This window comes from Streptomyces alfalfae (genome assembly GCF_004127445.1).
In the GTDB taxonomy this organism is placed as follows: domain Bacteria; phylum Actinomycetota; class Actinomycetes; order Streptomycetales; family Streptomycetaceae; genus Streptomyces; species Streptomyces alfalfae.
The window spans coordinates 229,254-284,720 of record NZ_QEXM01000043.1; the positions used below are offsets into that span (position 1 = coordinate 229,254).

Here is a 55,467-nt window from a genome sequence, read left to right on the forward strand (position 1 = left end):
CCTGCGGTCCTCCTCCGCGTGCTCCTCGGCCTCGCGGACCATGCGGTTGATGTCGTCCTTGGGCAACGCGGAGCCGCCGGTCACCGTCATGCGCTGCTCGCGCCCGGTGGCCTCGTCCTTGGCCGAGACGTGCATGATGCCGTTGGCGTCGATGTCGAAGGTGACCTCGATCTTGGGGACGCCGCGCGGGGCGGGCGGCAGCCCCGTCAGGTCGAAGACGCCGAGCTTCTTGTTGTACGCGGCGATCTCCCGCTCGCCCTGGAAGACCTGGATGCCGACCGAGGGCTGGTTGTCCTCGGCGGTGGAGAAGGTCTCCGAACGCCGGGTGGGGATGGTGGTGTTGCGCTCGATGAGCTTGGTCATGATGCCGCCCTTGGTCTCGATGCCGAGGGAGAGCGGCGTCACGTCGAGGAGCAGCACGTCCTTCACGTCGCCCCGGATCACCCCGGCCTGGAGGGCCGCGCCGAGCGCCACGACCTCGTCGGGGTTGACGCCCTTGTGGGGGTCCTTGCCGGTGAGTTCCCTGACCAGTTCCGTGACGGCGGGCATCCGCGTCGAGCCGCCCACCAGGATGACGTGGTCGACGCGGGAGAGCTCGACCCCGGCGTCGGCGACCGCCTGGTGGAAGGGGACCTTGCAGCGTTCGAGGAGGTCCGCCGTCAGCTCCTGGAAGCGGGCGCGGGTCAGTTTCTCCGCGAGGTGCAGCGGGCCGTCCGCCGATGCGGTGATGTAGGGGAGGTTGATGTCCGTCTCGCTGGACGAGGAGAGCTCGATCTTGGCCTTCTCGGCGCCCTCGCGCAGGCGCTGGAGCGCCATCTTGTCCTTGCCGAGGTCGACGCCGTGCGCGTTCTTGAACTGCCGCACCAGGTGCTCGACGATCCGCTGGTCCCAGTCGTCGCCGCCGAGCTGCGTGTCGCCGTTGGTGGCCTTCACCTCGATGACGCCCTCGCCCATCTCCAGGAGCGACACGTCGAAGGTGCCGCCGCCGAGGTCGAAGACGAGGACGGTCTGGTCGTCGCCCTTGTCCAGGCCGTAGGCGAGGGCCGCCGCCGTGGGTTCGTTGATGATGCGCAGGACGTTCAGGCCCGCGATCTCGCCGGCCTCCTTGGTGGCCTGGCGCTGGGTGTCGTCGAAGTAGGCGGGGACGGTGACCACCGCGTCGGTGACGTCCTCGCCGAGGTAGGACTCGGCGTCGCGCTTGAGCTTCTGCAGGACGCGCGCGGAGAGTTCCTGGGCGGTGTAGCGGGTGCCGTCCACGGAACCGCTCTCCGGGAAGCGCCAGCCGCCGTCGCCCATGTGGCGTTTGACGGATCGCGCGGTGCGCTCGACGTTCGTCACCGCCTGCCGTTTGGCGACCTCGCCCACCAGGACGTCGCCGCTCTTGGCGAAGGCGACGACCGAGGGTGTGGTGCGCGCGCCCTCGGCGTTGGCGACGACGGTGGGCTCACCTCCCTCCAGCACGGCCACCACTGAGTTCGTCGTCCCGAGGTCGATCCCGACCGCACGTGCCATGGTCCAGTCCCTTCCGCCGCGAGCCCATGTCCCCCGTGTCCAGGTCTACTCCGTACTCCATCACAAAACTTGAGCGGCATCTTGTCAATGCCCTGACGGGACAAGCCCGGACGCGACGATGCCGCGTCAGGCGAGCTTGGCGGAGAGCGTGATGGTCGTGCCCGACAGCGCCTGGCTCACCGGGCAGTTGGCCTTGGCGTCCTCGGCGGCGGCGGTGAAGGCCTGCTCGTCGAGACCCGGCACCTCAGCCTCGACCGTGAGGTGGATGCCGGTGATGCCGGTGCCCGGCTGGAAGGTGACGTCGGCGGAGGTGGTCAGCCGGGTGGGCGGGGTGCCCGCGCCCGTCAGGCCGTGCGAGAGCGCCATGGAGAAGCAGCTCGAATGGGCGGCGGCGATCAGCTCCTCGGGGCTGGTCTTGCCGTTCGCCTGCTCGGCGCGTGACGGCCAGGACACCGCCTGCTGACCGATGCCGGACGAGTCGAAAGTGACGGTGCCCGAGCCCTCCGTCAGAGAGCCTTCCCAGACCGTGTGCGCGGAGCGCGTGGTTGCCACGATGCAGTTCCCTTCGGTGCGGTTCCGTGATCGGAAGTTCCGTGCCCCCCATCCGATCACACTCGGGATGAAAACGGGCCGCGCGGGGGCACAGCGGCGCCTCCCGGGTGTTCGAGCGGAGCGCGCCTGCCCGCCCGGGCGGGACGAACATGTTGTGCGCACCGCCGCGCCAGAGGGGCGCCCGAGGTGCGGGAACGGCCCCGGACGGGGCTCCGACGGCTGGAACGGCGGCTGGGCGGGGCAGGTCCGCGGAGGCACGTGCGGGCCACCGCACGTGCCGGACAACTGGTGCGCGCGGCGCTGGCACTCCGGCCGCCGGGCTCCCCCCTCGGGCGTCTCGTCGGCTCCCCCCCCGGCCGCGCTGCGAGAGGTGCGGGCCGAGCGGCAGGGCATCAGTGGGTCACGTTCGCCGAGGCCGACCACCGCACGACCCGGCGGATCCCTGCCGGGTCCTGCGGTTCAGGCGGCGCGCTCGGCGAACTCCGGGACCAAGGGCGGCTTGGAGACCCGCCGCCGGGTGGTCGCCCTGGCCTGCGCGGTCACGGTCAGCCCTTGGCCTCGGTGGCGGCCCGCTGCCTGCGGGCCGCCATCACCGCGTAGACGAGCACGCCCACGAAGAGGAACAGCACGCCCTGGTAGACGGCCGCGTACCCGGAGCCGCCCACCAGCCACATCGAGAAGGCGAACGCGACACCGGCGAGGACCCCGTCCCGCACCAGGCGGGCGCGGTCGACGCGCTCGCGCTGCCCGGAGACGAGGAAGTGGATCTGCGCGGCGGTGGCCAGGAGGTAGGGCACGGTCGCCGTGAACGTGGTGATCAGGACCAGGGACTCGAAGACGCCGCCGGAACCGGCCGTGTAGTTGTAGACGGTCAGCAGCGAGGCGAGGACGACGGTCACGAGGACGCCGACGGTCGGCACGCCCCGCTTCTTCTTCCCGAAGGCTCCGGGGAAGAGGCCGTCCTTGGCCGCCGCGTACGGCGTCTGGGCGCTCAGCAGCGTCCAGCCGTTGAGCGCGCCGACCATGGAGACCAGCGCGGCGCAGGCCACGGCGGTGCCGCCCCAGGAGCCGCCGAACATGACGTCGACCGCGTCGGAGAAGGGCGCGGTGGAGCCCACCAGCTTGTCGTGGGCGACGGTCCCGAAGACGGCGAGGGTGCCCAGGAGGTAGACGAGGGCGGCGCCGAGGGTGCCGAGGATGGTGGCGCGCCCGACGTTGCGCCGCGGATCGCGCACCTCGCCGGCGCTGACGGCTGCCGACTCCACGCCGAGGTAGGAGAAGAGCAGGATGGCGGCTGCCGCCGAGACCGCGCCGACCGGGCCGTCGCCGCTCGCCCGGAACGGGCCGAGGTTGCCGCTGTCGAAGAAGAACAGCCCGCCGACCGCGACGAGCAGCAGCGGCAGGAACTTCAGGACGGTGGCGACGAGCTGGACCGCGCCGACGTACCGGGTGCCGGCGAAGTTGGCCGCGGCGGGCAGCAGTTGCAGCACCAGCGCGGCGAGGCAGGCGGACCACCGGTGGTCGTTGACCGGCATGAGGACGTCGAGGTAGCCGACCGCGGCCACGGCGAGGGCGGCGTTGGAGACCCAGGTGGTGATCCAGTACGACCATGCGGCGAGGAACCCGGCGAAGTCGCCGAAGGCCTCGCGCGCGTAGACGTAGGGGCCGCCGGTGCGCGGGTCGCGCTCGGCGAGCCGCCCGAAGACGAGGGCCAGGGCGATGGCCCCGATGGTCAGGACGCCGAAGGCGACGAGGCTGATGGTGCCGAAGGGGGCGACGGAGGCGGGGAGCAGGAAGATGCCGCCACCGATGATGTTGCCCATCACGAGGCAGGTGGCGATGGGGAGACCGAAGCGGCGGGCGTGCTTGCTCGGTGCCGCTTCCTGTGCTCCGCCTGCCGGACCCGGCTGCCGCGGCGGGGTTCCGGTGTCGTGCATGGGGTGGTGCGCCTCTCGTCGTGCCGGGTGCCCGGGATCGCCGGGCGCAAGACATGGTCGGGCACGGCGGGCGCCGCTCAAAATCAGCGCGTTTTGTCCTGCCGGGCATGGTCGACGGCCGCAAAAGCTGTGCTTTCGGTGGCCCCGGACGGCGATTCATCCGCCGGAATAAAAGGTTCCGCCGCATGGGCCGTGGGGGCCGCCACCGGTATCTCCGGCCCCGCGTCCTCGCCGAGCCAGTCCCGCAGGACGCGGTGGATCTGCTCGGCGCCCACGAGCGGCCGCCCGTCGGCCGCCGGGTCGGGCAGCGTGAGCGGGGACAGCAGGAACGGGTGGGACTGGGCCCCGCCGAGCCCGCCGTGCGAACCGATCTGCTCCTCGAAGGCGAGGACCTCGCCCTCACCCGGGTCGTACCAGGAGTTGACCATGATGTCGGCAGTGTGCGGGAAGCCGTCGGTGCGCCGGACCGCCTCCAGCGCTTCGGGCCCGAAGTCGGCGAGCGGCCCGAGGTCCGCCGGGTCCTCGTCCAGGTACACCTCGGCCCCCCGCGCCCCGAGCACGACCCCGCCGCGCTCCGCGTCGCGTACGAGGAGGAAGCCGACCCCCGGGTGGTTGGCGAGGGTGGCCAGCAGCGCCGGATGGCGGCGGTCGATCTCCTGGCGGGTCATGCGGTGCGGCACGTCGGGGAACGAGACGAGCCCCAGGTTGCCCGAGGCCAGCACGACCGGTTCCGCGCGGCGGGCGGGCCGCCGCTCGTCGGCGCCCTCCTCCACGGGCCGGCGCAGGGCCGCCCGGACCGCCGCGCGGGCCTCGGCGCCGCTGTGGGTGCGCTGCGCCCTGCGCGGCACGGGCAGCCCGCAGCCGGCCCTGACGAGGTCGCCGAGGGTGAGGCCGTAGCGGGCGCGGAAGGTCTCGCCCGGGCTCTGTCCATGGTCGGAGAGGACCACGATCCGGTAGGCGCGCGGCGCGTGCTCGGCCACCTGCTCCAGGAGCGCGAGCGAGCGGTCGAGGCGCCGCAGCACCTTGTCGGTGTCCTTGCCGCACGGCCCCGAGTGGTGCGCCACCTCGTCGTAGGCGACGAGGTCGGCGTAGACCGCGGTGCGCCCCGCGAGCATGTCCCCGATGACGGCGGCGACCACCACGTCGCGCTCCACGACGGTCGCGAAGGCGCGGATGAACGGGTAGAGCCCTCCCCGGCCGACGCGCGGGCGGCGGTGCTCGACGCGGGCGCGCACGGACTCGGCGATCTCGCGGCAGACCTCGGCGACGAACGACAGGGCGGTGCGGACGGCGTTGGCGGGGTCGGAGAAGTAGGCGAAGTACCCGGCCCGCGAGCGGTTCTCCCTGCCCCGCCGGGCGGCCACGGACAGGACGAGGGCGAGCTGTTCGGCGCCGCCGCTGAAGAGATTGCCGCGGCTGGCGCCGTCGAGGGTGAGGAGACCGCCGTCGCCGGTGCGCTCGACGGCGCGGCGCTGGAGCTCCACGGCCGATGAGGGCCGGTTGCTGACCATCACCTCGCCGGTGTCCTTCTCGTACCACCGGAACGCGGGCACGTCGTGGTTGGAGCCGTGCAGGATGCCGAGCTGGCTCGCCCCGGTCTGGCTGGACCAGTCGGTGCGCCAGGGGGTGAGGCGGTGGGTGGCCTCGGTGGCGCCCTCGCCGAGCCACCGTCCGAGGGTGGGCATCAGCCCCCTGACGACGGCGGCGAACAGCACGTCGTGCCCGACGCCGTCGAGCTGGATGAAGACCGTCCCGGGGTGGGCGGCCCCGGCCCCGGCCTGCCCGCCGCGCCGGCGCCTGCGGTCGGCGAGGCGGTAGAGGCGGCGGCGGTAGGCGTCGTCGTCCCGGACGGCGAGCGCGCCGCCGGTCGCCGAGGCGACGGCAGACATCACCGCGGCGACGACGACGGCGGTCTCCGCGCCGACCTCGCCGCGGCCCTCGGGGTTGAGGCGCAGGGCGAGCAGCAGCAGCGAGCCGTTGAGGAAGAAGGCGAGCAGGCCGAGCACGAGGGCGGGCACGAGCAGCAGGGCGCGCACCAGCAGCGGCCACACGAGCACGGAGAGCAGGCCGAAGGCGCCGGCGCCGAGGGCGGCGGTGACCGCGATGCGGGTGGCGCTGTCGCCGCCGGCGGACTGGAGCTTGAAGTCGGGCAGAATACCGGCGAGCACGAGCATCGTGAGCGTGCTCACGGCCCACACCGCGACCACGCGCCACGCGGCGCTGCCGAACTTCCGCCATCGCCGCATGCGGCCACTCCTCTTGCCCGAACAGGGCACCACCCTGCCATACCCGGGCAGAGCGCTCCGAACCGACGGCTCCTCCCGCTCAGCGGCCGTCGTACCCCGCGGTCGGCATGGAGAGCCGCCGGTGCACCCGCGCCTTCATCTGCGCGTCGTACGCCGGCTCGGCGAAACCCGCCGTCTCGATCCGCACGCCCCGCCGCGCGCACTCCGCGGTGAACTCCTCGGGGCAGCGCAGCGCCTGTTCGAGGACCCTGCGGCTCGGTACGACGAAGAGGTCCACCAGACCCGCGTCCACGTCGCCCCACAGGATGCGGTGGTCGGCGCGCAGCGCTCGTACGACGAGTTCGCGGGTGATCACGTACCCGTGGGCGGCGGCCCAGCGGGCGCACATCGCGTGCTGGCTGCGCGAGTCGACCAGGAAGGGGTCGGCCTCCAGCTCCGCGAGCGGCACGAGGCTGGCGATCGCCGCCGCCCGCACCACGACGGCGGAGGCGCCCCCGTGCTCCTCCATGGCGTACCCCTCACCCTCGGCGTAGCCGCTGACCCTACTCCTGGCCGTAGGCTCGGAGACAGTCGCCATAAGGAGGAACCGGGTGCCCGTCGAGGTCACATGGTGGGGCCACGCCACTTGCACGGTCGAGGACTCGGGCGTCCGCGTCCTCACCGACCCGCTCTTCGCCCGCCGCCTGGCGCATCTGCGGCGCCGCAGGGGCGCCCTGCCGCCTCCCGCGGCGGCCGTCGCCGACGTGGTGCTCCTGTCGCATCTGCACGCCGACCACCTGCACGTTCCGTCGCTGGCCCGGCTCGCGCCCGGCACCCGGGCGCTGGTCCCGCGCGGCGCGTCCCGCTCGGTGCCCGGCCTGGCGCGCAGGCTGCCGCACCTGCGGCTGACCGAGGTCGTGCCGGGCGACGAGGTGCCGGTCGGCGACGTCGTGATCCGCGTGGTGCCCGCGCGGCACGACGGACGCAGGCTGCCCGTGGGGCCGCAGCGCTCCCCCGCCCTCGGCTATGTGGTGAGCGGCGAGGCCCGCACATACTTCGCCGGGGACACCGGGCTCTTCGAGACGATGGCCGACGAGGTCGGCGACGTCGACGTGGCGCTGCTCCCGGTCGGCGGCTGGGGCCCCTACCTCGGCCACGGCCACCTGGACGCGGGCCGCGCCGCCGAGGCGCTCGCCAGGCTCGCGCCGCGCAGCGCGGTCCCCGTGCACTACGGCACGTACTGGCCGATCGGCATGGACGCGGTGCGCCCGCACGAGTTCCACGCGCCGGGCGCGGAGTTCGTGCGGCACGCGCACCGGCTCGCCCCGAAGGTGACGGTGCACCGGCTGGCGCACGGCGAGAGCGTGCTGCCGGAGGTGGCCAGGTGACGCTCGCGGCGGTGGCCGGGATACCGCCGGAGAGCACCCAGCAGGCGCTCGGCTATCCCTCGCTGTTCCTGCTCGTGGTGATCGGCGCGCTGGTGCCGGTGGTGCCGACGGGCGCGCTCGTCAGCTCGGCGGCGGTGGTGGCCCTGCACCAGACGGCGCCGTTCTCGCTGCTCGTCGTCTTCGCCGTCGCGGCGTTCGCGGCGTTCCTCGGCGATGTCGGCCTGTACTGGCTCGGGCGGCGCGGCATGCGGTCCAAGAACGGTTCCCGCTGGCTGGAGGCGATCAGGGACCGGGCGCCGGAGGAACGGCTCGCGCAGGCGCAGGCGAAGCTGAAGGACCACGGCGTGCTGGTCCTGGTGCTCTCCCGGCTGGTGCCCGCGGGCCGCATACCGGTGATGCTGGCGTGCCTGCTGGCGAAGATGCCGCTGCGGCGGTTCGCCCGCGGCAACCTGCCGGCCTGCCTCGCCTGGGCGGCGACGTACCAGGTGATCGGCATCCTCGGCGGCTCCCTCTTCAAGGAGCCGTGGGAGGGCGTCGCGGTGGCGGTCGTCCTGACCCTGCTGCTCAGCCTGGCGCCCGCGGCCTGGCGCAGGGTCCGGCGGGCGCACGCCTAGCGGCTCCCGTCGGGGCCCGGGGCGGGCCCGGGTTACGGGGCTGGCTGCCGGGTCACCGTGGCGGCGTACTTCGCCCCGATTCCGCGCGGAGGTCGTCGAAGACCGATCCGAACCTGGTCAGCGCCCGCCCCACGTGCGGCAGCCCGAGCGGCTCCGGCGCGTCGAGAGCCGCCAGGCGTTCCTCGGGCGTCGATCCGAGGAACGGCGCCGTCGACAGCCGTACGCGCAGCGCGTCGATGTCGTCGCCGAAGCGGTGGCCGCCCGGCGCGGGCATGCCGAGCCGTTCGCCGAGGTGGTCCTCCAGGTCCTGCGCGTCACGGACGCCCCGCGCGGCGAGGCCGGGCCCCAGGGGGCCGAGGTCGGCGTAGAGATGGCGGCCGGCCATCGGCGGTCTCGCCAGGGCGCCGACGGCCAGCACGGCGTGCCGCGCGGCGGCGGCCAGGGACGCGTGCAGGCGTACGGCGGCGGTCAGGCGCCCGGCGACGTCGTCCGGCTCCCCGAGCGCGTAGGCCGCCGCGGCGGCGGCCGGGGCGCCGAGGCAGGCGCCGAGCGCGGTCAGGACGTCGAGGGTGCGGGCCCGCAGGGCGGCGCCCGCGGCGTCGGCGGGGAAGCGGGCGACGGCCGCGGGCAGCGCCGGGGGCAGGAAGGCTCCGGTGAGGTCGCTGAGGACGGTCACCCGCCCGTGGTCCATCTCGGCGGGGCTGACCAGGACCGTTGCCCGGGGGCAGTGCAGGGTGTCGCGCCAGGTCTCGTCGCTGACGACGTGCAGCCGCTCGCCGGCCGCCGCCTCGACGGCCTCGTGCAGCACCTCCGGGGGCGGCACGGTGGCGGTCGGGTCGTCGGCCACGCCGAGCAGCAGCAGCCGGGGGTCACCGCCCTCGGCACGGACGCGGCGGACGGTCTCCAGGAGGGCGTACGGGTCGGGGACGCCGCCGCTCTCCGCGGGGATCGGCACGTGGTAGACGCCGCGGCCGAGCAGCCGGGCCTGCGGCGCCCACCAGGCGGGGCAGGGCCGGGGCAGCAGGACGTCACCGCCGACGGCCGCGGTGAGGGCGAGCAGCAGGGCGGGGGCGCTCGGGGCGGCGGCGACGTGGCCGGGCCCGGCGGGCAGCCCGCGGCGGTCCCAGTAGCCGCCCGCGGCGGCCAGGAGGGCGGGGCCGCCGCCGGGGGGCTCGCCGCGGGCGTGACCGGCGGCGCGGGCGGCGGCAGCGGCGATCCCCGGCAGGACCGGGAGTCCCGCCTCGGGCGGGGGCGGCCCGTACCGGAGGGGGCCACGGCCCTCGTGCTCCGTCCGCCGCATGCGTACCTCCGTGCGCTCACGTCCCAGTGTCGGACCCCGGGGCACGGGGCGCTCGCGCAACGCTCTCGGGGCATACGGAAGGGCAGGCGTGGAGGGGCCCGCAGGCTCAGCGGTGCCGCCGGGCTTCGCGGGGCCGCTCGCGGCGGTCTCAGCGCGCCAGGGACACCAGCTCGCGCTCGATCCCGCGGCCCCTGGTCTCCACGAGCGCCGCGGCGACGTCCGCCAGTTTCCGGTTCGTCGTCTGGGAGACGCGCCGCAGGACCGCGAAGGCGGCCTCCGCGTCGCAGCCGAGGACGTGCATGACGATCCCGCACGCCTGGTCCACGGCGGCGCGCGAGCGCATGGCGGTGCCGAGCTGGTCGAGTTCCGTGAGCGCGGCCTGGTGGCGCCGGTCGCGCACGAAGCTCTCCGTGGCGAGGGCGCCGAGCGCCTGGGCGGGCCCGTGCCGGGGGTCGTCGAGCGCGCCGGGGCGGAAGCCGAAGAGCGTCAGGGTGACCGTGAGCCCGGCGCGCCGGAAGGGCAGGGTCACGCTGGAGCGCAGACCGGAGTCGAGGGCGAGCGCCCGGTACTCCGGCCAGCGCTCCTCGCGCAGCAGGTCGTCGGAGCCGACCGGGGCGCCGCGCGCCTCGGCGGTGGGGATGGGCCCCTCGCCCGAGCGCAGTTGCGCCGCGACGAGCCCGGCGAGGTCGGGGTGAGTGGTGGAGACGGGGTGTTCGTCGCCGCCGTCGCCGGCGGTGGTGCTCGCGCCGCAGCATCCGGGGGTGCAGCGCACGGCCTGTTCGGCGAGTTCGGCGAGCCTGCGCCCGGGGAGTGCTGACGGCGGGCGGAGCAGGTCCGGGTCCGGCACGGGAGCCATGGGACGTTCCTCCTCTCCCGGCCGTGTTCCCGGCGGGTCCTGCCGAAAACGGGGTGAGGGGTTAGGTTCGGCACATGTCTCGGGCGGAGGACTTCGGTGCGGAGCTGGTGGACTTCGTGCGGCGCGTCGCCGAGTTGAGGTCGGCCCGTTCCGTTCCGGCGGCGGACCTCGCCACCGTGCTCGACGCGGCGCTGTTCGAACTCGGCCACGCGGCGGACCGGTTGTGGCCCGCGTACGAGGATCTCGTCAACGGCGGCCGGAGGAGCGGTCCTCCGGCCGACCGGGAGGAGCAGCGGCTGCTGCGGGCCATCTTCCGGCGGCTGCCGCTGCCGGTGGCGCTGGTGGACCGGGAGACCGCGCTACGGCGGATGAACCCCGCGGCGGCGGACCTCACGGGCATCCGCGCCGGTTTCGCCACGGGCCGCCCGCTGACCGGGATACTGCGCCACGCCGACCGGGTGGCCTTCCGCTCGCAGACCGCCGCGGTCGCCCGCGGCGACGGCGACCGCAGCGTCGTCGTGCACCTCCAGCACAGCCCCGGGCTGCCGGTCCGCGCGACGCTGACGGCCCTGCGCCCCGGCGCCGACAGCCGCACGGCGGTCCTGGTGGTGCTGCAGCCCTCGGTGACCGGGGAGCAGCGGCCGTTGCCCGCGCCCGACCTCGGCGAGGCGACGCGGCACGCGGCCGAAGTCGACCTGGCGGACGCCCTGACGACGGCGCTGCTCACGGCTCCCGCCGGGGACCGCCGGGCGGTCGTCGAGCAGGCCGCCGCGGTGCTGCACGGGCGGCTCGCGGACTGGGTGATCGTCGACGACGGGGCGGCGCGCCCGCACCGTACGACGGTCCTCGGGCCGCCCGGCGCGCCGGTCGCGGAGGTGGCCGCGCAGGACCCCGCCGCGTGCCCCCTCGTCGTGGAGGCGGCGCGCGGCGGGGTGCCGGCGCTCCAGGTGCGCCCGGAGGACCCGGACGCCTTCGGCCGCGACGCGACCGGGGCGCCCGTCCTGGTCCGCGCCGAGGTCACGTCCCTGCTGTGCGTTCCGCTGAGCGTCGGCACGGAGGGGCCGGTGGAGGGCGTCCTCACGCTGTTCCGCCGCGGCGCCCGGCCTCCTTTCTCGCTGGCCGAGGCGCGGGCGGTCGACGTCCTCTCCCGCCATCTGGCGCTCGCGCTGCGGCGCGGGCCCCGCACCGGCTGAGCCGGGTCAGGCCGCGTCCCGCATGACCTGGTCGCGCAGCCGGTCGCAGCAGCGGCTGATGAGCCGGGAGACGTGCATCTGCGAGATGCCCATCGCGTCGGCGATGCTGCTCTGCGTCATGTCGCCGAAGAACCGCATGTAGAGGATAGCCCGCTCCCGCTCGGGCAGCGCCTCGATGCGCGGCCGGACGGCCTCGCGGTCGACGACGACGTCCAGCGCGGGGTCGGGGCCGCCCAGGGCGTCGCTGAGCGAGTAGCCGTCGCCGCTGCCGGTGAGTTCGGCGTCGAGGGAGAGCGCGCTGAAGCTTTCGAGCGCCTCCAGGCCGGTCTTCGCGTCCTCCTCGCTCATGTGCGCGTGGTCGGCGATCTCGGTGGTGGTGGGGGCGCGCCCGGGGACCGTCTGGGACAGGTCCCGGTGGGCCGCCCGCACCCGGTTGCGCAGGTCCTGGACGCGGCGAGGCACGTGCAGGGTCCACATGTGGTCGCGGAAGTGCCGTTTGATCTCGCCGTTGATGGTCGGCACCGCGTAGCTCTCGAAGGCGGTGCCGCGCCGCGGGTCGTAGCGGTCGACGGCCTTGACCAGGCCGAGGGCGGCCACCTGGCGCAGGTCGTCGAGGGACTCGCCGCGGTTGCGGAACCGCCCGGCGAGCCGCTCGGCCATGGGCAGCCAGGCCTGCACGAGCGCGTCGCGCAGGGTCTCCCTCTCCTGCCCCTCGGCCAGCTCGGCGAGCCGGGCGAAGGCTTCGGCGGTGTCCGGTGCGTCGTCGTGCGGGTGACGCCTGCGCCTGGCCGGTGGTGCGGTGTTCGCGTGGGATCGCATGGTGCGCAACTCCCTGGGAAAAAGGTGCCTCTGTGGAACGGTCACCGCGGGAGCGCGCAGTCGTCGGGCCACGACGGAAACACACCCGAGGAGGGCCGAGCAGCCGCTCCCACGGACGTGCCTCCGGTCCGAAGCACTCCCTTCCGCCTGCCCCGGGTCCGAGGGGACAAACTCCTCGGGTGGCCGCCGCAGGTTTCTTCCCGGCGTCACCGGACACCCGGATTCCACCGCCGTCCCCGACCTCGCGAAGGGTCCCTCATGAGCGCCACAGTCGCCGACCACATCCTGGAGAGGCTGCGTGCCTGGGACGTGGAGCAGGTCTTCGGCTATCCCGGCGACGGCGTCAACGGGCTGCTCGCCGCCTGGGGAAGGGCCGAGGACCGGCCGCGGTTCGTGCAGGCGCGGCACGAGGAGATGGCCGCGTTCCAGGCCGTGGGGTACGCGAAGTTCGGCAGGCGCCTCGGTGTCTGCGTGGCGACGTCGGGCCCCGGCGCCGTCCACCTCCTCAACGGCCTGTACGACGCCAAGCTCGACCATGTGCCCGTGCTCGCCATCGTCGGGCAGACGGACCGCAGCGCGATGGGCGGCTCGTACCAGCAGGAGGTCGATCTCCACACCCTGTACAAGGACGTGGCGTCCGACTTCGTGGAGACCGTGACGGTGCCCGAGCAGCTGCCGAACGTCCTCGACCGGGCGATCAGGACCGCGTACGCGCGCCGCTGCCCGACCGCCGTGATCATCCCCGGTGACGTGCAGGACCTCGCGTACTCCCCGCCCCCGCACGCGTTCAAGTCGGTCCCTTCGAGCCTGGACCGCAGCGGCTGGACGGCGCTGCCCTCACCCTCCGCCCTGCGGCGCGCCGCCGAGGTGCTGAACGCCGGCGACAAGGCCGCGATCCTCGTCGGGCAGGGCGCGGCGGGGGCGCGCGCCGAGGTCGAGGAGATCGCGGAGCTGCTGGGCGCCGGGGTGGCGAAGGCGCTGCTCGGCAAGGACGCGCTGAGCGACGAACTCCCCTATGTCACCGGCTCGATCGGCCTGCTCGGCACCCGGCCCTCGTACGAGCTGATGCGCGACTGCGACACCCTCCTGACGATCGGTTCGAGCTTTCCCTACGCGCAGTTCCTGCCGGAGTTCGGCTCGGCGCGGGCCGTGCAGATCGACATCGACCCGCACATGATCGGGATGCGCTACCCCTACGAGGTCAACCTCGTCGGCGACGCGCGGGCGACGCTGCGCGAACTGATCCCGCTGATCGACAAGGACCGCAGGGACGTCTGCCGCGAGTGGCAGGACGAGATCAAGGCGGGCGTCACGCGGTGGAAGGGGGTGCTCGCCCGCAGGGCCGGGCTGTCCGCGGACCCGGTCAACCCGGAGTACGTGGCGCACGTCCTCGACGGGCTGCTCCCCGACAACGCCGTCATCACCTGCGACTCGGGCTCGGTCGCCAACTGGTACGCGCGCCATCTGACCCTGCGCGGTGACATGCGCGCCTCGCTGTCGGGGACGCTCGCGACGATGGGGTGCGGTGTGCCGTACGCGATCGGCGCGAAGTTCGCCCATCCCGACCGGCCCGCGATCGCCCTGGTGGGCGACGGCGCGATGCAGATGAACGGGATGGCGGAGCTGGTCACCGCTGCGAAGTACCGCCACCGGTGGGACGATCCGCGGCTGGTCGTCGCCGTCTGGAACAACCAGGACCTCAACCAGGTCACCTGGGAGATGCGCGCCATGGAGGGCGCCCCGTCCTTCCTGCCGTCGCAGGCGCTGCCCGACGTGCCGTACGCGGAGTTCGCCCGCTCCATCGGCCTCACCGGCATCCGCGTGGAGCGCCCCGAGGACGTCGAGGACGCCTGGCGCGCGGCGCTCTCCGCGAACGGCCCGGCGGTCCTGGACTTCCGCACCGACCCCGCGGTGCCGCCGGTGCCGCCGCACGCCACCTGGGAGCAGTTCGAGTCGACGGCCGCTTCGGTCCTGAAGGGCGACGCGGACGGGGCGTCGGTGGTGAAGCAGGGGCTGAAGTCGAAGATGCAGGAGTTCTGGCCGGGGGACGGAGGGGCGTAGCGCCGCCGGGTGCGGGGCGGGTCAGGTCGTGGTGGCCAGGCGCAGCGGTGGGAGGTCGCCCTGGGGCGCGTGGCGGCTGCCCACGTGTTCCTTCCGCTCCCACCAGGCCGCGTCGCCGTCCTCGATGTACCGCAGGAGGATGCCCTCGCGCAGCGCCCAGGGGCAGACCGTCAGGACTTCGAGGCCGGTCAGTTTCATGGCCGTGTGGGCCACCACCGCGCCGGCCAGGCACTGTCCGGCGCGCGCCGCCGAGATGCCGGGCAGTTGCGCCCGCTCGTCGGCGGGGAGCCGTGCCAGCTCCTGGAGCGCCGTACGCAGCCGCGAGCGCTCCAGCTCGCGCCGCACGAAGGGCCCGTAGCGGCCGGGCGGGGCGCCGCACAGGCGGGCGAGCTGCTGGAACGTGCGCGAGGTGGCGACCGCCGCGTGCGGCATCTCCCACCGGATGCGGGCGGCCACGTCCCGCAGCTGGTGGCGCACCTGGCGCCGTACCTCCCTGATGTCCCGCTCGCGCGGCGGGTCCTGTCCGTCGAGGAACTGCCGGGTCAGGTGGCGCGCGCCCAGCGGCAGGGAGACCGCGTAGTCCGGCAGGCGGCTGCGGCCGAAGGCCACTTCCAGGGAGCCGCCGCCGATGTCGAACAGCACCAGCGGTCCCGCGCTCCAGCCCATCCACCGCCGGGCGGCGAGGAACGTCAGCTCCGCCTCCGCCTCACCGGAGAGGGTGCGCAGCCGCAGCCCCGTCCCCTCCTGCACGGCGTCGAGCACCTCGGCCCGGTTGGGCGCGTCGCGCACGATCGAGGTGGCGAAGGCGAACAGCGGCTGCGCCACGCCCCACCGGTGCGCCTCTTCCTGCACGTCGCGCACCGCGTCGACGAGCTGCCCGACCGATTCGTCGCCGAGCCGCCCCTCCGTGTCCACGTGCTGGGCGAGCCGCAGCCGGCGCTTGACCGTGTGCACGGGCAGCGGCACCTGGCCGTCGGCGTCCGCGACGACGAGCCGTACGGTGTTCGACCCCACATCCACCACGCCAACTCTCATGGCAGTGCGGCTACCCCGCTCCGGCGGAAAAGATTCGGCCGCACGCCGTGAGCCGCGCGCGGCTCACGCCCGGCGGCCGAGCAGGTTCAGCAGCCTGGTCTGCTCCTCGGCGCCGGGCGAGGGCTCCACCGCCCGGTCGAAGAGTCCGGTCTGCGCCAACTCGCCCGCGTACGGCTCCACTTCGCGCCGGGCGAACTCCACGAGGTCCCCGGGGAGCTTCTCGTGCGCGCCGATCGCCCGGGAGAGGTCCCAGGCGTGCACGACCAGGTCCATGGTCATCTGCGCGCAGTAGTGGGTCGCGGAGGACTCGCCCGACGACAGCTGGACCGTGCGGTCCAGGGCGCCCGGTTCGCGGAAGGCCTCGCGGGCGGCGGCGGACGCGGTGTCCCAGGAGGTGACCGGGTCGGGGCCGAGCACGTCGCCGTCGAAGGAGTCGCCGACGCTCTCGATAGTGGCGCCGTCGCGGACCAGCGAGGGCACCCAGAGCTGTTCGGCGGTGAGGTGGTTCACCAGGTCGCGCACGGTCCAGTCGGCGCACGGCGTGGGCGCGTCCCATTGGTCGGGGCGGATGGCGTGCACCCGGTCGGCGAAGAGGTCGAGCGCTTCCCCGTGCCGTTCGAGCAGGCGTCCGTCCGCCGCTGTTCCCGCGTCCGTCACGAGTCCGCCCCTCCTCGCTCGCGCGCGCCCTCACGGGTCCGCCCGGCCGCGACCGACCTGCGCGGATGGCGCCGCAGGTACTCGCCCTCCAGCTCCGCCATGCGTTCGTTGTGGGCCCGCAGGGCGTCGTCCGAGCCGTGCAGGAGGGTGGTGTGGCGGGTCCGGTGGATCGCCTCCAGCTCCTTTATGAGCTGCTGATCGTCCAGCTGATCCGGTTCGACTCCGGTCATGGGTCGCTCCTCGTCGCGTCGGTTTCGTGCCCACCGTGTACCCACTCGGCACGGCCCATTCAGGATGCAACGCACCCGGCCCCCGCGCTCCTCACGGGGGCCGGACGGGCGGTCCGCCGAAGCCCGGCGCGGACTACCGCGCGCGCTCCACCCTGCGCTCGTCCCAGACCGGCTCCGGGGTCTCGCGGACCCGGCCGTCGCTGCCGAAGACCAGGTAGCGGTCGAAGGAGCGGGCGAACCAGCGGTCGTGGGTGACGGCGAGGACCGTGCCCTGGAAGGCTTCGAGGCCTTCCTGAAGTGCTTCGGCCGACTCCAGGTCGAGGTTGTCGGTGGGTTCGTCGAGGAGCAGGGCCGTGCAGCCCTGGAGTTCGAGGAGGAGGATCTGGAAGCGGGCCTGCTGGCCGCCGGAGAGGCGGTCGAAGTTCTGCTCGGCCTGACCCGTCAGTTCGTAGCGCCGCAGCCGTGACATCGCGGCGCCCCGGTCCTGGGCGTGCTCGCGCCAGAGGATGTCGAGGAGCGGGCGGCCCATCAGCTCGGGGCGGGAGTGGGTCTGCGCGAAGTGCCCCGGCACGACGCGCGCGCCGAGCTTCCAGGAGCCGGTGTGCGCCACCGGGTTCTCGGAGTCCCCCGCGAGCAGCCGCAGGAAGTGTGACTTGCCCGAGCCGTTGGAGCCGAGGACGGCCACCCGCTCGCCGTAGAAGACCTCCAGGTCGAAGGGTTGCATCAACCCCGTCAGTTCGAGGTTTTCGCAGGTCACGGCCCGTACGCCGGTACGTCCGCCGTGCAGGCGCATGGTGATGTCCTGCTCGCGCGGCGGCTCGGGCGGCGGTCCCGCCTCCTCGAACTTGCGGAGCCTGGTCTGCGCCGCGTGGTAGCGCGAGGCCATCTCGTGGCTGATGTCGGCGGCTTGGCGCAGGGTGCGCACCAGCTTCTTCAGCTGCTCGTGCTTCTCGTCCCAGCGGCGGCGCAGCTCCTCGAAGCGCGCGAAGCGCTCCTTGCGGGCCTCGTGGAACGTCTCGAAACCGCCGCCGTGCACCCAGGCGTCGGCGCCCCCGGGGCTCTGCTCGACGCTGACGATCTTCTCAGCGGCGCGGGCGAGCAGCTCCCGGTCGTGGGAGACGAAGAGGACCGTCTTGCGGGTCTCCGCGAGCTGCCCCTCAAGCCAGCGCTTACCGGGGACGTCGAGGTAGTTGTCCGGCTCGTCGAGGAGCAGGACCTCGTCGGCGCCGCGCAGCAGAGCCTCCAGGACCAGGCGCTTCTGCTCGCCGCCGGAGAGCGTGCGCACCTCGCGGAACTGCGCCTTGTCGTACGGCACGCCGAGCGCGGCCATGGTGCAGATGTCCCAGAGGGTCTCGGCCTCGTACCCCTGCACCTCGGCCCAGTCGGAGAGGGCCTGGGCGTAACTCATCTGCGCGGCCTCGTCGTCGACCGTCATGATCGCGTGCTCGGCGGCGTCCACGGCCTTCGCGGCCTCGCGGATCCTCGGCTGGGCCACGGAGACGAGCAGGTCGCGCACGGTGCTCTCGTCCCGCACCGAGCCGACGAACTGCGGCATCACGCCGAGCCCGCCGCTGACGGTGACGCTGCCGCCGTGCGGCTGGAGCTCGCCGGAGATCAGCCGGAGCAGCGTGGTCTTGCCCGCGCCGTTCGCCCCGACCAGGGCGACGACGGAGCCCTCGCCGACCCGGAAGGAGACATCACCGAGCAGCGCCCGCCCGTCCGGCAAGTAGTACTCCAGGTGCGCTGCTTCCAGATGTCCCATGCGCCGGATTCTCCGTGTCCGGCGCCCGCCGCCGCAAACCGGTTTCACCGGCGGTAGTGCCGGTCACCGCTTCCGGGTACCCGGAGCGCATGAGCACAGATGCCACCCCCACGTCCGCAGTCGCCCCGCCGCACGTGACCCCGAGGTCCCCGGAAAGCCTGCGGGCCCGCCTCCTCGCCCTGGACTCCCGGGCCTTCGAGGCGGTCGCCGCACGGCACTGGCCGGGCGGCGACCGCGTCCTGCCCCGGCTGAGCCGGAGCGCCAACCACGGGCTGCTCTGGTTCGGCACGGCCGCGGCCATGGCGGCGACCGGCAGCCCGCGGGCCCGCCGCGCCGCCGCGCACGGCGTCGCCTCGCTCGCGCTGGCCTCCGCCGCCATCAACACACTCGGCAAGCGCTCGGTGCGCCGGCCGAGGCCGCTCCTGGACGCCGTACCGCTCATACGGCAGCTCAAGCGGCAGCCCATCACCACGTCGTTCCCCTCGGGCCACTCCGCGTCCGCCGCGGCCTTCGCCACCGGTGTCGCGCTGGAGTCGGGAGCCTGGGGCGCGGCCGTCGCCCCCGTCGCGGGCGCGGTGGCGCTGTCCCGCGTCTACACGGGCGTGCACTTCCCCGGCGACGTCCTCGTGGGCGCCGCCCTCGGCGCCGGCGCCGCCTTCGCGGTGCGCGGCCTCGTCTCCGCCCGGAAGCCGCGCACGCGGACGCCGGGCAGGACGCGCGCGGACGCCCCGGCGCTGCCGGGCGGCGAGGGCCTGGTGGTGATCGCCGAGTCCGCGGCCGGTGAGCGGATCGAGGCGCTGCGCGAGGCGCTGCCCCTGGCGGAGTTCGTCGTCTGCGACGCCACCGAGCTGCCCGCCGAGCTGGAGAAGGCCGCGGACCGCGCGCGGGCCGTCGGGGTCTGCGGCAACGACACCGCGGTGAACGTCGCCGCCGCCGTCGCCCTGCGGCACGCCCTGCCGCTCGCGGTCCTGCCGGGCGGCGCGTCGGAGCGCTTCGCGTACGAGATCGACGCCGAGGAGGCACGTGACGTGTGCCGCGCCGTGGAGACGGGCAGCGCGGTGGCGGTCGCGGCGGAGCGCCTGCGCATGGGCGGCCGGGATGTCGACGTGGAGGGGGGCGGGGCCGTGCTGACGGTGTACCGGCCGGGGGGCGCGGCGTGACCCGCACCTGCTTGACCACATACTGATACGTGGGTCTCATTATTCGGCATGGCGGCGTACGGTTCCCGGTACCGCAGCGAGCCCGGCGAACCGCGAAGGAGCACCGCCATGCCGAGGGAGACCACCACGCCGAGCGGGACGGCGACACCGAGGGAGACCGCCGTCTACACGCACGGACACCATGAGTCCGTGCTGCGCTCACACACCTGGCGCACCGCCGCCAACTCGGCGGCCTACCTCATCGGTGCGCTGAAGCCGCACATGAAGGTGCTCGACATCGGCTGCGGGCCCGGCACCATCACCGCCGACCTGGCGGAACTGGTGCCCGAGGGCCACGTCACGGCCGTGGACCACGCGCCGGACATCCTGGGCAAGGCGCGCGCGACGGCCACCGAACGCGGTCTGACGAACCTCGACTTCGCCGTCGCCGACGTGCACGACCTCGACTACCCCGACGACTCCTTCTGCGTCGTCCACGCCCACCAGGTGCTCCAGCACGTGGGAGACCCGGTGCGCGCGCTGCGCGAGATGCGGCGGGTGTGCAGGCCGGGCGGCATCGTCGCGATCCGCGACGCGGACTACTCGGCGATGACCTGGTACCCCGACGTACCCGCCATGGACGACTGGCTGGACCTCTACCTGCGCGTGGCCCGCGCCAACGGCGGCGAGCCCGACGCGGGCCGCCGCCTCCGGGCCTGGGCCCTGCGGGCCGGCTTCACGGACATCACCGCGACCGCCGCCACCTGGTGCTACGCCTCCGATGACGAGCGCGCCTGGTGGAGCGGCCTCTGGGCGGACCGCACGCTCGCCTCCGCCTACGCCGAACGCGCGGTGGCCGGCGGACACACGGACACCGCGGGCCTCGATGCCGTGGCGGCGGCGTGGCGGACGTGGGGCGCGGAGGCGGAGGGGTGGTTCGCGGTCCTGCACGGAGAGATCCTCTGCCGGAAGTAGCCCGCGGCCCGCCCCGTCGCTCCGGCTACTCCCTGGGCAGCAGGGGGCCCAGCGGCCCGAGGTCGAGGTTCAGGTCCTCGGGCTTCAGCCCGTACCGGTCGCGCAGCTCGGCCATCCGGTCCTCCAGGAGCATCAGCGTCAAACCGATCCGCTCCTCCTGGTCCTCGGTGAGGTCGCCGGTGTCGAAGCGGCGCACGGCTTGGCGCTCCATGAGCTGCCGCAGCAGCTCGATGATGGTCAGGACCAGCTTCACCAGGTCCCGCTCGACGGTGTCGGGGTCGAGATCCATGCGCTTGCCACCGCGGTCCTTCTCGGCAGCCCCACCGCGGTCCTTCTCGGCGGCCACCAGGGTCTCCACGAGACCGTTCATGTCCCGCGGCGCCGGCGCATCGCGCCCATCCCGCGGCTCGGGCTGCGCCGTCTCCTGCGGGCCCTCGGTCTCGGGCTCCATGGTCACTCCAGTTCCATCCTCGACGAAGGCATCGGCCCGCTGTCCGGCCACGGCGAGGGCACCTGCTCGTTCACCGAGCTGATCAGTGCGTTCAAGTCGATGCGTACGAGGTCCACGTCCGCGATCCGCAGGGTGATGTCGCCCGTGATGACGACGCCGCCCGCGAGGAGGCGGTCCAACAGGTCGACCAGGGCGATCTCCCTGCGCTCCACCACCGTCATCGCGAACGCCCCGCTCCCCCACCGCTCTCCACGTCGTCCCCGGTGAAGGAGTACGCGGCCCAGGGCCCCGTCAGCTCCACCGTCAGGCCCGCGGCGTCCTCGTCCTTCGTGGCGTCCACCAGTTCCACGAACTCCTCGGAGTGCGCGCGGGGCACCAGATACGCGGCGTTCAGGATGTTGCGGCCCGGCGTGTCGGAGAGCGAGGAGTTCTGCGGGGCGTGCAGGCGCGCGTCGTCGGCGTGCCGCGACAGCTCCTCGTGCAGCCGCTGCGCGAAGGCCTCGGCCCGCTTCCAGCCCTCGTCCTGGGCGGTGCGCTGCTGGCGTCGGAGCCGCAGGTAGTCGCGACCGGAGAGCGGCTTTTCGGGGGCCTCGCCGCCGGCTGTCGCGGACGACTGCTTGTCTGAGGACCGGATGTCTGACGAGTGGCCGCCGGATGTCCGGTTGTCTGAGGACCGGTTGTCCGAGGAGTGGTCCGGGCTCTCCATGTGGACCTTGACGCCCCACTCCACGCAGCCGTCGATCCGGTCGAGGATGCGCCAGAACCGCTCGGCCCCGTCCTGCAGCATCGCGCGGACCCCGCTGTCGTCCCGGAAGACGGTCGCGAGGCGCAGCGGCAGCGGGCAGGTGACCGAGGTGAGCGCGCCGATCACCCGCTGGTGGGCCCTGGCGGTCTCGGAGAGCCAGTCCAGGTCCTCCAGGTGCGCGCGCAGGGGCTCCTCGGCGAAGTCCCGCGCCGGGACCGGGCCCACGAGGGCGACCAGGCCCTCGTGGTTGAGCTGCCGGGGCGGGACGCCGCCGACCCCGGTCAGGTCGGCGGCGAGGGGTGCGTCCAGAGGGCGGCACACCGCGTACACGTACCGCAGTTCATCACTGGTAGCGCTCACGTGACTCCTTCTCCGCGGGCTCAAGGGATTCGCGTCCCTCGAGCTCCTCGATACGCCTTCTCAGCTCGGCGTTCTCCTGGGCGAGCTCACCCCGGTGCGCTCCCGAGGAGAGCGCCGGGTCGTTCTCCCACCAGTCGATACCCATTTCCCTGGCCTTGTCGACCGAGGCGACGATGAGGCGGAGCTTAATGGTGAGCAGTTCGATGTCGAGCAGGTTGATCTTGATGTCGCCCGCGATGACGATGCCCTTGTCCAGGACACGTTCGAGGATGTCGGCGAGGTTGGCTCCACCGCCGCTCCCGTAGGGGTCAGGCAGCCGGCCCGGGGTGGCCGTCATCGGCGGCTCCGTCCGCCGCCGGACGACTCGGCGTACTCGCGCCGCTTGTCCTCCTCGGCGTCGGCTTCCTCGTCGTCCTCGTACTCGGCCTCCGGCTCGTCGTCCTCCGGCTCGTCCTCGTACTCGGCCTCCGGTTCGTCGGACCGGTCGTCCGCCCGCTCGTCCGGGCGCTCATCCTCGTACTCGCCCTCGGCTTCGTCCTCGACTCCGTCCTCGTCGGCTCCGTCCTCGTCCTCGTACTCGGCCTCCGGCTCGTCGTCCTCCGGCTCGTCCTCGTACTCGGCGTCCGGTTCGTCCTCGTACTCGGCGTCCGCGTCAGCGCCGTGGTCCTCGCCCTGGTCCTCGTCCTGGTCCTGCTCACGGTCCTCGTCGTACTCGCTCTGAGGGTCGTTCTCGGACTCGTTCGCGGACTCGGACTCGTTCTCGTTCTCTTCGCGCTCTTCCTCCGCCACGGCGTCCTCGTGGCTGCGGACGACCTCGCCGTCGCGGATCTCACCGCGCCAACCGTCGCTCGCCTCGCCGCGGATCGAGATGTGCCGGGCGAAATTCTTGAGGTCCAGGCGTGCCCTGCGGCCCTGGGCGCGCCAGATGTTGCCGGTCTTCTCGAACAGGCCCTTCGGGTAGTACTCGATGACGAGCAGTACCCGGGTGAGGTTCTCCGCGAGCGAGTGGAAGGTGACGACGCCCTTGGTCGTCCCCTTGGCGCCCTCCGAGGTCCAGGTGATCCGCTGGTCCGGGACCTGCTCGGTGGTGTGGGCCTTCCAGCTCCGGCTCGACCAGAAGACCTTCAGCTTCCAGTCGGTGTCCGTGTCGCTCGCCACGGTGGCGCCCTTGACGCCCTTGGCGAACGTGGAGAACTCCTGGTACTGGGTCCACTGGTCGTACGCCTCACGGATCGGCACGCCGACGTCGACGTACTCCAGGATCACCGTGGGCTTCTGGCCCGCGCCGCCCTTCTTCCGCTTGCCGCCGCCGATGCCCTTGACGGCGTCGGTCACCTTGTCCTTGAGGTGGCCACCGCCGATCTCCAGTGCGCTGCGCACCGGGCCCTTGCCCTCGGAGACCTTCTTGCCGGCCTGGAGAGCGAGTTTGCCGAAGCCGGGGCTCTTGCCGTCGGCGATGTCGTTCAGCTTGACCGTGGCGTCGCCCAGCTTGTGGCCCACGCCGACGAGCATGCGCTCCGCCTGGGCCATGAGGTAGGACTGCGCCTCCTCCTTCAGGCGTTCGACGGCGGGGCCGCGCGCGATGTTGCTCAGGGGAGAGTCAGCCATTGTCGCGGCCTCCCTTCGACGTGCCGCCCGAGCGGGCCGAGGTCGCCCTGCGGGCGGTACCGCGGGCCGCGGTGGTCTTCTTCTGCGTGGTCTTGCGCGCCGTCTTCTGGGCGGTCTTCCTCGCCGGAGCCTTCTTCGTGGCCGCCCTGGGGGCGGACTTCGCGTCCGACTTCGACGCGGACCGGGAACCGGAGGACCGCTTGGCCGGCGCCTTGTCGTGCTGCCGGTCGTCGTCGGACGCGGACTTCCGCTCCCGGTCCTCCCGGTCCCCGTCGTCCCTGTCGCCCTCGTCGTCCTCTTCGTCCTCGTCGTCCCGCCCGACGACCTTGCCCTTGAGGTTCTTGGCGTCATCGGGCACGACGCCCGCGATACGGTCCTGGACGTCCAGGGTGCGGTCGTGGAGACGATCGGCGAGACCTTCGAGCTGCCGGTTGAGGAGAGAACCCGTGGCAGCCTTGCCCACACCCCGCAGATCCTGGCGAAGCTGGTCGCCGATCTCCTTGAACTGCGGGTTGTTCTCCAGCTGCTGGGTCACCAGTGAACCCAGCGCCTTGGGGCTCAGGTTGAGCCGCTTGCCGGCCACCATCGTGCCCACGGCGAACGCGAACTTCGCCTTCTTCGTACGGCCGAGGACGTATCCCGCGCCCACGGCGAGGCCCACTGCCAGTCGATTCATCAGAAGTCCTGTCCTGTGCTGTGTTGCAGCCTGTCGAGGAGCTCGTCCTCGCGCCGCTCGAACTCGTCCTCGTCGATCTCGCCCGCCTCCAGGCGTTCCTCGAGCCGGGAGAGTTCACGACGGATGGCCGAAGGGTCGTAGTACTGCCGCTCCGCCTCGTCGACCACCTGCCGCAGCACCCAGAGGGAGCCGCGGGCCGGGGCGAGGGGCAGCATGAGCAGTTCGCCGATCAGTCCCATGCCGTTGCTCCGCTACTCCGCGGGCTGCGAGGGCCCCGGGTCGACGAAGCTGTACGGGGGAAGCGGTCCGTGCACCCGCAGTTCCAGCTGCGGCTGGTTGGCCCTCAGTTCCTCGACCGCGGCGAGCAGGCCCTCGGCCGAGTCGCGGTGCACCAGGAACGAGATGTTCGCCAGCCAGCCGGTGCCCTCGGGCCCCGGTTCGATCGCCTCGGCGGTCGGTTCGAGGGCGCGCCGCACCTCGACGGCGTCGCTCTGCTCACGGGCCCGCACGGTGTTGGACACCGCCTCGCCGAGCTTCAGCTTCTCCTCCTGGGAGCCGCCGCCCTGACGCTGGTTGGCCTCGACCATGGCGCGCAGCTCCGGGTTCTCGGCGAGGACCTGGTGCAGCACGGCCTGTTCGTTGTGGGAGGCCTTCACGTTGTACTCGACCTTCCCGTCGAGTGCGCGCAGCCGCTCGCCGTAGTGCTCGGCCCGCTCGCCGAGGACGCTGACGACCGTCTCGTCGTCCGGCGCGAGGCTGCCGAAGCGCATCGGCAGCACGGAGCCCGCGGCACCCGCCTCGGAGAGGACGTTCTGGTGGGCGAGCAGGTCGCGCCGCTTGGGCTTGAGGTCCTCGGGGGCGTCGCTGACGATCGCCGCGAGGTCACCGTGCTTGAGGACGCGCACGGTGCACGCCGGCTTGCCGATGCCCTCCATGCCGTCGGGGAGCGCCGGGTGGGCGCTGCTCGCGATGCCGTAGACGTAGGTGGTCACTCCTGCTCCTCCTTACGGCGCGACGAGGTGGAGCGCCGGGCGCGCGGGCGCTCCTCGCGCTGGCCTTCCTCACGGGACTGCTTGAAGGCGTCCGATATCGTCTCGGCCGCCCCGGAGAGCGCGCCCTTGGACTTGCCCTTGGCGCCGGACTCCGTGATCTCGCCCACGAGGTCGGGCAGGCCCGGGTCCTTCTTGGGGCCGGATTCCAGGTCGAGGCGGTTGCACGCCTCGGCGAAACGCAGATAGGTGTCGACACTCGCGACGACCACACGGACATCGATCTTCAGGATCTCGATGCCGACCAGTGAGACGCGAACGAAGGCGTCGATGACGAGTCCTCGGTCGAGAATGAGTTCCACGACGTCGTACAGGCCGCTGGAGCCGCCTCCGCCGCCGGACTGTTGTGCCGGAACCACAGTCATACCGTTGAGCCTCCTTGAGTCTTTTCTCTTCCTTGTCTTGGTCTTGCGCGGGCACGTCTGTTCGGCCCGTTGGGGTGCTGATGTACGTGCGTGTGCTTGTGCGTGTGTTTGTGGGTACGGGGCCGGGCGCGGTCTAGCGGCCGGCGCCGCGCGGCTCGGAGCGCCCGCGCTCATAGCGGCGGAGCCGCCGGTAACCGGTGAGCTCACCCTGCGGGTCGAGCTGCACCTCGTAGCTGGCGAGCAGGCTCATCGTGTCGGGGACACGTGCCAGTTCGAGGACTTCGACCTCCAACAGCCAGCCGTTCTCGGTGCGTTCGAAGGACGACACCGACTCCGGCGTCATGCCGGTCAGCTCGGCGAGCTGCTCGCGCGCGCCGCGGAGGACCACCATGGGGCCCGGGGTGGCGCTGCTCCTGCTCTCGCCGCCCTCGCCGCTTTCGCTCCGCGCCTCCGTGCCGTCGTCGTCCCGGTCCGGGGTCTCGTCGGTCATCTGCTCGTCCTCCGACGGCTGGTCCTCTGACGGCTGGTCCTCTGTCAGCTCGTCCTTAGACAGCTGGTCCTCTGACGGCTGGTCCTCTGACGATTGCTTGTCCGACGTCTGCTTGTCCGACGTCTGCTTGTCGGACGTCTGCTTGTCCGACGTCTGCTTGTCGGACGTCTGCTTGTCCGACGTCTGCTTGTCGGACGTCTGCTTGTCCGACGTCTGCTTGTCCGACGTCTGCTTGTCGGACGTCTGCTTGTCCGACGTCTGCTTGTCGGACGTCTGCTTGTCCGACGTCTGCTTGTCGGACGTCTGCTTGTCCGACGTCTCGTCATCAGAGGGCCGCTCGCCTGACGACCGCTTGTCCGACGACTGCCCAGCGGGCGTCCGTTTCGCCGAAGTGCGTTTGGCGGAGGCCCGCTTGGCCGGCGCCTTCTTCGCCGGAGCCCGCCTGCCAGAGCTCTGCTTGTCTGAGGACCGGTTGTCTGAGGACTGCTCGTCCGAGGTGCGCTCGTCGGAGGTCTGCTTGTCCGACGTCTTGCTGTCGGTCATCTCGCCTCCCGATTCTGAGTCTTGGCGGCGGTGGGCGTTTCGCCTGGTCTATCGCCGTCTGTCGTCTTACACGTCGTATTGGCCATGTCCACCTCCCCCTCCGGATTACCCGGAAAGCCTTGGCCAAACGTGATCCATAAACCTTGGGAGCCGGGCCTCCGATGCCCTCAGCCCTGCAGGGCGCCCAGCTTCCTGCGGGCCGGGCCGAGGGACCGTCCGGTGCGCGGGAAGTCGGCCCACGGGTCGCTGCGGGCCTGCTCCAAGGCGTTGTCGATCGTCCAGTGGCGGGCGTGCACCGCCGGGTCGTCGAGCTGTTCCCGGGCAATGGGCATGGCCACCGGGGCGCCCGGTGCGGCGCGTACGGAGAACGGCGCGACGGCGGTCTGCGCGTACGCGTTGCGCTGGACGTCCAGATAGAGCCGGTCGCCCCGCGCCTCCTTGCGGGCAGCCGTCGTCAACTGGTTGGGGTGGGCCGCGGCGAGCGTGTCCGCGACGTCCTTGGCGAAGCCGCGGACGTCGTCGAAGTCATGGCGGCCGTTGAGCGGCACCACGACGTGGAGTCCGCGTGAGCCCGTGGTCATCAGGGCGTACGGCAGGCCGATGTCGTCGAGGAGCCCGCCGAGCAGCCGCGCCGCGTCCCGTACGGCCGCGAAGTCGTCCTTCGCGGGGTCCAGGTCGAAGACCAGCCGGTCGGGATGGTCGATCTCGCCCGTGCGGGAGAGCCACCGGTGCAGCGTCACGCAGGCCTGGTCGGCGAGGAAGAGCAGCGTCGCCGTGTCGTCGCAGACGGTGTGCGTGACGGTGCCGCCCTGCTTCGCGACCTCAGCGCGCGTGATCCACTCGGGGTAGTGGTCCGGGGTGTCCTTCTGCATGAAGCGCGGCCCGGTTACGCCGTCCGGGTGACGCTCCAGCATCAGGGGGCGTCCGCGCAGGTGGGGCAGCATGAAAGGGGCGACGGACCGGTAGTGGTCGAACAGGTCCGCCTTGGTGTGACCCTCGCCGCCGGTTCCCGAGCGGCCCCCGCTCGCGGCCCGGGACGCGCCCCCGTCCCCGTCCCTGTCCGCGTCGGGCGCAGGGAACAGGACCTTCTCCGGTCGGTTCAGCTTCACGGTGTGGCGGCCGGCCCGCACCGTTCGTGCGTCGTTCATGGCGTTCCCTTCGGCTCGGCCGGTCCGTCGGCTCGGACGCGGGCCGCACGGGTACCCGGCCACGGGCCCGGTAGTCGCCCCAGGTCGCCCGTCCGGGGGGTGTCAGCCCCGGCCCTCCAGGGTGGTTGGCCCCACCCGCGACTCGGGGGAGAACGGGCGTGACCTGCGGCTTCCCCACCGGCAGGATCGAAGCCGACCCTTTCGGACTCCCTCGGTGAGGCCCGCCATGACCCGGACCAGCCCCCTCGGCCCCGACGCCGCTCCCGACCCTGCTCCCGCCGCCACTCCCCCCAACACGCCCGCCCCCACTCCCGATCCCACCGCCAACCGCACCCCTGACGCACACCGGCCCCCGCGCCAACGCCCCCGCCCCCACCCGCGCCCCGGAGAACCCCGCCTGCTCCCCCGCGGTCTCCCGGGAGCCGACGGGGAGCGGCCCGCGCCCGACGTCGTGCGCGGGGCCTTCGCGCTCTGGCTCACCGCGGTCGCCGCGGGCGTGTTCGAGACCGTGCTCGCCATGGTCAGGGCGCTCACCGAGGCCGACGCGTCCACCGGCGGCCTCGCCGCGGGCCTCGCCCTGCGCGTCGCCGTCTACTCGGCGGCCGTCCTCGTCGCCGTGCGGATGCGCCGCGGCGCGAACTGGGCGCGCCTGGCCCTGGCCGGCGTGCTCGGCGTCCTCGGCACGCTCTCCCTGGTGATCGAGCCCGTGCGGTGGCTGGCCGACGGGCACACACCCGGAGAGGCGTTCCGCCACCTGGACGCCGTGGACGTGCTGTTCGGCGCGAGCCGCGTACTGCACCTGGCGGCCGTGCTCGCGGCGGTGACGCTGATGTTCCGCCCCGCCGCGAACACGTGGTTCAAGAAGTGACGCGGCGCTCCAGGGCGGCGGCCGCCGGGTGCGGCGCCGTCACCGTACGACGCCCTGCTCCACCAGGAGCCGTGCCGCCGCCGCGATCGACTGGGCGTCGATGCCCGCCGCGCGGAGCTGCTCCTCGGGCGACGCGGAGCCCGGCATCGTCCGTACGGCGAGCCGCACGAGGCGCGGCACCGGGCTGCCGTCGGTGAAGGCGTCCATGACCGCGTCGCCGATGCCGCCCTCCTCGCGGTGGTCCTCGACGGTGATGAGGCAGCCGGTGCGCTCGGCGGCCTCGCGCAGCGTCCTGCGGTCGACCGGCTTGACCGAGTACAGGTCGATGACGCGCACCGGGATGTCCTCGGCCGCAAGCAGTTCGGCGGCGGCGAGCGCCTCGTGGACGGTCACCCCGGCGGCGACGACGGTGAGCCGGTCGGCGTCGGAGGAGCGCAGGACCTTGGAGCCGCCGACGGGGAACTCCTCGCCGGGCCCGTAGATGACCGGGGTGTCCCCGCGCGAGGTGCGCAGGTAGCGCACGCCTTCGAGGTCCGCCATCGCCTCGACGAGCCGCCCGGTCTGGTGGGCGTCGCACGGGTAGAGGACGGTGGAGCCGTGCACCGCGCGGAAGGCGGCCAGGTCTTCGAGGCCCATCTGGGAGGGGCCGTCCTGGCCGATGGCGACGCCCGCGTGCGAGCCGACGAGGTTGATCCCGGCGCCGCTCACCGCCGCCATGCGGACGAAGTCGTAGGCGCGGGTGAGGAACGCGGCGAACGTCGCGGCGTACGGGACCCAGCCGCGCGCGGCCATGCCGACGGCGGTGGCGACGAGCTGCTGCTCGGCGATGTAGCACTCGAAGTAGCGCTCGGGGTGTTCCTTGGCGAACCACTCGGCGCGCGTGGAGTCCCCCACCTCACCGTCGATGGCGACCACGTCGCCGCGCGCCGTGCCGAGCGCGGTGAGCGCCCGGCCGTAGGCGCCGCGGGTGGCGACCTTGTCGCCCGTCTCGGAGCGCGGCAGGTCGAAGTGGCCCGTGCCCTCGGCGTGCGGGGGGCGTGCGGCGGCGGGTTCGCGCACCTCGACGTGGACGCGGTGTTCGCCGCCGAGTTCCGCGATCGCCTCCGCGGCGTCGGGGAGCGGCTTGCCGTGCTGCCCCTCCCGGTTCTCGACGGCGGCGACGCCCTTGCCCTTGAGGGTGCGGGCGAGGACGACGGTCGGCTGCCCGGCGGTGGACGCCGCCTCCTGGAAGGCGCGGTCGATGGCGTCGACGTCGTGCCCGTCAACCTCGACGGCGTGCCAGCCGAAGGCCTTGAAGCGGTCGGCGTAGGCGTTCAGGTGCCACTCGTGGCGGGTCGGGCCGCGCTGGCCGAGGCGGTTGACGTCGACGATCACGGTGAGATTGTCGAGGTGTTCGTACCCGGCGTGCTCGGCCGCCTCCCAGATGGAGCCCTCGGCCAGCTCGCTGTCGCCGCACAGCACCCAGGTGCGGTACGGGACGCGTTCGAGCCGCTTGCCGGAGAGGGCGATGCCGACGCCGACGGGGAGCCCCTGGCCGAGCGATCCGGTGGCGGTCTCGACCCAGGGCAGCGCCGTCGGTGTCGGATGGCCCTGGAGGCGGCTGCCCTCCTTGCGGAAGGTGAGCAGCTCCTCGTCGGTGAGGGCGCCCGCGGCCTTGTAGGCGGCGTAGAGGAGCGGCGAGGCGTGGCCCTTGGAGAGGATGAAGCGGTCGTTGCCCGGATGGTCGGGGCGCTCGAAGTCGTAGCGCAGATGGCGGCCGAGGAGTACCGCCATCAGGTCGGCGGCGGACAGGGAGGAGGTGGGGTGCCCCGATCCCGCGGCGTCCGCGGCGCGCACGGAGTCGACGCGCAGCTGCTGGGCGAGGGTGGCGATGTCACTGCTGGTCATGCGGGTCCTCCCGGTGGTTCGCCCGGTGGCGCGAAGGCTCCTGGGCGTGGGGGTCGTGGCGGTCGTCGGTGGGGTGGGGCGCGGCTGCCGGGAACCGCGCGAGTCCGGGCGACGCGGTGTCCAGGGGCGCCGTCGCCGAGCGGACCAGGCCGAACTGCACGGCCTGGCGTGGCAGTAAGGCGTCCAGGAGCCAGTCTGCGGCCACGCGGACGCGGTTGCCCGGCATGGCGGCCAGGTGGTGACCGCGGGTGACGGCCCCGGCGAGCGGTCCTGACAGGGGGATGCCGAGCGGGTTGGCGGCGGCCTTGGCGCCGCCGAGGTCGACGGTGGACCCCAGGTCGCGGTGGCGGTAGCGGCGCCGCGTGCCGTGGCCGAGGGTGGCGGCGACGTTGTGTGCGGCGGTGGCGCCCTGCCGCCAGGCGTGCCGGGCCGTCATGGGGGTGTAGCGGCCCGGATGGTGCTGGTCGGGCACGGCCGCGGCGTCGCCGCAGGCGAAGACCTCGGGGTGGCCGGGCACGCTGAGCCAGGGGTCGACGCGCAGCCGCCCGCGCTCCAGGGGCCTGCCGAGGCCCGCGACGAGCGGATCGGGTCGCACGCCGACGCACCAGGCGAGGGTGCGCGTGCCGATGAACTCGCCGTCGTCCAGGAGGACGCCCTCCGGTGTGGCCTCCTTGACCGAGGTCCCGGTGCGGACGTCGACGCCGCGCCCGCGCAGCACGCGGTCGGCGGTGGCCGACAGGCGTTCGTCGAGTCCGGGCAGGACCCGGTCCGCGGTGTCGAGCAGCAGCCAGCGGGGGCGGATGCCGTTCCACAGCGCCCCCTTGCGCACCAGCGCGTCGGTGAACAACCGTCCGTGCGCGGCGAGTCCGACGCCCGTGTGGCCCGCGCCGGCGACGACGAAGGTGCAGCGCGCCCGGCAGGTCTCCGCGTCGGGCGCGGCGGCGGCCAGCTCCACCTGGCGGGTGATGTGATCGCGCAGGTAGAGCGCCTCGGGCAGGCCGCGGAAGCCGTGCGTGTGCTCGGCGACGCCGGGCACGGGGAGCAGCTTGTTCGCGCTGCCCACGGAGAGCACGAGACGGTCGTACGACAGCTCCCCGCGCGTTCCCTCCGGGTCGGTGTACGTCACCTTGTGCTGTTCCAGGTCGACGCCGTCGGCCTCGCCGAGCACGAGGCGTACGTCCGGCAGCGTGCCCGGCAGGGAGACGGTGACGCGGCGCGGTTCGAGGACGCCCGTCGCCACGTGCGGCAGCAGGGGCAGATGGAGGAAGTGGTCGGTGGGGTTCAGGAGCGTGATGCCCGCCTTCCCCCGGGCCAGGCGGGACAGGGTGTGCGCGGTGCGGTAGCCGGCGAATCCGGCTCCGATGATGACGATGCGAGATCGGATCACGGTATGCCTCCGGCGGGTCGGACCCTCCGCGTGCCCGACCCCGCGCACGCCAAACTCCGGCGCGGCGGACGTCGGGGCCGCCTCCGGAAGGGCCGGAACACGAGGTCCGGCGGCCCGTGGAACGCCGTTTGCCCCGGCACGCCGGGGTTACCCGGTCAGAGCCCGGCGACCGCGGGTTCGGCTCGGCCGAACCGGTCGAACGGGACCCGTGCGCACGTCTGTGGCCGCCGCGGGCCCGTGTGCCCCGCCGCCGGCTCCCCCACGCCGCGCACCATGGACACAGGAAGATCCCGATGAAGGACGCAGTTCCCATAGAACGGCCCGTCGTCTCCGCCTACACCGTGCCCGCGGACGCTCCCGAGGCGGACGGCACGTTCGCCTGGGAGGCCACGACGATCGTCGTCGCCGAGGTCAGCGCGGGCGACGCCACGGGAACCGGCTGGACCTACGCGCCCGCGGCCACCGCCGCCCTGGTCGACGAGCAGCTCACTCCCGCGGTCCTGGGGCTCGACGCCCTGGACATCCCCGCCGCTCACATGGCGATGACGAAGGCGGTCCGCGACACCGGCCGCTCGGGCGCCGCCGGATGCGCCATCTCGGCGCTCGACATCGCCCTGTGGGACCTGAAGGCACGCCTCCTCGAACTCCCGCTCGTCCGTCTCCTCGGCGCGGTCCGCGACGAGGTCCCCGTCTACGGCAGCGGCGGCTTCACGACGTACCACGACACGCATTTGGCGGCCCAGCTCAACGGCTGGGTGCACGGCCAGCACATCCCGCGCGTGAAGATAAAGATCGGCGAGGCGTGGGGCCGGGCGGCGGCCCGCGACGTGTCGCGGGTGCGCACCGCACGCGACGTCATCGGCCCGCAGGCGGAGTTGTACGTCGACGCCAACGGCGCCTACACGCGCAAGCAGGCGGTGCGGGTGGGCAACGTCCTGGCCGAGCAGGGCGTCGGTTGGTTCGAGGAACCGGTGTCCTCGGACGACCTGTGCGGGCTCGCGCAGGTCAGGGACGCGCTGGTGTGTGACGTGGTGGCGGGCGAGCACGGCTACGACCTGCCGTACTTCGCGCGCATGATCCGCTCCGTGGACTGCCTCCAGGTGGACGCGACGCGCTGCGGCGGCCTCACCGAGTGGCTGCGCGCGGCGGCCCTCGCGCAGGCGCACGGCCTGGAGGTCTCGGCGCACTGCGCGCCGCACGCGCACGCGGCGGTCGCGGCGTGCGTGCCCAATCTGCGGCACGTCGAGTGGTACCACGACCATGTGCGCATCGAGTCGATGTTCTTCGACGGGGCGCTCGACCCGACCGGCGGCACGATCCGCCCGGACGGCGGCGTCGGGCACGGCCTCGAACTGCGCACGGACGAGGTCGAGGAGTTCCGCGTGCTGTGACCCGGGGCTCAGGGCTCAGCGCCCGCCGCCGGGCGCGGGCGTCGAGGGCGGCATGGGCGGCGGCGCCGGGATGCCGGGGCCGCCGGGCGCGCCGGGGACGCCAGAGGCAGAGGGAGAGGGAGCGGCGGCGGGAGCGGCTGGAGCGTCCTGCCGCCCCGTGCCGGGCGCGCCCTGTCCGCTCCGCGGGTGCGCCGCGCCTCGCAGCAGCACCGCCGCGAGGCCGAGCAGCACGGCGACGACGAGGGCCGCGGCCCAGTCGGGCAGGCCGAGCGTCAGGGCGAGGCCGACGGCCAGGGCGACCGCGGCGCCCGCGTAGAGCGCGGCGGCGCCGGACGCGGCGTACAGCGTGGCCTTGCGGCGCTGCCTTTTGGTTTGTTCGCGCAGCTCCGCGCGGAGTTCCTCGCGGACCGTACGGACCAGCTCATCGGTGAGCGCCTTGTCGAGCGGCTGGTGGGCGAGGCCGGTCGGAGTGGTCTTCTCGAAGCCCGTCATGGCCCCCGGGTACCCGGGCCGCAGGGCCGGTAACGGTGTGACGCGGCACACACCTTGACGTGGTTGCGGGGTGGGTAGGCGCGGCGTGATCGCCCGGACGCACATCCGTCCGGGAAGCACCATCAGCACCACGGAGGTACCCATGTCCTCGAAGCGACGCCGCAAGAAGAAGGCCCGCCGCAAGAACGGCGCGAACCACGGCAGCCGTCCCCAGTCCTGACCGGGGGCGTGCGGCGGCATCGGGAGGGCGGCACCCGATCGGGTGCCGCCCTTCGCCGTGCCCGGCCCGCCACGGGCGTGTCGGACCTGTCGGAGGCGGTGGCGGCGGGGCGGGCAATCATGAAATCGTCTCGCCATGGAGATCCTGGGGACCACGCTGCGTATCTGCGTCGAGGACTTGGAGTCCTCCGTCGCGTTCTACGAACGGCTCGCGGGCGGCACAGCCATGCGCTTCGAGCGCGGTGGCGTCTCCGTCGCCGCCGTCGGCTGCTTCCTGCTGATGAGCGGCCCGAAGGAGGAGCTGGACGTGCTGCGCAAGGTCGCGGCGACCATCGCGGTGCAGGACGTCGAGGAGGCGTACACCGTGCTGACCGCCTCCGGCGCCCGCGTCATCGCGGGGCCCGTCCCCACCCCGGCGGGCCGCAACCTCATCGCGATGCACCCGGACGGCTCCGTCTTCGAGTACGTGGACCGGCGCATGACGACGGCCTGACGCACGGCCCACCGCGGGCCGCCGCCCGGTGGGCGGCGGCCCGCGGTGTCATGCGGCGTCGCTCAGAGCGTCTTGCCGAGGCGGTCGGCGAGCAGGGCGGCGAAGCGGGCGGGGTCGGCGAGGTCGCCGCCCTCGGCGAGCAGGGCGGTGCCGTACAGCAGCTCGGCCGTCTCCTTCAGCTCCGGGTCGTCCGCGCGCTTCTCGTGCGCCGTCCTGAGCGCGCCGACCAGCGGGTGGCCCGGGTTGAGCTCCAGGATGCGCTTGACGGGCGGCAGCTCCTGGCCCATCGCCTTGTACATCTTCTCCAGGGCCGGGGTCAGCCCGTCGTCGTCACTGACCAGGCACGCCGGCGAGCTGGTGAGCCGGGTCGTCAGACGGACGTCCTTGACGTCGTCGAGCGTCTCGTTCAGCCACGTCAGCACCGGCGCGTAGGCCTCGGCCTGCTCGGGTGAGGCCTCCTCGTCGGAGGACAGGTCGACCTCGCCGCGCGCGATGGAACGGAACTCGGTGCCCGCGTGCTCGCGGACGCCCTCGACCCAGATCTCGTCCACCCGGTCGGTGAGCAGCAGGACCTCGTACCCCTTGGCCTTGAACGCCTCCATGTGCGGGGAGTTCTCGATCTGCGCGCGGGTGTCGCCGGTCATGAAGTAGATCTTGTCCTGGCCCTCCGGCATCCGCTCGATGTAGTCGGCCAGGGTGGTCGGCTCCTCGCCGGCCGTGGAGGCGAACGACGCGATGTCGAGGATCGCCTTGTGGTCCTCGGACGGGTCGAGCAGGCCCTCCTTGACGGCGGGGCCGAACTCGCGCCAGAACGTGCGGTACTTGTCGGCGTCCTTGCCCATCAGCTCCTTGATGGACGCGAGGATCTTCTTCGCCAGGCGGCGGCGGATGAGCTGGATGTGCCGGTCCTGCTGGAGGATCTCGCGGGAGATGTTCAGCGACAGGTCGGCGGCGTCCACGACTCCCTTGACGAAGCGGAGGTGGTCGGGCAGCAGCTCGCGGCTGTCGTCCAGGATGAACACGCGCTTGACGTACAGCTGGAGGCCGTGGCGGGCGTCACGCTGGTAGAGGTCGTGCGGGGCCCGCGCCGGCAGGAAGAGCAGGGCCTCGTACTCGAAGGTGCCCTCGGCCCGCATCTGGATGATGTCGAGCGGCTCCGACCAGTCGTGGCTGACGTGCCGGTAGAACTCGTGGTACTCCTCGTCGCTCACCTCCGAACGCGGGCGGGCCCAGAGCGCCTTCATCGAGTTCAGGGTGGAGTCGCCCATCGTGACGGGGAACGAGATGAAGTCCGAGTACCGCTTGACGATCTCCCGGATCTTCGCCGCGTCGGTGTAGTCGTAGAGACCGTCCTCCTGGTCGGCGGGGCGCAGGTGGAGGCGGATGGAGGTGCCCTCGGGCGCGTCCTCGACCGTCTCGACCGTGTACGTGCCGTCGCCGTCCGACTCCCAGCGCACCCCGGTCGTCTCACCGGTCTTGCGGGTCAGCAGGGTGACCTTGTCGGCGACCATGAACACGGAGTAGAAGCCGACGCCGAACTGGCCGATCAGCTCGGCCGACTCCTTGTTCTCCTTGAGCCGGCGCAGCGTCTCCGCCGTGCCGGATCTGGCGATGGTGCCGATCAGGCCCACCACCTCGTCGCGCGACATGCCGATGCCGTTGTCCCGCACGGTCAGCGTGCGCTCCTCGGGGTCGGCCTCGATCTCGATGCGCAGGTCGTCCGCCTTGAGGCTCTCGTCCTGCAGTCCGGCCAGGCGCCGCTTGTCCAGGGCGTCTGAGGCGTTGGAGATGAGCTCGCGCAGGAAGATGTCCTTGTTGGAGTAGATGGAGTGGACCATCAGCTCCAGCAACTGGCGCGCCTCGGCCTGGAACTCCAGCGTCTCGGTGCTCATGACTTCCCTTCTGGGTAGGTTCGGTTGCCAGGCCAATATTTTCAGGGGCGCGGGCCGTGCGCACGCGTCGGGGTCTCACTCGGCCGGCGGCCGCATCCGGAAGTCGTAGCGCTCGGGCACGGGTTCGCCTCCGGTGGCGGCGGTCCACAGCTCGCCCAGGATCTCGGCGCCCTCGCGCAGGTCCGCGACCTCGAAGCCCTCGTCGAAGACGGCGCGCACCGCCGCCAGGTCGCCCTCCGCGTAACAGATCCGGGCGTCGAGGAGCCGGAAGCGGCCCTCTTCCCTGGTCGTGTGGTGCAGCCGCCGCCACACCTCCCTGGCGGCTTCCGGGCGGTCGGCGGCGAGCAGGGCGGTGATGGCCTCCCTGCCGAGGGCGGCCGTCGCCGCCGTCCAGGCGACGCCGTCGTCGCGCCGCTCCTGGCAGAGGTCGTCGAAGGCCTCGGCGTACCGGTCGGCGGCCCGCTCGCCATGGCCCTCCTCCTGGTCGGCGAAGGCGAGGCAGCGCAGCAACGGCCAGCGCGAGGGCGCCAGTTCCAGGCCGCGCTCCCAGCTCCGCACGGCCTGCGCGCGGTCGCCCGCGTGCCACTGGGCGACGCCCAGGTGGTACTCGGTGAGCGGGCGCGCGGGCGCCGTCTCCAGCATGTCGCGCCAGTGCCGCGAGACGAGCGTGGGGCCGGGCGGCGCCACCTTGCGCGGCTCGGGCACGGCCCCGGTGCGCAGCAGTTCGAGCCACGGCGTCTGCTCGGGGCCGAGCGTCGACTCCTCGAAGGGCGTGCCCGGCAGCTTGTGCCCGGCCCGCAGCACCTCGAGAGCGCCCCAGCCGGAACCGGTCGCGAGCCGCTCCCCCGGCTCGGCGTCGGCGTGGGGCAGCCACGCCTCGTACGCGGCGTCGACCGCCTCGCGCGGCAGGGCGTCGGCGAGCCGCGCGGCCACCTCGTCGCGCGCGCCCCGCCAGTCGCCGTGCGCGCGGTCGGGCCGTGCCGCGATCGGCCCGTAGGACTCCAGCCAGCTGAACTCCGCCTCGGCGTCCAGGCGCACGTGTTCCAGCTGGGTCCTCGCGAGGCCCGACTGGATCTCCGCGTAGCCTCCGGCTCCGGGCTCGGTGAGCCACCGCTGCCAGCGCCGGCCGCCCCGCCCCGAGCCCCAGACGAAGAGTTTCCGGCCGCGCGGCAGGTCGGTGGAGGTCTGGACGACGCCGTGCCCGTCCTCGTCGACCGCGGCGATCCAGCGCCGGGCGCCGTCCGGCACGTCGTAGAAGTAGTCGGCGGGGTGCTCACCGCGCTCGGGGTACGTCCGGTCGACGCCCTCGACCTCGGGGACCGGCACCTTCCGCAGCCCGCCCGTGTACGTGAACCGCCACGCCTCGTCGGCCGGGACGAGCACCCTGCGCTCCTCGGGCACCGCGATGTTCGACCACCAGTAGACGGGCGCCGGCTTCTCGTGGGGGTTGCGCACGCGCACCCCGACGTGCAGGAAGTCGGAGTCCTCCGGGAGCCAGAGGTCCACCTGGAAGGGCAGGTCGCGCAGCCGCTCCCACTCCCACAGGCGCAGCATCGGCCCGCCGTCGGGCGCGGTGACCGCGGCCGCGTGGACGGGGGCGCAGGACAGGGTGGTGTGTCCGGTGGCGCCGATGTTCCACTCGACGCCACCGGAGAACCAGGCGCCGTTGAGCGCGAAGCCGGCGGGCTGGAGCACCGGGTTGCGGTAGAGGAGTTCGCGTCCGGTCGGCTTGTGCAGCAGGGAGTGGACCCGGCCGCCGTACCCGGGCAGGACGGTGGCGCGCAGCCGGTCGTTCTCGATGACGAGGGTGTCGAGTTCCGTCTCGGTGCGCTCGCGGCCGTACCCGTCGAGCACGCGTACGGGCAGGATGCTGCGCAGCGGTTCGTGGCCGAGCTGGCGGGCCATGTCGCGCGGCAGGTCCTGCTTGTCGCGCTCGTCGGGCCGGTGCACTTCGCGCAGGGGCCGCAGCGGTGGCAGCGGGTTCTCGGGGCCCAGCGGGGCGGCGGGCAGGGTGAGTACGTCGCGGCGCACGGTGGTCTTCACGATCACCATGGAACACGGTCGCCGGGGCGCCGAGAAGAGGGCCGCCGGGTCAGGTTCGCGCAAAGGGCGCGCACGGCCCGCTCAGGATGCCGTGCGGCCCGCCGTCTTCGCCGTCAGCGCCCAGCGTTCGTGGTCGCGCCAGGCCCCGTCGACGTGGAGGAAGTCCGGCGAGAAGCCCTCGTAGCGGAAGCCCCGGCGGCGCACCAGGGCGAGGGACGCGGCGTTGCCCGGCTGGATGTTGGCCTCGAGGCGGTGCAGGGCGAGCTCCGTGAAGGCGTACGTGATGACGAGCCCGAGCCCCTCGTCCATGAGGCCCCGCCCCGCGGCGTGCGCGAAGGCGCCGTAGCCGAGCGTCCCGCAGCGGAAGCCGCCGAGGACGATGTTGTTGATGTTGATGAACCCGGCGATGGCGCCGCCGTCCCGCTCGCAGAGCAGGAAGCCCTCCCTGGCCGGGTCGTCGATGAGGGCGGTGGCGTAGGCGCGGTAGGCGTCGTCGGTGTGGGGCGGGAAGAGCCAGGGCCGGTGCAGCGCACGGCTCTCCCGCGCGCGTGCCGTGAACTCGGCGGCGTCCGCGAGGCGGAAGTGCCGTATCGCCACGCGCGGTCCGACGGCGAGGTGGCGTGGTGTGTCGGGCAGGGGTGTCTCGGGCATCGGACCACGCTATCCGGGGCCCGCCGTCATCTGCGCCGCCCGATGAAATAGGCGCCGCACAGGGCGCCGAGGAGCCCCGTGGCGAGCAGGGCCGCCCACAGCGGCATGGTCACTTCGGGGACCAGCAGGCGGATCTTGGTGCTGCGCGTGTTCTCGAAGATGAAGACCAGGGTGAGGACGCCGATGAGGGCGACGACGACCCTGCCGGGCGTCACCATGCCGCCGCCGTCCGTCGAGCCGCGCTTGGCAGTCCTTGGGCTCATGGTGGGACCCTTCCGTCGGAGGTGTGCTGCCTCCCCCGGCACCAGCATGGGCGGCCGGTGCCGGTTCGCGCGCGGTGGGGGTCCCTCCGGGCCGCGCCGCTGGGCCATGCGGGTGAACGTCAGTGGCGGACGACGGGCAGGTCGAGGGTGCCGGTGTCGCCGGGGGCGCTGGTCACCGTCACCGGCTTGACGCCCCGGTTCCGGCCGTACGCGCTGTCGCTCGCCGCCACCACCAGGCGCAGCCGGTGGCCCTTGCCGTAGCGGTGGACGATGCCGGGCAGCGAGACGGTGAACGGCTTCGTCACGTCGGGCACCCGCACCGGGGAGACGAGCCGGTGGACGAGCGTGGTGGCGCCGTCGGGCGCGACGTCGTACAGCTTGGCGAAGAGGACCAGCTTGTCGGCCGCGTCGCCGGAGTGCTGCACCCGCTCGGTCCTCGGCGAGGTCACCTTCAGCCGCGCCCGGGGCGTGCCCACCACGTCCACGGCGTCGGCGAAGGGCTCGGTCGTCCAGTCGAGGTAGGTGCCCTTCCGGTCGTACGGGGCGGGGTCGCGCAGGCCGAGCATCCCGGCGAGGGAGGACTCGGAGTGGTTGGTGGGGACCAGCCGGTTGCGGTACTCGCGGCTGCCGCGCGCCACCTTCCCGCGGTTGTCGACGAGCTTGCCGTCGCCGGAGAGGTAGAGCCTGCGGTGGGGTGCGGGGACGGCGTCGGCGGTCGCGTAGGTGTGCCGCGGGTCGTCGACCCAGTCGCGGTAGTAGGCGAAGGACGGGCCGGTGCCGGCGCTCTTGTCGCGGCGCAGATAGCGGTCGAACCAGGCGAGGACGCGCCGGCCGACGTAGGAGGTCTCCAGGTTGCCCGCCTCCATGTTCAGTTCGCCGGAGGCCGGGTCGCTCTCGCCGCCGCTGTGGCCCGCGGACTGCCAGATCATCTTCGCGGTGGCGCCGTGCGCCTTGAGCGTCTTGTACGTCGCTTCTGCCTCGCCGAGGTTGAAGAGGCTGTCGGCCTGGCCCTGCACGAGGAGGGTCGGCGCCTTGACGCGGTCGAGGTAGGAGACCGGGGAGACGCCGCGCGCGTACTCCTGGAGGGCCTTCGTCCGGTCGGCGGGGTAGCGGCCGGAGTTGAGCGTGCGGATGGTCTCGCAGGCCCGGGTGACGAAGTGCAGGCACTTCAGGGAGTTGACGCGGGAGGGGTCGAGGCCCGGCTGGAGCAGCGGCTGGCCCTCGCCGATGAGGAAGAACCCGTTCATCCACTGCCATTTGGCGGCGCCGGGGACGCGGCGGTCGGCCGTGTTGTTCGGGTCGAGGGAGTAGGAGAGGTCGTGCCAGGTGACCATGGGGACGAGGGCGTCGACACGGTGGTCCACGGCCGCCGTCGCGAGCTGGATGGCGCCGCCGTAGGAGCCGCCGATCATGCCGACGCGCGGGTCGCCCGCGCCGTCGGCGGTGACGTAGTCGACCGTGGTGCCGTCGTCGGCGGCGCGTTCGCCGCCGAGGAAGTCGACGAGCCCGGAGGCGGCCCTGCCGTCGATGTCCGGGTCGTCGAGGGAGATCAGGCAGCCGGACTTGCCGAAGCCGAGGCCGGAGTAGACGAGTGAGACGTAGCCGCGCTCGGCGAAGGCCCGGCCCGCCGCGGCGGTCCCGCCGTCGGACTTGCTGCCGCCGAAGCCGTTGGTCGTGAGCACGGCGGGGGCGGGGTGCTCGGCGTCCACCCCGGCGGGCCGGTACAGGTCGGCGTCGACCGTGCAGTTCCGCCCGCCGGCCGGGACGGTGATCCTCAGCGCGGTGACGGTGTACCGGCCCGTGGTGCTCGCCGTGCCCGCCGCGGCCGTGGCCGGAGCGGTGACGGCGAGCGGTGCGGCGAGGGCCGCCGTGACGGCGAGGGCGAGCGGTGCGCGGGTGGGGGCGAGGCGACGGGACAAGGGGACCTCCACGCTGAGGACGGCCGGCGGCGGATGCCGGCGGGACGCCCGCAGGGGCGGAGACCGGCGTCTACTGACCGGTAGGCACCGGTGTGTTCATGCTGTGACACGTGTCAGGCGACGGTCAACGATCGTGACAGCGGTTTCTCCCGGAGGACGCGGCCGCCGGCCCGCCCCCGGGACCGCCGCTAGGCGAGCGCGGGCATCTCCAGGGTCAATGTGCCCGCGTCGGCGTCCAGTTCGGCCACCGCCCCGAACGGCATCGTGAGCGCCCCCGCGCAGTGCCCGAAGCCGAACTCCTCGGCCACCGGGACACCGAGGCCGCCGAGCCGGTCGGCGAGGACGGCGCGCACCTCGGCGTAGGGCCCGCACTCCTGCCAGGAGCCGAGGGCGATGCCCGCGACCCCCGTCAGCCAGTCGGCGCGCAGGAGCTGGGTGAGGATGCGGTCGAGGCGGTACGCCTCCTCGCCTATGTCCTCCAGGAGCAGCAGACCGCCGCGCGCGGAGGGCCGTGCGTCCGGTGTGCCGAGGCCGGCGGCGAGGAGCGACACGCAGCCGCCGAGCGTGACGCCCCTGGCCCGGCCGCCGACCAGTGTGCCCGCGCCCTCCGGGGCCGTGATCACCCGGGCGTCCTCCGGGGTGAACAGGGTCGTGCGCAGGTGGTCCTGGGCCCGCGCGTTCTTCAGGAAGTCCTCGGTGGCGGTCATCGGACCGTGCAGCGTGGCGACGCCGAGCCGCGTGGCGAACGCCTCGTGCAGGGCGGTGATGTCGCTGTAGCCGAGGAACACCTTGGGCGCGGCCCGGCGCATCGCGTCCCAGTCGACGAGGTCGGCCATGCGCTGGACGCCGTACCCGCCCCTGGCGCAGAAGACGGCGGCCACGGACGGGTCGCACCACGCCTGCTCCAGGTCGCGGGCCCGGCTCGCGTCGGCGCCCGCGAGATAGCCGAGGTCCCGGCCGGTGTCGAGGACGTGGGGCATGGCGAACGGGTCCAGGTCCCAGCCGCGCAGGATGTCCAGGCCCGCCTGGAGCCTGGCCTCGGGGACGGGGCCGCTGGGCGCGACGACGGCGACCTTGGCCCCGGGCGCCAGCCGCGGCGGGCGTGCGAGGGGTCTCACTTGTCGAGCTCCAGGGTGGGGACGCGGCCGGCGAGTTCGATGCCGAAGACCTGTGCGTACAGGGACAGTTCGGCCTCCAGAGCGCGGGTCATCGTGTCGGCGCGACGGAAGCCGTGCCCCTCGCCCTCGAAGGCGATGTAGGCGTGCGACAGCCCGCGCCGCTCCGACCTGGCCAGGAACTCCTCGGACTGGGCGGGCGGGCAGACCACGTCGTCGAGGCCCTGGAGGAGCAGGAACGGCGCGGTGATCCGGTCGGCGTTCGCCAGGGGCGAGCGCTCCGCGTACCGTCCGGGGACCTCGGCGAACGGTCCCACCATCGACTCCAGGTAGCGCGATTCGAGGTCGTGGGTGCCTCCGGAGGCGAACGCGGTGAGGTCGAGCACCGGGTAGATGATGGTGCCGCAGGCGTAGACGTCCGTGGTGGCGAGGGAGGCGGCCGTGGTCCAGCCGCCCGCGCTGCCTCCCCTGATCGCGAGCCGGTTCCGGTCGGCGGTGCCCTCGTCGGCCAGGGCGAGGGCGACGGCCGCGCAGTCGTCGACGTCGACGATGCCCCACTGCTCGCGCAGCCGTTCGCGGTAGGCGCGGCCGTAGCCGGTGGAGCCGCCGTAGTTCACCTCGACGACGCCGATGCCGCGCGAGGTGAAGTAGGCGATGGCGAGGTCGAGCACGAGGGGCGAGCGGCTGGTGGGGCCGCCGTGCGCCCACACCACGTAGGGCGGCAGCTCGTCGTCGGGCGCGGTGTGGCCGGGGTGGTGGGGCGGGTAGACGTGCGCGTGGATCTCGCGCCCCGCGGGGCCGAGGAAGGTGCGGATCTGCGGTTCCGGGTAGTACGCGGGGTCCACGGGGTCGCCGTGGGCGGCGCCGACGACGCGGGCGTGGCCGGTGCCGGTGTCCAGCTCCACGACCTCGTAGCCGCTGCGGGGGCTCGCGGCGACGCCGAGCACCCGGGGGCCGTGCGCGGCGACGGTCGCCGCGAACTCCGTCCAGGGGCCCGCGGTGTCGACGACCTCGCCGGTCTCGGGGTCGAGTATGCCGAGGCCGGAGGAGCCCGTGCCGTGCACGACGGCGACGAGGCCGCTGTCGAGCGGCGCGAACCAGTTCAGGCCGATCTGCCAGAGCGGGCCGGCGAACTCCTCGTCGCGCGGGCAGAGCGGCCGTGCGCTCTCCGGGGCGTCCGGGGCGGCGCGGTACAGGTTCCACCAGCCGCTGCGGTCGCCGGCGAACAGCAGTCGCCCGTCCGGCGCCCACTCCACCTGGGCGATGGACTCCTCGGGGCCGCCCGCGAAGGTCCGCGCCCCGCCGAAGGCGCCGTCCGCGCGGACGTCGGCGACGATCAGTTCCGTGCCGTCCCACGGCATCCGCGGGTGGTCCCAGGCGATCCAGGCGACACGGCCGCCGTCGGGCGAGAGCCGGGGTCCGGTGACGAAGCGGTGGCCGCCGTCGGAGAGTTCGCGCACCGCGGCCCGGTCGTCGGCCGCCGAGCCGTCGAGCGGCACCGCGGCGATCACCCGCCGCACGTCGGTGGGCGCCTCCCCGGTGAACTCCTCGCACACGCACCAGACCTCGCCGCGGTCGGCGTGGACCACCGGGTCGGCCCAGCGCAGCCCGCCGCCCACGTCGGAGCGCGGGGTCAGGGGGCGCGGCTCCGCGCCGGGGGTGTCGGGCTCGTACGCGTACAGGCGCTGGTCGGCGAAGTCGACGAAGACGAGCAGCGGCCCCTCGGGCCGGTCGGCTCCGGCCCAGGGGCGTCCGCCGTACTCCACGACGCGGCTGCGCACGTTCCACGGCGCGGGCAGCACGGTGCGCTCCTCGCCGTCGGGCAGGCGCCGCACCAGCGCGCGGCGGCCGGCCTCGGTGGGCCGCGGCTCGGTCCACCACGCCTCGGCGCCGACGTAGCCGACGTACGCCGGGGCGCCGTCGTGGGCGGCCGCCAGCTCGGCGTCGATCGGCGACGGCCATGATCCGTACGCCCGGGTCTGCTTCATGTCCCTCTCGTCCCCCAATGTCATTCCTAGGCCGTACGCAGAAAGCGGTCGAGGACACGGACGCCGAAATGCAGTGCCTCGACCGGCACGCGTTCGTCGACCCCGTGGAAGAGCGCCTGGTAGTCGAAGCCCTCCGGTGTCCTGAGCGGCGAGAAGCCGTAGCCCGTGATGCCGAGGCGGGAGAACTGCTTGGCGTCCGTGCCTCCCGACATGCAGTACGGCACGACGTGCCCCTCGGGCGCGAACTCCTCGACGGCGGCGCGCATGCGCGCGTACGTCGGCGAGTCGACCGGCGCCTGCAGCGCCACCTCGCGGTGGTAGAACTCCCAGTCCACGTCAGGCCCGGTGAGCCGGTCAAGCGTGCTACGGAACTCTTCCTCGCCGCCGGGCAGAAAGCGGCCGTCGACGTAGGCCACGGCCTCCCCGGGGACCACATTGACCTTGTAACCCGACTGCAGCATCGTGGGATTGGCGCTGTTGCGGACCGTGGGCTCGACGAGCGCGGCGGTCGGGCCGAGCTTCTCCAGGAAGTCGTCCACGTCGAAGCCCGGCGCCTCGGGGTCGCCCTGGAGGCCGTAGAGCGCGCCGAGTTCGGCGAGCGCGGCCCGCACGGTCGGGGTGAGCCGCACCGGCCACCGGTGGTCGCCGATGCGGGCGATGGCGGCGGCGAGCCTGCTCACCGCGTTGGCGCGGTTGACCTTGGAGCCGTGGCCGGCCGTGCCGCGCGCGGTCAGCTTGAGCCAGCCCGTGCCGCGCTCGCCGGCGGCGATGGGGTAGAGCTGGTTGCCGCGGCCGTCGTGGAAGGTGAAGGCCCCCGACTCGCTGACGCCCTCCGTGCAGCCCTCGAAGAGCGGGGCGTGCTTGTCGGCGAGGAATCCGGAGCCGTCGTCGGCGCTGGCCTCCTCGTCCGCGGTGAAGGCGACCACGATGTCGCGCCTCGGCCGCACTCCGGCGCGGGCCCAGCGCCGGACGACGGCCAGGATCATCGCGTCCATGTTCTTCATGTCGATCGCGCCGCGGCCCCAGACGACGCCGTCGCGGATCTCCCCGGAGAAGGGGCCCACGCTCCAGTCGGCGGCCTCGGCGGGCACGACGTCGAGGTGGCCGTGGACGAGGAGCGCGTCGGCGCCGGGGTCCGTGCCCTCGACGCGGGCGACGACGTTGGTGCGCCCGGGGCTGCGTTCGAGGAGCGTCGGCGTCAGGCCGGCCTCGGAGAGGCGTTCGGCGGCGTACTCGGCGGCGGGCCGCTCGCGGCAGTCGCCGTCGCCGCGGTTGGTGGTGTCGATCCGGATCAGCTCGGACGTGAACGCCACGACCTCGTCGAGCGCCCGCGCGTCCACCTGGTCATCGCCCCCGGACTCCCGGCCCCGCTCCTCGTCGTGCTCAGCCATACTGCTCCTCCACGGCGGCAGAGGCGATCGTCGTAACCGCCTTGAAGGTACGGATTCCCTCGTACATCGTCTCGCTGTCGTAGGCGACCTTGCGCTCCCCCGTCCGGCGCACACCGGGGACGACGGTCGACGCCATCGAGAGGTGCTCGGCGTCGAACTCGACCTCGACGGTGAACGGGCCCGCCGCCACCGGCTCCCGGCGGTTGGCGAGCGCGACGGCCTCCTTGGCGGCGGCGCGGATGTCGGCGGCGGTGCGGGCGGGGGTGCGGCAGACGGCCGCGTAGCGCGAGACGTGGTCCTTGACGGCGACCTTCAGCGCGCCGGGCGCGTAGCCGAGGGCGTCCTCGCAGGTCAGGTCGTCGCCGGTGACGAGCACCACGGGGACACCGAACTCGGCGACGACGTGCGAGTTCAGCAGCCCCTCGCTGGCGCGGACGCCGTTGACCCAGACACCGGTGATCTGGTTGGCGAGGTAGGTGTGGGCGAGCACGCCCTCCATGCCCGCGCCCGCGTGGTAGCCGACGAACGCGATGCCGTCCACGTCGCCGTGCTGGACGCCCTCGACCATGGACAGCGACTTGTGCCGTCCGGTGAGCATCTCGGCCCGCTCGTCCAGCTGCTCCAGCAGGAGGTTGCGCATGGTCCAGTGGGCTTCGTTGACGAGCACCTCGTCGGCCCCGCCGTCGAAGAAGCCGAGCACGGCCGCGTTCACGTCCGAGGTGAACATCGACCTGCACCGTTCCCACTGGGCGGTGCCCGGCAGCACGTCGGCCGGCCAGGTCACTCCGGTGGCGCCCTCCATGTCGGCGCTGATGAGGATCTTCATGCTGCGTCACGTTACGCGTGGGGGCGGCCGCCCTTCCAGCCCGAGACGGTGTTCGCGGCCGTGTCGAAGCTCAGGGTCCGGTAGACCGCCACGGCGCCCGCGAGTTCCGCGCAGGCCCGGGCCGCCGCCGTCACGCGCCGGGTGTAGGAGGGGTCGGTGGCGTCGAGCAGTATCCCGAGCGTCGTGCCGCTGTGGCCCACGGCGACGCCGAGGCCGCCGACCTCGCGGCAGATGGCCCGCATGGGGTCGAGGGCGTGCTTGTGGCGCAGGGTCTGGTTCATCAGGGCGCTGCGCGTGGCGATCCTGCCGACCTCGGCGAGGTCCCTGGCGCGCACCGCGTCGGTGAGCCTGCCGAGCAGGTCGACGTAGGTGCGCCGGTCGGCGGCGGTGAACGGCTTGGGGATGCGGTTGAAGTCCACGGTGTCGACGGCGCCGCCCTCGTCGACGCCGACCACGGCCATGGCGGGCAGCGAGCCGAGGACCGAGCGGAGCCGGACGCTGCGGTGGTGGAAGGCGACGATCGCGGGGTAGAGCACGCCGTCGGTGGGCTCGATGCGGGCCAGGAGCCGTTCGATGCGGGCGGGCGGCATCGCGACGTCCAGGGCCCTGCCGACCGCGCGCGCGGTCGCCACCAGGTCGGCGGAGGAGCTGGCGAGGCCCTTGCCCTCGGGGATCACGCTGCTGACGGTGAGCACCCCGCCGCGGGCGGGCCCGCGGGGCGCCGACGCGGCGATCATCCGCGCGAGGCGCAGCGCCTTGGTCTTGCGCGGCGGCCACACCTCGATGGCGCCGGACGCGGAGCCCTCGCGGAAGGTGGCCATCGTCCAGCGGGCGACCGGCAGCGTCACGAGGAAGTCCCCGTCCGCTTCCGGGAGCACGCCCTGGAGCAGCTCGCCGAAGGTGCCGAAGGCGGTGCCCGTCCCCGTCCTCGCGGACGGCTCCCGACGGTGCGGGCGGGGCAGGACCGCGGCCTGATGGGACAGCTTCACACGACTCCTCTCGACTGCGCGGGGCGTACGGCTCGCCGCCCCGCGGGGGCCAGTGTGCCGACCTTACCCGGTCTTGACAATCATTTTCATCTAGTGTGATGCTCACGGCCTCTTCCGCTCCCAGTCCTGTCCCAGTCCCACCCGGGGGGTCCCAGCCATGCACGCGCACATCGCAGAAGCGGTGAAGAAACCCGACCTGATATCCCTCGAACCCGGCCTGGCCTGCCTGCGGTTCGAGACCATGAAGGTCTACTCGGCCCTCGGCGCCGTCCGGCACCTGCTCGACACCGGGGCGGTGCGGCCCGGCGACACGCTCATCGACAGCTCCAGCGGCATCTACGCCCAGGCCCTGGCGCTCGCCTGCCACCGCTACGGCATGAAGTGCCACATCGTGGGCTCCACGACCGTGGACCGCTCGACCCGCGTCCAGCTGGAGATACTCGGCGCCACCCTGGAACAGGTCGCCCCCTCCACGGACCTGCGGCTCGACCAGGAGGCGCGGGTGCGGCGCATCGCCGAGATCCTGGCCGCCAACCCCTCGTACCACTGGATGCGGCAGTACCACGACGCCATCCACTACCGCGGCTACCGCGAGGTGGCCGAGTCGATCTGCCGGGAGATCCCCGCAGGCCCCCTCGCACTGGTCGGCGGCGTCGGCTCCGGGGCCTCCACCGGCGGCATCGTGAGCTATCTGCGGGAGTCGGGGCGGGATGTGACGCTGGTCGGCGTGCAGCCCTTCGGCAGCGTCACCTTCGGGTCCGAGCACGTCGCCGACCCGGACATGATCATCGCGGGGATCGGCAGCGCCATCGCCTTCGACAACGTCCGGCACAAGCTGTACGACCGCGTGCACTGGGTGAACTTCGACTGCGCGGTCTCCGGCGCGGTCGCCCTGCTGCGCTCCAGCGGCATCTTCGCGGGGCTCTCGGCGGGCGCCGCCTACCTCGGCGCGCTCTGGGAGCGGCGCAGGGACGACTCGCCCACCTACGTCTTCATCGCCGCCGACACCGGCCACCGCTACGTCGACAGCGCCTACGCCCGGCACGAACAGGCCCCGGACATCGACACGTTGAAGCCGCACGAGATCACCTCGCTCGACGAGCTGCGCCTTCCGTGGTCCACCGCCGACTGGCCCGCCGTCGCGCCTTGAGGCCACCCCTTGAGGCCCCGCTTGCGGCCGCCTTGAGGCCCCCCCTTTTTTTCCGGCCATCCCTTTTCCGGCCATCCCCTCAGAGAGAACACACATGTCACACCCCGCTCCCCAGACCGTCGCCGAGCTCACCGAGGCCGTCCTCGCCGGCGCCCACGGGCCCGATCCGGCCGAGCTGACCGTCACCAGCGCGTTCTGGCTGTACAACACCACCCGCCTCGCGGGCGGCGATGTCACCTACCACAACCACTACCTGCTGTTCCGCGTCGGCGACGCCTTCGGGGCCTGCTCCTTCGAGGCCGGTGAACTCGGCCCGGAGTTCTGCGAGAACGCCTCCGGGCAGCCCCTGGCCAAGCTGCTGCGCCACGAGTCGGCGCCCGTGCGCACGGCCGCGCTCGACGCCTATCTGGCCCGCGTGCGCCCGCACCGCGACGCCCCCGACGCCGAGCGCGTCATGCTGCCGACCGGCACGCCCGAGGTGCGCGCCGAGGCCCGTGACGCCGCCGTCGCCGGGCTGCTCGACATCGCACCCGGCGCCAAGGTCGCCCTCATCGGCGTCGTCAACCCGCTGGTCGCGGCGATACGCGAGCGGGGCGGCGTCTGTCTGCCCTGCGACCTCAACCTCCGCGCCACCGCCTGGGGCGACCCGGTCACCGACGACATGACCGAGGTCCTCGCCGCGGCCGACGCCGTGGTCGCCACCGGCATGACGCTCAGCAACGGCACCTTCGACCTGATCCTGCGGCACTGCGTCGAGCACGGCACGCCGCTGACCGTCTACGCCCAGAGCGGCAGCGCCGTCGCCCGCGCCTTCGTCGGCTCCGGCGTGACCGCGCTGAACGCCGAGCCGTTCACCTTCTCCCAGTTCAGCGCGGACGCCACGCCGATGTACCGCTACCGCGCCGCGATCGAGGACGGAGCCGCGGCGTGAGCGTCGAAGCCGTGCGGAACCCGGCGCCGGGCGACGCCGAGGAACCGGTCCCCGGCGACCTGCGGATGGCCCGCGCCCTGTGGCCCGTGCTGCTCGCCTCCGCCGTGGGCCTGCTGCCGTTCACCGTGTTCAGCACCTACCTCGTGCCCATCGCCGACGACGCGGGCAGCAGCGTCGCCGCGATGGGCGGCCTGCGCGGACTCGGCGGCCTGGCCGCCCTGCTCGTCGGCACCGCCCTGGCCCCGTTCATCGACCGCGTCCCCAAGGAGTGGGCGGCGGCCGGCGCGCTCGTCGCGCTCGGCGTCTCTGCCGGGCTCGGCGCCGCCGGGGGCTTCGCCCTGTTCGCCGTGTTCTGCCTCCTCGTCGGCGCGAGCACCGCCGTGCTGAACCCGGCGCTCACCGCCGCCGCGGCCGACCGCTTCGGCTCCGGCAAGGCGGCCGGGCGCGCGGCCACCCTGGTGACCGCGACGACGTCCATGACCGCCATGCTCGCGGCGCCGGTCATCGCGCTGCCCGCGCTGTTCTGGGGCTGGCAGGGCGACCTGCTCGCCGTGACGGCGCTGTCGCTGCTGCTGGCCGCGGTGTTCGTGGCCCGGCGCGGCAAGCGGCAGGAGACGGGGACGCCGCCCGGCGCGCCGCGCGTCGGCTACCTCGCCTCGTTCAGGGCGCTGGCGGCGGTGCGCGGCGTGCTGCCGCTGCTCCTCGTCGGCTTCCTGCGCACGGCCGTCTTCATGGGCTACCTGGCGTATCTGGCGGCCTTTTACGAGGAGCGGTTCGACCTCGACGCCGGGCTCTTCACCCTCGTCTGGACGCTCAGCGGCGCCTCGTTCTTCGTCAGCAACCTGCTCACCGGGCGCGTCACCAACTCCGCCGCCCCGCGCGTCACCACCGAGCGCCTGCTCGCCATCGGCCTGGTGGCGGCCCTGGTCTCCGTCGTGGGCTTCTACTTCACGCACTGGCTGCCGCTCGCCCTCGCCATGACCGCGCTGCACGCGGCGAGCCACGCGATCGTCGCCGCCTGCGTGGTCAGCCTCCTCGTACGGCGCTGCGGCACGGCGCTGCGCGGCTCCGCGCTGAGCCTGAACGCCGCGGGCCAGAGCCTCGGCGTCTTCGCCGGCGCGGCGCTCGGCGGCGCGGGCCTCGGCCTCGCCGGCTATCCCGGCACCGCCGTCGTGTTCGGCGCCCTGGTCGTCGCGGCGCTCGGCGCGGCCGTGCTGGTGCCGCGCGGGCGCGGGGGCGACGACGTGACACAGGCGGAGAGCACGTGAGCGCCGTCGCGGAGGCCCTTCCCGCGAAGCCGAGGACCGCGCTGCGGGAACGGCTCGCCTCGCCGAAGGTGCTCGTGCTGACCTGCGTCGCCCTCTTCCTGGTCCTCGTCGCGTCCGTCGTGGTCGCCATCGGCCTCGGCGCGGCCCTGGTGACGCCCGCGGAGACCGCCCGCTATCTGTGGGTGGCGCTCAGCGGCGGCTCCATCGCCGCCGACGAGATCACCACGTACCAGATCATCTGGCAGATCCGGACGCCGCGCGTGCTGCTCGCCGCGCTGGTGGGGGCCGGTCTCAGCGCGGTCGGCGTCGCCATCCAGGCGATGGTGCGCAACGCCCTGGCCGACCCCTTCGTCCTCGGCGTCTCCTCGGGCGCCTCGGTGGGCGCCGTCGGCGTGACGGTGACCGGGGGCCTGGCCGCGCTCGGCGTCTACGCCGTGTCCGCCGGGGCGTTCATCGGCGCGCTCGTCGCCTCGTTCCTCGTGTACGCGGCCTCGTCGAGCCGGGGCGCGCTCTCGCCGCTGCGGCTCGTCCTGACGGGTGTGGCCATGTCGCTCGGTTTCCAGGCCCTGATGAGCGTCATCATCTACTTCGCGCCGGACAGCGAGGCCACCGGGATGGTCCTGTACTGGACCATGGGCAGCTTCGGCGCCGCCAGTTGGGGCGCGCTACCCGTCGTCGCCGCCGTGGTCCTGCTCGGCCTCGCCGTCCTCCACCGGTACGGACGCGCCCTCGACGTCCTCGCGCTCGGCGACGAGACCGCGGCGAGCCTCGGGGTGAGCGCCGACCGGCACCGCAGGTCCCTGCTCGTGGTCGTCTCGCTGATCACCGGCGTGATGGTGGCGGTCAGCGGGGCGATCAGTTTCGTGGGGCTCGTCATGCCGCACCTGGTGCGCATGGTCGTCGGCGCGGGCCACGCCCGGGTCCTCGCGGTCGCCCCGCTGGTCGGCGCGGTCTTCATGGTCTGGGTCGACCTGCTCTCCCGGACGGTGGTCGCCCCGCGCGAGCTGCCGCTCGGGGTCATCACCGCGCTCGTCGGGGTACCGGTGTTCATCACGCTGATGCGCCGCAAGGGCCATGTCTTCGGAGGGCGCTGAGATGGACCTGCGCATCGACGGGCTCGGCGTCACCATCGACGGCAGGAGCCTGGTCCACGACCTGTCGCTCGACGTGGCCGACGGCGAGGTCGTCGGCCTGGTCGGCCCGAACGGCAGCGGCAAGTCGACGGCCCTGCGCTGCGTCTACCGCGCCCTGCGCCCGGCGGCCGGCGCCGTCCGCGTCGGCGGCGACGACATCACCCGTCTGCCGATGCGCCGCAGCGCGCAACTCCTCGCCGCCATGACCCAGGACGGCGCCGTCGACCTCGACTTCACCGTGGAGGAGGTCGTGGCGCTCGGCCGGGCGCCCCACCAGCGGGGCAACCAGGCGCTGACCGGACGCGAGCGGGAGTTGTGCGCGGCGGCGATGGAACGGCTCAACCTCACCCACCTGGCCCGGCGCGGCATCCTCACCCTCTCCGGCGGGGAGCGCCAGCGCGTGCTGCTGGCCCGCGCCCTCGTCCAGGAACCGCGCGTCCTCGTGCTCGACGAGCCGACCAACCACCTCGACATCCGCCACCAGGTGGAGATCCTCTCCCATCTGCGCGGCGCGGGCCCGACCGTCCTCGTCGTCCTGCACGACCTGAACCTCGCGGCGGCCGCCTGCGACCGCCTCGGCGTGCTCCACCAGGGGCGTCTGGTGGCCTCCGGGACCCCCAAGGACGTCCTGACCGAAGCGCTGGTCGCGGACGTCTTCGGCGTACGGGCGACCGTCGTGCCGCACCCCCTGACCGGCGACCCGCAGCTCCTGTACGCCCTCCACTCCTGAACCACCGACCCGCACCACCTGCGAAAGGCACCGAACTCCCCATGTCCCACACCCGAACCATCGCCCTGGGGTCCGCGCTCGCGGCCACGCTGCTCATGAGCGGCTGCGGCGCCGAGGTCGAATCGGGCGGCGACGCCAAGGCCGCCGAGAAGGTCACCGTCAAGAGATGCGGCGAGCCCGTCTCCTACCGCGTGCCGGAGCGTGCCGTGGCCTACGAGGGGGGCAGCGCCGACAAGCTGTTCAGCCTCGGCCTGACCAAGCACGTGGCGGGTTACGTGATGCCGCCCGCCAACCCGCCGGTGAGCGAGTCGCCCTGGGCGTCGGAGTACGCCAAGGTGAAGATGCTCAGCGACGACCTGCTCAACAAGGAACTCGTCGTCGAGGCCAAGTCCGACTTCGTCGTGGCCGGATGGAACTCCGGCTTCAGCGACCAGCGCGGCATCACCCCGAAGATCCTGGACAAGCTCGGCATCCAGAGCTTCATGCACACCGAGAGCTGCTTCAACTACCCGAAGTACCCGCAGAAGGTCACGCCGTTCGACGCGCTGTACAGCGACCTGGAGCGGCTCGGCAAGATCTTCCGGGTCGAGAAGAAGGCCGAGCGGGTGGTCGACGGTCTGAAGAAGCGCGTGGCGGCCGTCGAGGAGAAGGCGCCCGCGGGCGGTGACCCGGCGCCGGTCTTCCTCTACGACTCCGGCACCGACCAGCCGTTCACCGCGGGCAGCCAGGTGCCGCCCAACGACATCATCAAGGCGGCGGGCGGCAGGAACATCTTCGACGGGCTCGACGAGCGCTGGACCCAGGTCAACTGGGAGGCCGTCACCAAGGCCGAGCCCGAGGTCGTCATCATCTTCGACTACGGCGACCAGCCCGCGAAGAAGAAGATCGAGTTCCTGAAGAAGTCCCCGCACACCAAGGAGCTGCCGGCCGTGCGGAAGAACAACTTCTTCGTGCTCGACTACAACGAGGGCATCAGCGGGCCCCGCAACATCGACGGCCTGGAGAAGTTCGGGAAGTACCTGCGGGAGCTGAAGCGCTGACCCCGCCCGGACCCAGCCGAAAAGGCGCCACCCCTCCAGCCGGCCTGATCCGAACGACAGGCTCCTAGCCCGCGAACGCCGTGCCCGGCATCCCCTGGCCCGCGTCCGGCAGCACGAGCACCGAGCCCGCCAGCGGGTGCGGGCGCTCCTGGCCGACGCGGGCCGTGGTGATGTAGAGGTCGCGCAGGCCGGGGCCGCCGAAGGCGCAGGCGGTGGGGCGGGGCACCGGCAGCTCGACGGTCAGGTCGAGCCGTCCGTCGGGGGTGTACCTGCGGACGGCGCCGCCGTTCCACAGGGCCACCCACACGCAGCCCTCCGCGTCGACGGTGAGGCCGTCGGGGTCGCCCGCCCCGTCCTCCTCGATCACCGCGAACGGGCGTCGGCCGCGGGCGGTCCGGCCGTCGAAGTCGAGGACGTCGACGCGCCGCGTCGGGCTGTCCACGTAGTACATGAGCCGCCCGTCGGGGCTCCAGCCCGTGCCGTTGCTGACCGCCACGTCGCCGGTGCCCGCGCCCTGGTCGGCGGTGGTCCCGTCCGGGTCGACGCGGGTGAGGCCGCCGCCGCCCGGCGCCTCGTCGTAGCGCATGGCGCCCGCCCAGAGCGAGCCGTCCGGCGCCACCGCCGCGTCGTTGCCGCGCCGCCCCGGCACCGGGTCGCGCACCAGCCACGAGAAGGTGGAGCCGCCCGGCCCGTACAGCCCGACGCCGTCGCGGAGGTTCACCACGAGGCCGCCGCCCGCGCGGGGCTTCGCGGCGCCGACGTGCTGCCCGGTGGCCATGACCGTGCGGCGGCCGTCCGCGGGGTCGTAGGTGTGCACGCGCGAGCCGAGGATGTCGACCCAGATCAGCCGCCCGGCGGCCGGGTCCCAGGTGGGCCCCTCGCCGAGCTGCGCCTCCGCCCGCACCGCGACCTCGTAGGCGGTGTTCACCGCGCCTCCCGGTGGCCGAGGCGGACGGACAGGTCACCGGCGCCCTTGGCGGCGAGCTCGGCCAGTTCCCGCTCGCGCTCCTCGCTCCAGCGGATCATCGGCACGGAGATGGAGAGCGCCGCCACGACCCGGCCCGCGCTGTCCCGCACCGGCGCCGCCACGCAGCTCACGTCCGGGTTGGACTCCCGGTGCTCGACCGCGACGCCCCGCTCGCGGATCTCGGCGAGCGCGGCGAGCAGCTCGTCGGGGTCGGTGATGCTGTCCGGCGTCATCGCGGCGAACTCCCGGCCGCGCAGCCGCGCTTCGAGCTCCGGCTCCGGCAGCGAGGCGAGGAGCATCTTGCCGACCGAGGTGCAGTGCGCGGGCAGACGGCGGCCCGCCGCGGAGACCATGCGCACGGCGTGCGTGGAGTCGACCTTGGCGATGTAGATGACGTCCGTGTCCTCCAGGATGGCGACGTGGACGGTCTCGTCGCAGGTCTCGGCGACCTCACGGGCCATCTGCTGCCCCTCGGCCGCGAGGTCGAGCTGTTCCGCGTACCTGCTGCCGAGCTGGTAGGTGCGCACGCCGAGGCGGTAGCGGCCCGGCTGGTCCGGTATCTGGACGAGGTAGGAGCGGGCGGCCAGGGTGGTGAGCAGTTCGTGCACGGTGGTGCGCGGCAGCTGGAGCCTGCGGGTCACCTCGGGCGCGGAGAACGTCCCGTCGCCCTCCAGGAAGAGTTCGAGTATGTCCAGCGACCTGGTCACCGCGGGCACAAGTCGTCCCATTGATCGGCCTTCCCAC

The 55,467-nt window shown here is 73.3% G+C and carries 53 protein-coding genes and 1 pseudogene (1 of these 54 cut by a window edge); 16 read left to right on the forward strand and 38 right to left on the reverse strand.

The genetic code is table 11. The features are described from left to right. From dnaK to DCW30_RS23985, 5 genes are all read right to left on the reverse strand, one after another. Positions 1-1,512: the 5' portion of a molecular chaperone DnaK gene (dnaK, locus tag DCW30_RS23965; RefSeq protein ID WP_076683395.1), read on the reverse strand. 363 nt of this gene lie to the left of the window's left edge; only the first 1,512 of its 1,875 coding nucleotides appear in the window; it begins with the start codon at positions 1,510-1,512; its stop codon lies off the left edge, out of view. A 126-nt stretch (positions 1,513-1,638) separates the two neighbouring features. Then, entirely contained in the window at positions 1,639-2,064 is a 426-nt protein-coding gene (locus DCW30_RS23970; RefSeq protein WP_062777605.1) for an OsmC family protein, read from the reverse strand. A 545-nt stretch (positions 2,065-2,609) separates the two neighbouring features. After that, positions 2,610-4,001: an amino acid permease gene (locus tag DCW30_RS23975; protein WP_076683397.1), complete on the reverse strand. Its 1,392-nt coding sequence runs from the start codon at positions 3,999-4,001 to the stop codon at positions 2,610-2,612. Between the two features lie 83 nt (positions 4,002-4,084). Continuing rightward, on the reverse strand, positions 4,085-6,247 hold the full coding sequence (locus DCW30_RS23980) for a phage holin family protein (RefSeq protein WP_076683399.1): 2,163 nt from the start codon (positions 6,245-6,247) through the stop codon (positions 4,085-4,087). Between the two features lie 79 nt (positions 6,248-6,326). Continuing rightward, positions 6,327-6,755 (reverse strand): hypothetical protein, encoded by a 429-nt coding sequence (locus DCW30_RS23985; RefSeq protein ID WP_062777611.1) that lies wholly within the window; start codon positions 6,753-6,755, stop codon positions 6,327-6,329. Positions 6,756-6,837: 82 nt separating this feature from the next. Between DCW30_RS23985 and DCW30_RS23990 the strand changes: the two genes are divergently transcribed. Continuing rightward, positions 6,838-7,614 carry an MBL fold metallo-hydrolase gene (locus tag DCW30_RS23990; RefSeq protein ID WP_076683401.1) on the forward strand — a complete coding sequence of 259 codons (777 nt, stop codon included), beginning with the start codon at positions 6,838-6,840 and terminating at the stop codon, positions 7,612-7,614. Continuing rightward, entirely contained in the window at positions 7,611-8,228 is a 618-nt protein-coding gene (locus DCW30_RS23995) for a DedA family protein (RefSeq protein WP_076683404.1), read from the forward strand. Before DCW30_RS23990 ends, DCW30_RS23995 begins: the two co-directional genes overlap by 4 nt. Before the next feature lie 52 nt (positions 8,229-8,280). Here the strand turns inward: DCW30_RS23995 and DCW30_RS24000 are convergent, their stop codons facing one another. Beyond that, positions 8,281-9,528 carry an aminotransferase class I/II-fold pyridoxal phosphate-dependent enzyme gene (locus DCW30_RS24000; protein ID WP_076683406.1) on the reverse strand — a complete coding sequence of 416 codons (1,248 nt, stop codon included), beginning with the start codon at positions 9,526-9,528 and terminating at the stop codon, positions 8,281-8,283. 148 nt (positions 9,529-9,676) lie between these two features. Beyond that, the gene (locus DCW30_RS24005; protein ID WP_079249914.1) at positions 9,677-10,384 is read right to left on the reverse strand and encodes an ANTAR domain-containing response regulator; all 708 of its coding nucleotides are present in this window, start codon (positions 10,382-10,384) and stop codon (positions 9,677-9,679) included. A gap of 74 nt (positions 10,385-10,458) precedes the next feature. On the opposite strand from DCW30_RS24005, the gene DCW30_RS24010 reads away from it, so the two are divergent. Next, positions 10,459-11,577, forward strand: coding sequence for a PAS domain-containing protein (locus DCW30_RS24010; RefSeq protein ID WP_076683408.1), 1,119 nt, complete (start codon positions 10,459-10,461; stop codon positions 11,575-11,577). Between the two features lie 6 nt (positions 11,578-11,583). On the opposite strand, the gene DCW30_RS24015 is transcribed toward DCW30_RS24010, so the two are convergent. Next, on the reverse strand, positions 11,584-12,396 hold the full coding sequence (locus tag DCW30_RS24015) for a SigB/SigF/SigG family RNA polymerase sigma factor (RefSeq protein WP_076683410.1): 813 nt from the start codon (positions 12,394-12,396) through the stop codon (positions 11,584-11,586). A gap of 258 nt (positions 12,397-12,654) precedes the next feature. On the opposite strand from DCW30_RS24015, the gene DCW30_RS24020 reads away from it, so the two are divergent. Next, positions 12,655-14,457, forward strand: coding sequence for a thiamine pyrophosphate-requiring protein (locus DCW30_RS24020; RefSeq protein WP_076683412.1), 1,803 nt, complete (start codon positions 12,655-12,657; stop codon positions 14,455-14,457). 21 nt (positions 14,458-14,478) lie between these two features. Here the strand turns inward: DCW30_RS24020 and DCW30_RS24025 are convergent, their stop codons facing one another. The 4 genes from DCW30_RS24025 to DCW30_RS24040 all read right to left on the reverse strand — a co-directional run bounded on the left by DCW30_RS24025 (position 14,479) and on the right by DCW30_RS24040 (position 18,141). Continuing rightward, positions 14,479-15,492, reverse strand: a complete 1,014-nt coding sequence (locus tag DCW30_RS24025; RefSeq protein WP_076683414.1) for a Ppx/GppA family phosphatase — start codon at positions 15,490-15,492, stop codon at positions 14,479-14,481. Positions 15,493-15,555: 63 nt separating this feature from the next. Further along, entirely contained in the window at positions 15,556-16,149 is a 594-nt protein-coding gene (locus tag DCW30_RS24030) for a TIGR03086 family metal-binding protein (RefSeq protein ID WP_076683416.1), read from the reverse strand. Beyond that, on the reverse strand, positions 16,146-16,379 hold the full coding sequence (locus tag DCW30_RS24035; protein WP_062777629.1) for a DUF6158 family protein: 234 nt from the start codon (positions 16,377-16,379) through the stop codon (positions 16,146-16,148). Before DCW30_RS24035 ends, DCW30_RS24030 begins: the two co-directional genes overlap by 4 nt. Positions 16,380-16,512: 133 nt before the next feature. Beyond that, on the reverse strand, positions 16,513-18,141 hold the full coding sequence (locus tag DCW30_RS24040; protein ID WP_076683417.1) for an ABC-F family ATP-binding cassette domain-containing protein: 1,629 nt from the start codon (positions 18,139-18,141) through the stop codon (positions 16,513-16,515). Positions 18,142-18,230: 89 nt separating this feature from the next. Between DCW30_RS24040 and DCW30_RS24045 the strand changes: the two are divergent. After that, positions 18,231-19,238: pseudogene (locus DCW30_RS24045) on the forward strand (phosphatase PAP2 family protein); the annotation flags it as partial. A 171-nt stretch (positions 19,239-19,409) separates the two neighbouring features. Then, entirely contained in the window at positions 19,410-20,255 is an 846-nt protein-coding gene (locus DCW30_RS24050; protein ID WP_076683419.1) for a class I SAM-dependent methyltransferase, read from the forward strand. A gap of 25 nt (positions 20,256-20,280) precedes the next feature. On the opposite strand, the gene DCW30_RS24055 is transcribed toward DCW30_RS24050, so the two are convergent. From DCW30_RS24055 to ligD, 11 genes are all read right to left on the reverse strand, one after another. Further along, complete coding sequence (locus DCW30_RS24055) at positions 20,281-20,544, reverse strand: gas vesicle protein K (protein WP_062777662.1); 264 nt, start codon at positions 20,542-20,544, stop codon at positions 20,281-20,283. A gap of 164 nt (positions 20,545-20,708) precedes the next feature. Further along, positions 20,709-20,927 (reverse strand): gas vesicle protein, encoded by a 219-nt coding sequence (locus DCW30_RS24060; RefSeq protein WP_062777635.1) that lies wholly within the window; start codon positions 20,925-20,927, stop codon positions 20,709-20,711. After that, complete coding sequence (locus DCW30_RS24065) at positions 20,924-21,811, reverse strand: GvpL/GvpF family gas vesicle protein (RefSeq protein ID WP_237283332.1); 888 nt, start codon at positions 21,809-21,811, stop codon at positions 20,924-20,926. The genes DCW30_RS24060 and DCW30_RS24065 overlap by 4 nt, the downstream gene beginning before the upstream one ends. Next, positions 21,795-22,148, reverse strand: coding sequence for a gas vesicle protein (locus tag DCW30_RS24070; protein ID WP_076683421.1), 354 nt, complete (start codon positions 22,146-22,148; stop codon positions 21,795-21,797). The genes DCW30_RS24065 and DCW30_RS24070 overlap by 17 nt, the downstream gene beginning before the upstream one ends. Continuing rightward, positions 22,145-23,419, reverse strand: coding sequence for an SRPBCC family protein (locus tag DCW30_RS24075; RefSeq protein ID WP_079249916.1), 1,275 nt, complete (start codon positions 23,417-23,419; stop codon positions 22,145-22,147). Before DCW30_RS24075 ends, DCW30_RS24070 begins: the two co-directional genes overlap by 4 nt. After that, positions 23,412-24,095, reverse strand: coding sequence for a DNA primase (locus DCW30_RS24080; protein ID WP_076683423.1), 684 nt, complete (start codon positions 24,093-24,095; stop codon positions 23,412-23,414). Before DCW30_RS24080 ends, DCW30_RS24075 begins: the two co-directional genes overlap by 8 nt. Then, positions 24,095-24,334 carry a gas vesicle protein GvpG gene (locus DCW30_RS24085; protein WP_062777642.1) on the reverse strand — a complete coding sequence of 80 codons (240 nt, stop codon included), beginning with the start codon at positions 24,332-24,334 and terminating at the stop codon, positions 24,095-24,097. The genes DCW30_RS24080 and DCW30_RS24085 overlap by 1 nt, the downstream gene beginning before the upstream one ends. 12 nt (positions 24,335-24,346) lie before the next feature. Continuing rightward, positions 24,347-25,087, reverse strand: a complete 741-nt coding sequence (locus DCW30_RS24090) for a GvpL/GvpF family gas vesicle protein (protein ID WP_076683425.1) — start codon at positions 25,085-25,087, stop codon at positions 24,347-24,349. Further along, the gene (locus DCW30_RS24095; RefSeq protein ID WP_062777645.1) at positions 25,084-25,509 is read right to left on the reverse strand and encodes a gas vesicle structural protein GvpA; all 426 of its coding nucleotides are present in this window, start codon (positions 25,507-25,509) and stop codon (positions 25,084-25,086) included. Before DCW30_RS24095 ends, DCW30_RS24090 begins: the two co-directional genes overlap by 4 nt. Positions 25,510-25,642: 133 nt before the next feature. Next, positions 25,643-25,999, reverse strand: coding sequence for a gas vesicle protein GvpO (locus tag DCW30_RS24100; RefSeq protein ID WP_076688643.1), 357 nt, complete (start codon positions 25,997-25,999; stop codon positions 25,643-25,645). A 710-nt stretch (positions 26,000-26,709) separates the two neighbouring features. Further along, positions 26,710-27,690, reverse strand: coding sequence for a non-homologous end-joining DNA ligase (gene ligD, locus DCW30_RS24105; RefSeq protein WP_076683427.1), 981 nt, complete (start codon positions 27,688-27,690; stop codon positions 26,710-26,712). 226 nt (positions 27,691-27,916) lie between these two features. Here ligD and DCW30_RS24110 point away from each other — a divergent pair, with 226 nt between their 5' ends. Next, positions 27,917-28,558, forward strand: coding sequence for a hypothetical protein (locus tag DCW30_RS24110; RefSeq protein WP_123985574.1), 642 nt, complete (start codon positions 27,917-27,919; stop codon positions 28,556-28,558). 39 nt (positions 28,559-28,597) lie between these two features. On the opposite strand, the gene DCW30_RS24115 is transcribed toward DCW30_RS24110, so the two are convergent. Together DCW30_RS24115 and DCW30_RS24120 are read right to left on the reverse strand one after the other, a co-directional pair. Next, positions 28,598-30,445: a transketolase gene (locus DCW30_RS24115; RefSeq protein ID WP_076683429.1), complete on the reverse strand. Its 1,848-nt coding sequence runs from the start codon at positions 30,443-30,445 to the stop codon at positions 28,598-28,600. Then, positions 30,432-31,832, reverse strand: coding sequence for an NAD(P)/FAD-dependent oxidoreductase (locus DCW30_RS24120; protein WP_076683430.1), 1,401 nt, complete (start codon positions 31,830-31,832; stop codon positions 30,432-30,434). Before DCW30_RS24120 ends, DCW30_RS24115 begins: the two co-directional genes overlap by 14 nt. A gap of 293 nt (positions 31,833-32,125) precedes the next feature. Between DCW30_RS24120 and DCW30_RS24125 the strand changes: the two genes are divergently transcribed. Continuing rightward, positions 32,126-33,223: an enolase C-terminal domain-like protein gene (locus DCW30_RS24125; RefSeq protein ID WP_076683432.1), complete on the forward strand. Its 1,098-nt coding sequence runs from the start codon at positions 32,126-32,128 to the stop codon at positions 33,221-33,223. 15 nt (positions 33,224-33,238) lie between these two features. On the opposite strand, the gene DCW30_RS24130 is transcribed toward DCW30_RS24125, so the two are convergent. Continuing rightward, positions 33,239-33,715, reverse strand: coding sequence for a phage holin family protein (locus DCW30_RS24130; RefSeq protein WP_076683434.1), 477 nt, complete (start codon positions 33,713-33,715; stop codon positions 33,239-33,241). Between the two features lie 142 nt (positions 33,716-33,857). On the opposite strand from DCW30_RS24130, the gene DCW30_RS38285 reads away from it, so the two are divergent. Together DCW30_RS38285 and DCW30_RS24135 are read left to right on the forward strand one after the other, a co-directional pair. Further along, entirely contained in the window at positions 33,858-33,935 is a 78-nt protein-coding gene (locus DCW30_RS38285) for a 50S ribosomal protein bL37 (RefSeq protein WP_370443954.1), read from the forward strand. Positions 33,936-34,070: 135 nt separating this feature from the next. Next, positions 34,071-34,427 carry a VOC family protein gene (locus DCW30_RS24135; protein WP_076683436.1) on the forward strand — a complete coding sequence of 119 codons (357 nt, stop codon included), beginning with the start codon at positions 34,071-34,073 and terminating at the stop codon, positions 34,425-34,427. 62 nt (positions 34,428-34,489) lie between these two features. On the opposite strand, the gene htpG is transcribed toward DCW30_RS24135, so the two are convergent. From htpG to DCW30_RS24185, 10 genes are all read right to left on the reverse strand, one after another. Next, complete coding sequence (htpG, locus tag DCW30_RS24140) at positions 34,490-36,319, reverse strand: molecular chaperone HtpG (RefSeq protein ID WP_076683438.1); 1,830 nt, start codon at positions 36,317-36,319, stop codon at positions 34,490-34,492. A 75-nt stretch (positions 36,320-36,394) separates the two neighbouring features. Continuing rightward, entirely contained in the window at positions 36,395-38,371 is a 1,977-nt protein-coding gene (locus DCW30_RS24145; RefSeq protein ID WP_076683440.1) for a DUF5107 domain-containing protein, read from the reverse strand. A gap of 72 nt (positions 38,372-38,443) precedes the next feature. After that, entirely contained in the window at positions 38,444-39,013 is a 570-nt protein-coding gene (locus DCW30_RS24150) for a GNAT family N-acetyltransferase (RefSeq protein WP_076683442.1), read from the reverse strand. A gap of 26 nt (positions 39,014-39,039) precedes the next feature. Beyond that, positions 39,040-39,276 (reverse strand): hypothetical protein, encoded by a 237-nt coding sequence (locus DCW30_RS24155; RefSeq protein WP_062780419.1) that lies wholly within the window; start codon positions 39,274-39,276, stop codon positions 39,040-39,042. Positions 39,277-39,395: 119 nt separating this feature from the next. Next, complete coding sequence (locus DCW30_RS24160; protein WP_076683444.1) at positions 39,396-41,195, reverse strand: CocE/NonD family hydrolase; 1,800 nt, start codon at positions 41,193-41,195, stop codon at positions 39,396-39,398. A 188-nt stretch (positions 41,196-41,383) separates the two neighbouring features. Next, positions 41,384-42,313 carry a S66 peptidase family protein gene (locus DCW30_RS24165; RefSeq protein WP_076683446.1) on the reverse strand — a complete coding sequence of 310 codons (930 nt, stop codon included), beginning with the start codon at positions 42,311-42,313 and terminating at the stop codon, positions 41,384-41,386. After that, the gene (locus DCW30_RS24170) at positions 42,310-44,298 is read right to left on the reverse strand and encodes a dipeptidyl-peptidase 5 (RefSeq protein ID WP_076683447.1); all 1,989 of its coding nucleotides are present in this window, start codon (positions 44,296-44,298) and stop codon (positions 42,310-42,312) included. The genes DCW30_RS24165 and DCW30_RS24170 overlap by 4 nt, the downstream gene beginning before the upstream one ends. A 26-nt stretch (positions 44,299-44,324) precedes the next feature. Beyond that, complete coding sequence (locus DCW30_RS24175) at positions 44,325-45,689, reverse strand: M20/M25/M40 family metallo-hydrolase (RefSeq protein WP_076683449.1); 1,365 nt, start codon at positions 45,687-45,689, stop codon at positions 44,325-44,327. Next, positions 45,682-46,515, reverse strand: a complete 834-nt coding sequence (locus tag DCW30_RS24180; RefSeq protein WP_076683451.1) for a M55 family metallopeptidase — start codon at positions 46,513-46,515, stop codon at positions 45,682-45,684. Before DCW30_RS24180 ends, DCW30_RS24175 begins: the two co-directional genes overlap by 8 nt. Before the next feature lie 11 nt (positions 46,516-46,526). Further along, positions 46,527-47,498 carry a GHMP family kinase ATP-binding protein gene (locus DCW30_RS24185; protein WP_237283528.1) on the reverse strand — a complete coding sequence of 324 codons (972 nt, stop codon included), beginning with the start codon at positions 47,496-47,498 and terminating at the stop codon, positions 46,527-46,529. A 163-nt stretch (positions 47,499-47,661) separates the two neighbouring features. Between DCW30_RS24185 and DCW30_RS24190 the strand changes: the two genes are divergently transcribed. The 6 genes from DCW30_RS24190 to DCW30_RS24215 all read left to right on the forward strand — a co-directional run bounded on the left by DCW30_RS24190 (position 47,662) and on the right by DCW30_RS24215 (position 53,756). Next, positions 47,662-48,654, forward strand: a complete 993-nt coding sequence (locus DCW30_RS24190; RefSeq protein WP_076683453.1) for a pyridoxal-phosphate dependent enzyme — start codon at positions 47,662-47,664, stop codon at positions 48,652-48,654. 94 nt (positions 48,655-48,748) lie between these two features. Continuing rightward, complete coding sequence (locus DCW30_RS24195) at positions 48,749-49,585, forward strand: Rossmann-like domain-containing protein (protein ID WP_076683455.1); 837 nt, start codon at positions 48,749-48,751, stop codon at positions 49,583-49,585. Next, the gene (locus tag DCW30_RS24200) at positions 49,582-50,853 is read left to right on the forward strand and encodes an MFS transporter (protein WP_079249919.1); all 1,272 of its coding nucleotides are present in this window, start codon (positions 49,582-49,584) and stop codon (positions 50,851-50,853) included. The genes DCW30_RS24195 and DCW30_RS24200 overlap by 4 nt, the downstream gene beginning before the upstream one ends. 41 nt (positions 50,854-50,894) lie before the next feature. Continuing rightward, positions 50,895-51,947, forward strand: a complete 1,053-nt coding sequence (locus DCW30_RS24205) for a FecCD family ABC transporter permease (protein ID WP_373569004.1) — start codon at positions 50,895-50,897, stop codon at positions 51,945-51,947. Position 51,948: 1 nt separating this feature from the next. Continuing rightward, positions 51,949-52,716 carry an ABC transporter ATP-binding protein gene (locus DCW30_RS24210; protein ID WP_076683457.1) on the forward strand — a complete coding sequence of 256 codons (768 nt, stop codon included), beginning with the start codon at positions 51,949-51,951 and terminating at the stop codon, positions 52,714-52,716. A gap of 41 nt (positions 52,717-52,757) precedes the next feature. Next, positions 52,758-53,756: an ABC transporter substrate-binding protein gene (locus DCW30_RS24215; RefSeq protein ID WP_076683459.1), complete on the forward strand. Its 999-nt coding sequence runs from the start codon at positions 52,758-52,760 to the stop codon at positions 53,754-53,756. Positions 53,757-53,820: 64 nt separating this feature from the next. Here DCW30_RS24215 and DCW30_RS24220 read toward each other — a convergent pair whose 3' ends face one another. After that, positions 53,821-54,684: an SMP-30/gluconolactonase/LRE family protein gene (locus DCW30_RS24220; protein WP_076683460.1), complete on the reverse strand. Its 864-nt coding sequence runs from the start codon at positions 54,682-54,684 to the stop codon at positions 53,821-53,823. Continuing rightward, positions 54,681-55,451, reverse strand: coding sequence for an IclR family transcriptional regulator (locus tag DCW30_RS24225; protein ID WP_062780446.1), 771 nt, complete (start codon positions 55,449-55,451; stop codon positions 54,681-54,683). The genes DCW30_RS24220 and DCW30_RS24225 overlap by 4 nt, the downstream gene beginning before the upstream one ends. Positions 55,452-55,467 lie beyond the last annotated feature (16 nt).

Coding starts and splice junctions, on each gene's coding strand:
- DCW30_RS23980 (WP_076683399.1), bottom strand. CDS start 6,247: ATGCGGCGATGGCGGAAGTTCGGCAGCGCCGCGTGGCGCGTGGTCGCG.
- DCW30_RS24215 (WP_076683459.1), top strand. CDS start 52,758: ATGTCCCACACCCGAACCATCGCCCTGGGGTCCGCGCTCGCGGCCACG.
- DCW30_RS24040 (WP_076683417.1), bottom strand. CDS start 18,141: ATGGGACATCTGGAAGCAGCGCACCTGGAGTACTACTTGCCGGACGGG.
- DCW30_RS23975 (WP_076683397.1), bottom strand. CDS start 4,001: ATGCACGACACCGGAACCCCGCCGCGGCAGCCGGGTCCGGCAGGCGGA.
- htpG (WP_076683438.1), bottom strand. CDS start 36,319: ATGAGCACCGAGACGCTGGAGTTCCAGGCCGAGGCGCGCCAGTTGCTG.
- DCW30_RS24125 (WP_076683432.1), top strand. CDS start 32,126: ATGAAGGACGCAGTTCCCATAGAACGGCCCGTCGTCTCCGCCTACACC.
- DCW30_RS24095 (WP_062777645.1), bottom strand. CDS start 25,509: ATGACTGTGGTTCCGGCACAACAGTCCGGCGGCGGAGGCGGCTCCAGC.
- DCW30_RS24190 (WP_076683453.1), top strand. CDS start 47,662: ATGCACGCGCACATCGCAGAAGCGGTGAAGAAACCCGACCTGATATCC.
- DCW30_RS24150 (WP_076683442.1), bottom strand. CDS start 39,013: ATGCCCGAGACACCCCTGCCCGACACACCACGCCACCTCGCCGTCGGA.
- DCW30_RS24085 (WP_062777642.1), bottom strand. CDS start 24,334: ATGGGACTGATCGGCGAACTGCTCATGCTGCCCCTCGCCCCGGCCCGC.
- DCW30_RS24155 (WP_062780419.1), bottom strand. CDS start 39,276: ATGAGCCCAAGGACTGCCAAGCGCGGCTCGACGGACGGCGGCGGCATG.
- DCW30_RS23985 (WP_062777611.1), bottom strand. CDS start 6,755: ATGGAGGAGCACGGGGGCGCCTCCGCCGTCGTGGTGCGGGCGGCGGCG.
- DCW30_RS24225 (WP_062780446.1), bottom strand. CDS start 55,451: ATGGGACGACTTGTGCCCGCGGTGACCAGGTCGCTGGACATACTCGAA.
- DCW30_RS24055 (WP_062777662.1), bottom strand. CDS start 20,544: ATGGATCTCGACCCCGACACCGTCGAGCGGGACCTGGTGAAGCTGGTC.
- DCW30_RS24110 (WP_123985574.1), top strand. CDS start 27,917: ATGACCCGGACCAGCCCCCTCGGCCCCGACGCCGCTCCCGACCCTGCT.
- DCW30_RS24130 (WP_076683434.1), bottom strand. CDS start 33,715: ATGACGGGCTTCGAGAAGACCACTCCGACCGGCCTCGCCCACCAGCCG.
- DCW30_RS24100 (WP_076688643.1), bottom strand. CDS start 25,999: ATGACCGACGAGACCCCGGACCGGGACGACGACGGCACGGAGGCGCGG.
- DCW30_RS24210 (WP_076683457.1), top strand. CDS start 51,949: ATGGACCTGCGCATCGACGGGCTCGGCGTCACCATCGACGGCAGGAGC.
- DCW30_RS38285 (WP_370443954.1), top strand. CDS start 33,858: ATGTCCTCGAAGCGACGCCGCAAGAAGAAGGCCCGCCGCAAGAACGGC.
- DCW30_RS24010 (WP_076683408.1), top strand. CDS start 10,459: ATGTCTCGGGCGGAGGACTTCGGTGCGGAGCTGGTGGACTTCGTGCGG.
- DCW30_RS24115 (WP_076683429.1), bottom strand. CDS start 30,445: ATGACCAGCAGTGACATCGCCACCCTCGCCCAGCAGCTGCGCGTCGAC.
- DCW30_RS24025 (WP_076683414.1), bottom strand. CDS start 15,492: ATGAGAGTTGGCGTGGTGGATGTGGGGTCGAACACCGTACGGCTCGTC.
- DCW30_RS24005 (WP_079249914.1), bottom strand. CDS start 10,384: ATGGCTCCCGTGCCGGACCCGGACCTGCTCCGCCCGCCGTCAGCACTC.
- DCW30_RS24180 (WP_076683451.1), bottom strand. CDS start 46,515: ATGAAGATCCTCATCAGCGCCGACATGGAGGGCGCCACCGGAGTGACC.
- DCW30_RS24020 (WP_076683412.1), top strand. CDS start 12,655: ATGAGCGCCACAGTCGCCGACCACATCCTGGAGAGGCTGCGTGCCTGG.
- DCW30_RS24070 (WP_076683421.1), bottom strand. CDS start 22,148: ATGACGGCCACCCCGGGCCGGCTGCCTGACCCCTACGGGAGCGGCGGT.
- DCW30_RS24080 (WP_076683423.1), bottom strand. CDS start 24,095: ATGAATCGACTGGCAGTGGGCCTCGCCGTGGGCGCGGGATACGTCCTC.
- DCW30_RS24000 (WP_076683406.1), bottom strand. CDS start 9,528: ATGCGGCGGACGGAGCACGAGGGCCGTGGCCCCCTCCGGTACGGGCCG.
- DCW30_RS24075 (WP_079249916.1), bottom strand. CDS start 23,419: ATGGCTGACTCTCCCCTGAGCAACATCGCGCGCGGCCCCGCCGTCGAA.
- DCW30_RS24145 (WP_076683440.1), bottom strand. CDS start 38,371: ATGGTGATCGTGAAGACCACCGTGCGCCGCGACGTACTCACCCTGCCC.
- DCW30_RS24135 (WP_076683436.1), top strand. CDS start 34,071: ATGGAGATCCTGGGGACCACGCTGCGTATCTGCGTCGAGGACTTGGAG.
- DCW30_RS24060 (WP_062777635.1), bottom strand. CDS start 20,927: ATGACGGTGGTGGAGCGCAGGGAGATCGCCCTGGTCGACCTGTTGGAC.
- DCW30_RS24015 (WP_076683410.1), bottom strand. CDS start 12,396: ATGCGATCCCACGCGAACACCGCACCACCGGCCAGGCGCAGGCGTCAC.
- DCW30_RS24175 (WP_076683449.1), bottom strand. CDS start 45,689: ATGGCTGAGCACGACGAGGAGCGGGGCCGGGAGTCCGGGGGCGATGAC.
- DCW30_RS24035 (WP_062777629.1), bottom strand. CDS start 16,379: ATGACCGGAGTCGAACCGGATCAGCTGGACGATCAGCAGCTCATAAAG.
- DCW30_RS24195 (WP_076683455.1), top strand. CDS start 48,749: ATGTCACACCCCGCTCCCCAGACCGTCGCCGAGCTCACCGAGGCCGTC.
- DCW30_RS24170 (WP_076683447.1), bottom strand. CDS start 44,298: ATGAAGCAGACCCGGGCGTACGGATCATGGCCGTCGCCGATCGACGCC.
- ligD (WP_076683427.1), bottom strand. CDS start 27,690: ATGAACGACGCACGAACGGTGCGGGCCGGCCGCCACACCGTGAAGCTG.
- DCW30_RS24050 (WP_076683419.1), top strand. CDS start 19,410: ATGCCGAGGGAGACCACCACGCCGAGCGGGACGGCGACACCGAGGGAG.